General features: G+C 53.2%; 54 protein-coding genes and 2 tRNA genes (2 of these 56 cut by a window edge). 41 read left to right on the plus strand and 15 right to left on the minus strand.

The genetic code is table 11. The features are described 5' to 3' along the window. Positions 1-401, minus strand: partial view of a GMC family oxidoreductase gene (locus tag Q4544_RS04645; RefSeq protein ID WP_303504316.1) — the 5' end (the start) only. Its footprint begins 1,210 nt before the window's first position; only the first 401 of its 1,611 coding nucleotides appear in the window; its start codon is at positions 399-401; the stop codon falls past the left edge of the window. Between the two features lie 112 nt (positions 402-513). Here Q4544_RS04645 and Q4544_RS04650 point away from each other — a divergent pair, with 112 nt between their 5' ends. The 8 genes from Q4544_RS04650 to speB all read left to right on the plus strand — a co-directional run bounded on the left by Q4544_RS04650 (position 514) and on the right by speB (position 10,105). After that, positions 514-1,746, plus strand: a complete 1,233-nt coding sequence (locus tag Q4544_RS04650; protein WP_303504317.1) for a TRAP transporter substrate-binding protein — start codon at positions 514-516, stop codon at positions 1,744-1,746. A 101-nt stretch (positions 1,747-1,847) separates the two neighbouring features. Then, complete coding sequence (locus tag Q4544_RS04655) at positions 1,848-2,516, plus strand: TRAP transporter small permease (RefSeq protein WP_303504318.1); 669 nt, start codon at positions 1,848-1,850, stop codon at positions 2,514-2,516. 9 nt (positions 2,517-2,525) lie between these two features. Beyond that, positions 2,526-3,887, plus strand: coding sequence for a TRAP transporter large permease (locus Q4544_RS04660; RefSeq protein ID WP_303504319.1), 1,362 nt, complete (start codon positions 2,526-2,528; stop codon positions 3,885-3,887). A 30-nt stretch (positions 3,888-3,917) separates the two neighbouring features. Next, the gene (locus Q4544_RS04665; RefSeq protein ID WP_303504320.1) at positions 3,918-4,694 is read left to right on the plus strand and encodes an IclR family transcriptional regulator; all 777 of its coding nucleotides are present in this window, start codon (positions 3,918-3,920) and stop codon (positions 4,692-4,694) included. A 150-nt stretch (positions 4,695-4,844) separates the two neighbouring features. Continuing rightward, positions 4,845-6,731 (plus strand): biosynthetic arginine decarboxylase, encoded by a 1,887-nt coding sequence (gene speA / locus Q4544_RS04670; protein WP_303504321.1) that lies wholly within the window; start codon positions 4,845-4,847, stop codon positions 6,729-6,731. Positions 6,732-6,765: 34 nt separating this feature from the next. After that, positions 6,766-7,977 (plus strand): saccharopine dehydrogenase family protein, encoded by a 1,212-nt coding sequence (locus Q4544_RS04675; protein WP_303504322.1) that lies wholly within the window; start codon positions 6,766-6,768, stop codon positions 7,975-7,977. 105 nt (positions 7,978-8,082) lie between these two features. Next, positions 8,083-9,252, plus strand: a complete 1,170-nt coding sequence (gene nspC, locus Q4544_RS04680; protein ID WP_303504323.1) for a carboxynorspermidine decarboxylase — start codon at positions 8,083-8,085, stop codon at positions 9,250-9,252. Positions 9,253-9,262: 10 nt separating this feature from the next. Next, on the plus strand, positions 9,263-10,105 hold the full coding sequence (speB, locus tag Q4544_RS04685) for an agmatinase (protein WP_303504324.1): 843 nt from the start codon (positions 9,263-9,265) through the stop codon (positions 10,103-10,105). Here the strand turns inward: speB and Q4544_RS04690 are convergent. Then, on the minus strand, positions 10,102-10,953 hold the full coding sequence (locus Q4544_RS04690) for an NAD(P)-dependent oxidoreductase (RefSeq protein WP_368411213.1): 852 nt from the start codon (positions 10,951-10,953) through the stop codon (positions 10,102-10,104). The genes speB and Q4544_RS04690 overlap by 4 nt on opposite strands. A gap of 255 nt (positions 10,954-11,208) precedes the next feature. Further along, a tRNA-Thr gene (locus Q4544_RS04695) sits at positions 11,209-11,283 on the minus strand. Positions 11,284-11,398: 115 nt separating this feature from the next. Between Q4544_RS04695 and Q4544_RS04700 the strand changes: the two genes are divergently transcribed. The 4 genes from Q4544_RS04700 to hisD all read left to right on the plus strand — a co-directional run bounded on the left by Q4544_RS04700 (position 11,399) and on the right by hisD (position 14,729). Next, a complete protein-coding gene (locus Q4544_RS04700; protein ID WP_303504326.1) occupies positions 11,399-11,563 on the plus strand; it encodes a hypothetical protein in 165 nt (54 codons plus the stop codon). A 5-nt stretch (positions 11,564-11,568) separates the two neighbouring features. After that, positions 11,569-12,837, plus strand: coding sequence for a UDP-N-acetylglucosamine 1-carboxyvinyltransferase (gene murA / locus Q4544_RS04705; RefSeq protein WP_303504327.1), 1,269 nt, complete (start codon positions 11,569-11,571; stop codon positions 12,835-12,837). After that, complete coding sequence (locus Q4544_RS04710) at positions 12,834-13,313, plus strand: DUF2948 family protein (RefSeq protein WP_303504328.1); 480 nt, start codon at positions 12,834-12,836, stop codon at positions 13,311-13,313. The genes murA and Q4544_RS04710 overlap by 4 nt, the downstream gene beginning before the upstream one ends. Positions 13,314-13,424: 111 nt before the next feature. Next, positions 13,425-14,729: a histidinol dehydrogenase gene (hisD, locus tag Q4544_RS04715; protein ID WP_303504329.1), complete on the plus strand. Its 1,305-nt coding sequence runs from the start codon at positions 13,425-13,427 to the stop codon at positions 14,727-14,729. 181 nt (positions 14,730-14,910) lie between these two features. Here hisD and Q4544_RS04720 read toward each other — a convergent pair whose 3' ends face one another. Beyond that, positions 14,911-15,669 (minus strand): SDR family oxidoreductase, encoded by a 759-nt coding sequence (locus Q4544_RS04720; RefSeq protein WP_303504330.1) that lies wholly within the window; start codon positions 15,667-15,669, stop codon positions 14,911-14,913. A gap of 139 nt (positions 15,670-15,808) precedes the next feature. Between Q4544_RS04720 and Q4544_RS04725 the strand changes: the two genes are divergently transcribed. From Q4544_RS04725 to Q4544_RS04760, 8 genes are all read left to right on the plus strand, one after another. After that, positions 15,809-16,288, plus strand: coding sequence for a UPF0262 family protein (locus tag Q4544_RS04725; RefSeq protein ID WP_303504331.1), 480 nt, complete (start codon positions 15,809-15,811; stop codon positions 16,286-16,288). A 3-nt stretch (positions 16,289-16,291) separates the two neighbouring features. Further along, positions 16,292-16,744, plus strand: coding sequence for a low molecular weight phosphatase family protein (locus Q4544_RS04730; RefSeq protein WP_303504332.1), 453 nt, complete (start codon positions 16,292-16,294; stop codon positions 16,742-16,744). A 60-nt stretch (positions 16,745-16,804) separates the two neighbouring features. Further along, on the plus strand, positions 16,805-18,544 hold the full coding sequence (locus Q4544_RS04735; protein WP_303504333.1) for a tetratricopeptide repeat-containing sulfotransferase family protein: 1,740 nt from the start codon (positions 16,805-16,807) through the stop codon (positions 18,542-18,544). Positions 18,545-18,794: 250 nt separating this feature from the next. Next, on the plus strand, positions 18,795-19,013 hold the full coding sequence (infA, locus tag Q4544_RS04740) for a translation initiation factor IF-1 (protein ID WP_007205486.1): 219 nt from the start codon (positions 18,795-18,797) through the stop codon (positions 19,011-19,013). Between the two features lie 36 nt (positions 19,014-19,049). Then, entirely contained in the window at positions 19,050-19,628 is a 579-nt protein-coding gene (locus tag Q4544_RS04745) for a nucleoside triphosphate pyrophosphatase (protein ID WP_303504334.1), read from the plus strand. Then, complete coding sequence (locus Q4544_RS04750) at positions 19,625-20,647, plus strand: ribonuclease E/G (protein ID WP_303504335.1); 1,023 nt, start codon at positions 19,625-19,627, stop codon at positions 20,645-20,647. Before Q4544_RS04745 ends, Q4544_RS04750 begins: the two co-directional genes overlap by 4 nt. After that, complete coding sequence (locus tag Q4544_RS04755) at positions 20,644-20,826, plus strand: DNA gyrase inhibitor YacG (protein WP_303504336.1); 183 nt, start codon at positions 20,644-20,646, stop codon at positions 20,824-20,826. The genes Q4544_RS04750 and Q4544_RS04755 overlap by 4 nt, the downstream gene beginning before the upstream one ends. 79 nt (positions 20,827-20,905) lie before the next feature. Then, a tRNA-Phe gene (locus Q4544_RS04760) sits at positions 20,906-20,980 on the plus strand. A gap of 27 nt (positions 20,981-21,007) precedes the next feature. On the opposite strand, the gene Q4544_RS04765 is transcribed toward Q4544_RS04760, so the two are convergent. Genes Q4544_RS04765 through Q4544_RS15715 form a run of 3 tightly spaced genes read right to left on the minus strand, consistent with a single transcriptional unit; the run spans position 21,008 to position 22,664 of the window. After that, complete coding sequence (locus Q4544_RS04765; RefSeq protein ID WP_303504337.1) at positions 21,008-22,132, minus strand: tyrosine-type recombinase/integrase; 1,125 nt, start codon at positions 22,130-22,132, stop codon at positions 21,008-21,010. Next, complete coding sequence (locus Q4544_RS04770) at positions 22,132-22,368, minus strand: hypothetical protein (protein ID WP_303504338.1); 237 nt, start codon at positions 22,366-22,368, stop codon at positions 22,132-22,134. The genes Q4544_RS04765 and Q4544_RS04770 overlap by 1 nt, the downstream gene beginning before the upstream one ends. Before the next feature lie 53 nt (positions 22,369-22,421). After that, positions 22,422-22,664: a helix-turn-helix domain-containing protein gene (locus Q4544_RS15715; RefSeq protein ID WP_368411215.1), complete on the minus strand. Its 243-nt coding sequence runs from the start codon at positions 22,662-22,664 to the stop codon at positions 22,422-22,424. 75 nt (positions 22,665-22,739) lie between these two features. Here Q4544_RS15715 and Q4544_RS04775 point away from each other — a divergent pair, with 75 nt between their 5' ends. The 8 genes from Q4544_RS04775 to Q4544_RS04810 all read left to right on the plus strand — a co-directional run bounded on the left by Q4544_RS04775 (position 22,740) and on the right by Q4544_RS04810 (position 31,043). Next, positions 22,740-23,165, plus strand: coding sequence for a helix-turn-helix domain-containing protein (locus Q4544_RS04775; RefSeq protein ID WP_368411217.1), 426 nt, complete (start codon positions 22,740-22,742; stop codon positions 23,163-23,165). 7 nt (positions 23,166-23,172) lie between these two features. Beyond that, positions 23,173-23,409, plus strand: a complete 237-nt coding sequence (locus tag Q4544_RS04780) for a hypothetical protein (RefSeq protein ID WP_303504340.1) — start codon at positions 23,173-23,175, stop codon at positions 23,407-23,409. 274 nt (positions 23,410-23,683) lie between these two features. After that, on the plus strand, positions 23,684-25,153 hold the full coding sequence (locus tag Q4544_RS04785) for a class I SAM-dependent DNA methyltransferase (protein ID WP_303504341.1): 1,470 nt from the start codon (positions 23,684-23,686) through the stop codon (positions 25,151-25,153). Beyond that, a complete protein-coding gene (locus Q4544_RS04790) occupies positions 25,150-25,872 on the plus strand; it encodes a hypothetical protein (protein WP_303504342.1) in 723 nt (240 codons plus the stop codon). Before Q4544_RS04785 ends, Q4544_RS04790 begins: the two co-directional genes overlap by 4 nt. Continuing rightward, positions 25,869-26,795 carry a GIY-YIG nuclease family protein gene (locus tag Q4544_RS04795; RefSeq protein ID WP_303504343.1) on the plus strand — a complete coding sequence of 309 codons (927 nt, stop codon included), beginning with the start codon at positions 25,869-25,871 and terminating at the stop codon, positions 26,793-26,795. The genes Q4544_RS04790 and Q4544_RS04795 overlap by 4 nt, the downstream gene beginning before the upstream one ends. Then, positions 26,792-28,534, plus strand: a complete 1,743-nt coding sequence (locus tag Q4544_RS04800; protein WP_303504344.1) for a restriction endonuclease subunit S — start codon at positions 26,792-26,794, stop codon at positions 28,532-28,534. The genes Q4544_RS04795 and Q4544_RS04800 overlap by 4 nt, the downstream gene beginning before the upstream one ends. Then, positions 28,534-30,192: an AAA family ATPase gene (locus Q4544_RS04805; protein WP_303504345.1), complete on the plus strand. Its 1,659-nt coding sequence runs from the start codon at positions 28,534-28,536 to the stop codon at positions 30,190-30,192. Before Q4544_RS04800 ends, Q4544_RS04805 begins: the two co-directional genes overlap by 1 nt. Positions 30,193-30,230: 38 nt before the next feature. Continuing rightward, on the plus strand, positions 30,231-31,043 hold the full coding sequence (locus Q4544_RS04810; protein WP_303504346.1) for a hypothetical protein: 813 nt from the start codon (positions 30,231-30,233) through the stop codon (positions 31,041-31,043). Between the two features lie 384 nt (positions 31,044-31,427). Here the strand turns inward: Q4544_RS04810 and Q4544_RS04815 are convergent, their stop codons facing one another. Continuing rightward, positions 31,428-31,637, minus strand: coding sequence for a helix-turn-helix domain-containing protein (locus tag Q4544_RS04815; protein ID WP_303504347.1), 210 nt, complete (start codon positions 31,635-31,637; stop codon positions 31,428-31,430). Between the two features lie 205 nt (positions 31,638-31,842). On the opposite strand from Q4544_RS04815, the gene Q4544_RS04820 reads away from it, so the two are divergent. Both Q4544_RS04820 and Q4544_RS04825 read left to right on the plus strand, forming a co-directional pair. Beyond that, positions 31,843-32,664, plus strand: a complete 822-nt coding sequence (locus tag Q4544_RS04820) for a hypothetical protein (RefSeq protein ID WP_303504348.1) — start codon at positions 31,843-31,845, stop codon at positions 32,662-32,664. Between the two features lie 136 nt (positions 32,665-32,800). Further along, a complete protein-coding gene (locus tag Q4544_RS04825; RefSeq protein ID WP_303504349.1) occupies positions 32,801-33,367 on the plus strand; it encodes a metallophosphoesterase in 567 nt (188 codons plus the stop codon). A gap of 24 nt (positions 33,368-33,391) precedes the next feature. On the opposite strand, the gene Q4544_RS04830 is transcribed toward Q4544_RS04825, so the two are convergent. The 3 genes from Q4544_RS04830 to Q4544_RS04840 form a co-directional block, all read right to left on the minus strand. Continuing rightward, positions 33,392-35,086: a relaxase/mobilization nuclease domain-containing protein gene (locus Q4544_RS04830; RefSeq protein ID WP_303504350.1), complete on the minus strand. Its 1,695-nt coding sequence runs from the start codon at positions 35,084-35,086 to the stop codon at positions 33,392-33,394. Next, positions 35,083-35,439: a plasmid mobilization protein gene (locus Q4544_RS04835; protein WP_303504351.1), complete on the minus strand. Its 357-nt coding sequence runs from the start codon at positions 35,437-35,439 to the stop codon at positions 35,083-35,085. Before Q4544_RS04835 ends, Q4544_RS04830 begins: the two co-directional genes overlap by 4 nt. 113 nt (positions 35,440-35,552) lie before the next feature. Further along, positions 35,553-36,284 carry a hypothetical protein gene (locus Q4544_RS04840; protein ID WP_303504352.1) on the minus strand — a complete coding sequence of 244 codons (732 nt, stop codon included), beginning with the start codon at positions 36,282-36,284 and terminating at the stop codon, positions 35,553-35,555. 475 nt (positions 36,285-36,759) lie between these two features. On the opposite strand from Q4544_RS04840, the gene Q4544_RS04845 reads away from it, so the two are divergent. The 3 genes from Q4544_RS04845 to Q4544_RS04850 all read left to right on the plus strand — a co-directional run bounded on the left by Q4544_RS04845 (position 36,760) and on the right by Q4544_RS04850 (position 39,473). Further along, on the plus strand, positions 36,760-37,998 hold the full coding sequence (locus Q4544_RS04845; protein WP_303504353.1) for an integrase arm-type DNA-binding domain-containing protein: 1,239 nt from the start codon (positions 36,760-36,762) through the stop codon (positions 37,996-37,998). A 229-nt stretch (positions 37,999-38,227) separates the two neighbouring features. Beyond that, positions 38,228-38,482, plus strand: a complete 255-nt coding sequence (locus Q4544_RS15720) for a helix-turn-helix transcriptional regulator (protein WP_368411218.1) — start codon at positions 38,228-38,230, stop codon at positions 38,480-38,482. A 310-nt stretch (positions 38,483-38,792) separates the two neighbouring features. Further along, positions 38,793-39,473: a hypothetical protein gene (locus Q4544_RS04850; RefSeq protein ID WP_303504354.1), complete on the plus strand. Its 681-nt coding sequence runs from the start codon at positions 38,793-38,795 to the stop codon at positions 39,471-39,473. Between the two features lie 60 nt (positions 39,474-39,533). Here the strand turns inward: Q4544_RS04850 and Q4544_RS04855 are convergent, their stop codons facing one another. From Q4544_RS04855 to Q4544_RS04870, 4 genes are all read right to left on the minus strand, one after another. Next, positions 39,534-39,995 (minus strand): hypothetical protein, encoded by a 462-nt coding sequence (locus Q4544_RS04855; RefSeq protein ID WP_303504355.1) that lies wholly within the window; start codon positions 39,993-39,995, stop codon positions 39,534-39,536. Between the two features lie 78 nt (positions 39,996-40,073). Further along, positions 40,074-40,439 carry a hypothetical protein gene (locus Q4544_RS04860; RefSeq protein ID WP_303504356.1) on the minus strand — a complete coding sequence of 122 codons (366 nt, stop codon included), beginning with the start codon at positions 40,437-40,439 and terminating at the stop codon, positions 40,074-40,076. Further along, on the minus strand, positions 40,436-41,686 hold the full coding sequence (locus tag Q4544_RS04865; protein WP_303504357.1) for an ATP-binding protein: 1,251 nt from the start codon (positions 41,684-41,686) through the stop codon (positions 40,436-40,438). The genes Q4544_RS04860 and Q4544_RS04865 overlap by 4 nt, the downstream gene beginning before the upstream one ends. After that, the gene (locus Q4544_RS04870; protein WP_303504358.1) at positions 41,683-41,883 is read right to left on the minus strand and encodes a hypothetical protein; all 201 of its coding nucleotides are present in this window, start codon (positions 41,881-41,883) and stop codon (positions 41,683-41,685) included. The genes Q4544_RS04865 and Q4544_RS04870 overlap by 4 nt, the downstream gene beginning before the upstream one ends. A gap of 516 nt (positions 41,884-42,399) precedes the next feature. Between Q4544_RS04870 and Q4544_RS04875 the strand changes: the two genes are divergently transcribed. From Q4544_RS04875 to Q4544_RS04910, 8 genes are all read left to right on the plus strand, one after another. Next, the gene (locus Q4544_RS04875; RefSeq protein ID WP_303504359.1) at positions 42,400-43,272 is read left to right on the plus strand and encodes a WYL domain-containing protein; all 873 of its coding nucleotides are present in this window, start codon (positions 42,400-42,402) and stop codon (positions 43,270-43,272) included. A 26-nt stretch (positions 43,273-43,298) separates the two neighbouring features. Continuing rightward, positions 43,299-43,883, plus strand: a complete 585-nt coding sequence (locus Q4544_RS04880; protein ID WP_303504360.1) for a DUF1819 family protein — start codon at positions 43,299-43,301, stop codon at positions 43,881-43,883. 1 nt (position 43,884) lies between these two features. Beyond that, positions 43,885-44,487, plus strand: a complete 603-nt coding sequence (locus Q4544_RS04885; protein WP_027259560.1) for a DUF1788 domain-containing protein — start codon at positions 43,885-43,887, stop codon at positions 44,485-44,487. A 4-nt stretch (positions 44,488-44,491) separates the two neighbouring features. Then, complete coding sequence (brxC, locus tag Q4544_RS04890; RefSeq protein WP_303504361.1) at positions 44,492-48,010, plus strand: BREX system P-loop protein BrxC; 3,519 nt, start codon at positions 44,492-44,494, stop codon at positions 48,008-48,010. Continuing rightward, the gene (gene pglX, locus Q4544_RS04895; RefSeq protein WP_303504362.1) at positions 48,010-51,450 is read left to right on the plus strand and encodes a BREX-1 system adenine-specific DNA-methyltransferase PglX; all 3,441 of its coding nucleotides are present in this window, start codon (positions 48,010-48,012) and stop codon (positions 51,448-51,450) included. Before brxC ends, pglX begins: the two co-directional genes overlap by 1 nt. After that, positions 51,447-53,942: a BREX-1 system phosphatase PglZ type A gene (pglZ, locus tag Q4544_RS04900; RefSeq protein ID WP_303504363.1), complete on the plus strand. Its 2,496-nt coding sequence runs from the start codon at positions 51,447-51,449 to the stop codon at positions 53,940-53,942. The genes pglX and pglZ overlap by 4 nt, the downstream gene beginning before the upstream one ends. Positions 53,943-53,951: 9 nt before the next feature. Beyond that, the gene (gene brxL / locus Q4544_RS04905) at positions 53,952-56,027 is read left to right on the plus strand and encodes a BREX system Lon protease-like protein BrxL (RefSeq protein WP_303504364.1); all 2,076 of its coding nucleotides are present in this window, start codon (positions 53,952-53,954) and stop codon (positions 56,025-56,027) included. 63 nt (positions 56,028-56,090) lie between these two features. After that, positions 56,091-57,671 carry the 5' portion of a cold-shock protein gene (locus Q4544_RS04910; protein ID WP_303504365.1) on the plus strand. The gene runs 159 nt beyond the window's last position, so the window shows 1,581 of its 1,740 coding nt (coding positions 1-1,581); its start codon is at positions 56,091-56,093; its stop codon lies off the right edge, out of view.

The following is a 57,671-nucleotide window of genomic DNA, read 5'->3' on the forward strand; positions in this document are numbered from 1 at the left end:
CCACGCTCGTTGTTTTCGGCGCGCTTAAATAGCGGAAGAACGTCGTCGTAGCTCCATCCGGTATTGCCCATCTGCGCCCAGCGGTCGTAGTCTTCTGCTTGGCCGCGTACGTATAGCAGGCCATTCAAAGAGGAGGACCCACCCAAAACTTTACCACGTGGCCATTCAATAGAACGGCCGTTAAGGCCGGGATCTGGCTCAGTTTTGTAGCACCAGTCAACGGATGGATTGTGGATAGTTTTAAAGTAACCAACGGGGATGTGAATCCATGGATTTAGATCACGACCGCCTGCCTCTAGCAGGACAACATTTACGGACGGGTCTGCGCTTAATCGGTTTGCAACAACGCAGCCCGCAGATCCCGCACCAACAACTATGTAATCGGCTTTCGTAGGACTCATCGGCTTCTCCCCGGCTGGATAATATTATTGATGCAGGTTTTTCTTGCGTTCTGATTCATAATTCAATAAAAATGATACTGCAAGTCTCAATAATGAACAGGGAGGATAGTTCATGAAAGTTACTGACAAGCTCAGCGGGATTTCACGCCGCGATCTTTTTAAGCTCGCCGGCCGCTATGGTATGTCGTCTACGCTGCTCGCAGCAGGTGCCTTTACTGGTACAGTGACGCTTCCATCGCTCGCGAAAGCAGTCGAATCGACTTATGACAAGCGCTACAAAAAAGAAGCAAAACACGTTCTAAAATTTGGTGCATCCGGCTTCAACGCCCGCAACCTTTTGATCGAACGTGCTGGCTGCCTAGAATTTGCACGTGACCTAGAATCCCGCACAGACGGCGAAATTCGCGTTGAGTTCATTGGCGACAACCAAATCTGTGGTCAGCTGTCATGCGTCGAAAAGACCCAAAACGGCATCGTCGACATCTATGCTGCGTCTACACAGAACTCTGCGGGCGGTGCGCCGTACCTCAACGTTCTGGACTATGCGTATGTATTCCCAGGTCGTGCGTCTCAGTACCACTTCCTATACAGCCCAGAATCAAACAAAATCCTGCGTGAGCCACTCGAAAAGCGTCACGGCCTGAAGTTCCTCTTCAGCCACTGTGAACTACGTGGCCTGCAAATGGGTTCAAACTTCAAAGACAAGCCTACTGTCTCGAAGCTTGAAGAGCTGTTTGGCACGAAAAACCGTGTAACAGGTACACAGTTGGGTCGTATTGCGATGCAACTTCTGAACCTGAACCCGGTTCCAGTTGCTTGGGAAGAAACTCTCGATGGTCTGAAAACAGGTCTTATTGATGGTGCGGAAACATGGGCGTCTGCGGTTGCATATGCGAACATGTCTCCAGTTGTGTCCCAGTCTGTTGATCTGAAATTCTTCTGCGGTACCGAGCACACCTCGATGTCTGCAAAAGTATTCGACAGCCTTGATGGTCACCTACAAGATGCGGTTATGGAATCTTCCTACCTCGCACAAGTTCACGTTCAAGCGGCGAACGAAGCGGCGCTGGTTAAAACTGTTGGTCAATCTGATCCACAGCTTCCAGACACAATCTTCGCACAGCATGGCGTACGTAACGCATTCTTGGCAGACGATCAGATCAAGATGGCCGAAGAAATGTGTTCACCTGAGTTCCAGCCAGCGGCATGGGAACAGTGGCGTGAGCGCATCAACAAATGGGCAGGCGGTATGGACACATACACCGAACTGCACCGCGTAGCACGTGAAGTGCCTGCGGATATGAAACCGGAGAATGTCGAACCACGTCGTTGGTGGAAAGACTAACTCCTCTTGGTTTGGCGGCGGAGAAACGACTCTGCCGCCAACTTTTTCTCTAGCGACATCTGACGAACACGTTAGGCTCGGTCTCAGGGAGGAGACGGATTATGGATACTATTTTCAATGACATGCTCGAGATTATAAAGGCGTTTGCTTCAAACGACGCCTTTATGATGAGCGACGCATTGAGTACTGATGCAGCGTGGGTGCTTGGTGCACTCGTGACACTTTTGGGCGGGTTGTTCTTTCTCGCCGTTTATAAATACATTCCCTGGGCAGAACGGAATTTTGAGTCAACAATCATGGTGTCGAGCTACTTGCTCATTGGCGCCATCATTTTTGTCGAAGTTTTCCGGCGTTTTGTACTCAACGTCCAAGCGCCGTGGTCTACAACTTTACCACCGTTCTTATTCCTAATTATGACGTGGTTCGGCTGCGCATATAACGTAAAGCTTCGTACGCACTTGGCCTTTGCAGAGTTCCGCGCGAACATGCCGCGTGCTTTGCAATTCACATGCCTGACTCTCGACTTCGTTCTGTGGCTGGGCTTCAGCTGGGTTGTTGTTACGACGGCCACACAGGTTGCTGTGAACTCTGCGTCAAACTTCCAGATTATGCTGGGTACAGATAACATTCTTCAGTGGTGGTTCCTTGTTTCCGTCCCGTTGGCATTCGTGCTGATCGCGGCGCGGTCTATGGAAAACTACTTGATCGACATTAAGAACCTGCGCAGCGGCGAGCCGTTGATCCAGCAGGCAGCGATCGGCGAAGGATAGGGGGATAAAATGACTGACGGAACGTGGATTACCGTTATCTCACTTGGGGTAACATTCTTCTTCATGCTCGGCGTACCGGTCTTTCTTGTGATCGGATACTGGGTAATCGGCATGAGCTTCTTGCTCGGCCTTCCTCTCATCAACACAGGTTCTGCCTTGGCAGACGTGTTTACAGATGGCTTTGCACTCTTAGCGATGCCGCTGTTCATTCTGACCGGTGACTTGATCAACCGTTCAGGTATTGCCAAACGACTGTCTGACTTCGCTTATGCTTGCCTTGGCTGGCTGCGCGGTGGTCTGGCGATGGCAGCTTTGGGCGCTTGCGGCTTGTTCGCGGCGATCTCGGGCTCTAACTCGGCAACAACAGCAACCATTGGTTCCATGCTTCACCCGGAAATGGTGAAGGGTGGTTATGACGAACGCTTCTCAGCGGCCACAGCGGCTGCCGGTGGTACCGTTGGGATCATCATCCCGCCATCAATCATCTTTATTGTTTACGGCTTCTTGCTGAACCTACCTATTTCCGAGCTCTTCGTAGCCGGTATCATCCCAGGTTCCTTGATGGTCTTTGCAATGATGTCTGTGGCATTTGTCATCTGTACCGTGAACGGTTGGGGCTACCTCATCAAACTACAACTCGGTCGTGTCTTTAAGACCGCGGTTGGCGCATGGTTGGGTTTCTTTGCCATCGGTCTGGTTCTTTGGGGTATCTACACTGGTAAGTTCTCACCAACTGAAGCTGCGGGCGTTACCGTTGGTTTCTGTATCATCGTCGGCTTTGTCAGCCTTCCGATCTACAGGTTGATGGGTTCTCCTTCCGAAGACCGTGATTTCAAAGAACGTGGCATTGGTGAATACCTAGTGGTCAAAGGCTTTGGCCCACTGGAATTGCCATCTATCACAATGCGTTCCGCTCAAATCGCAGGTATCCTTGCACCGCTGATCGCCGTTTCGGTTGTTATGCAGCAAATCCTGTCGGTTCTGGGTGCTCAGCAAATCATTGGTGACTTTGTACGTGGCATGGGTGGTTACTATGCGGTTCTCTTTACCTCGATGGCGATCGTTTTTGTTGCCGGCATGGTTCTAGAATCACTTCCAGTAACAATCATTCTTGCGCCGATCTTGGCTCCGATTGCTCATTCTGTAGGCGTTGAGCCTGTACAGTTTGCCGTGATCTTCCTTGTTGGTGCATCGATTGGCTTTATTACGCCGCCCTATGGTTTGAACCTTTATGTTGCATCCGGAGTTACCGGGGTGCCGTATTTCAAACTTCTGCGCTATACGGTGCCGTATCTATTTGCCTTGCTGGCGGTCTGGATTTTGATTGCGCTTGTACCAAGCCTCTCGACTGTTCTGATCCCATCAGGTTAATAAGCACATAATAAACGTTAAGGGGTAGCTATGGCTGACGGCACGAACAAAGAAAGCGGAATTCCAACCAATCTGCGCTTGCTTTTAGTGCTAGAAGCTATGGCGAAGGCCGGGGTTCCTGTGACACCCACAGAGGTGAACCAGGAACTCGGCCTCCCCAAACCAACCATCCATCGATTATTCGCCACGCTCGAAGCCGAAGGTTTCATCCAACGTGAGATCGATGGCCGAGGATATTCACCGGGCCTTCGCCTGCGCAAAATGTCCACCGGTATCATTTCGTCTTTGCGGATCAGAACAGCGCGTGTCGCTATCCTGTCCAAGCTCGCAGACGAAATCGGCGAAACCTGCAACATCGCTTTGCCTGACCGTGACGCCATGATCTATTTGGATCGTGTCGAAACCAAATGGCCACTTCGTATTCAGCTTCAGGTCGGGACGCGCGTTCCTTTCTATTGCACGGCCTCCGGCAAGATGTACCTCAGCTCGCTCGACAACCGGCATCTGAAAAACTACGCGACCTCTACACGTCTTGAAGCGCGCACAGAAACCACGATCACCGACTCTGATGCGTTGATTGAAGAGGTGCGCATGAGCCGCGACCGCGGCTATGCGGTTGACCGCTGCGAATTCATGGAAGGTATGACAGCCGTGGCTGTGCCTATCTATGACCCACACGGTCGTCTTGTTTCCACCTTGTCTGTCCACGCACCAGAGCAACGCTTCCCACTCGAAAGCGCCGTCAATTACGTGGAAATGCTGAAAGCCTCAGCAACGCAGCTGTCCAGTCTGCTCGACGAAGACTGACATTTCCGACGCATTCAATGTAGATGTGTCAAGCGTACGAAAAATACGCTTGGAAAATAGCCGATTCCCGCATAAACCGCCGCATCTGATTGCGCTAAATTTGGCGCGTCAGGCTATCATCCGTTCTACACCTGTCTGGGGGATACCTGATTGAACAAAACGCTGCCTACGCCGCACGAAATTTATGGCATTGATAAGTGGGGCAAAGACCTCATTGTCGCTATGGACAATGGTGAGATCGGCCTCAAAAATCCGCTAAATCCATCTGCCGCGCCAATCAGCCTGCCGGGCATTCTGCGCGACTTGGATGACCGCGGTGTTCATGTGCCGATGCTCTTGCGTGTTTCGTCTTATCTTGAAAACGAAATCAGCCATATCAACGAATGCTTCGCAGAAGCCATTCAACGCGTGGCCTACAAAGGCAACTACCGCGGCGTCTTTCCGATTAAGGTCAATCAACAAGCACAGGTGATTGAACGGATCGTCGAGTTCGGCAAGCGCTACAGCTATGGCCTAGAGGCCGGCTCCAAACCCGAGCTGGTGATCGCCCTCGCACATCGTCTTGGCCGCGAGGCATTGATTGTCTGCAACGGCATCAAAGACGAAGAATTTATCAGCCTCGCCACTCTGTCGCGCAAAATTGGCTTTAACACAGTCATCGTGCTCGAAAGCCCGAAAGAAGCCGACACCGTAATCAAAGTGGTCAAGGAACTGGGCGTCGAACCCATGCTTGGCGTGCGCGTAAAGCTGACCAATCAGATTTCCGGCAAATGGGAAAAAAGCTCTGGCGACCGCTCTGCCTTTGGCATGAACACCGATCAGTTGATCGCAGTCATCGACAAGCTGCGCGACGCGGGCCTGCTGCATTGCCTCAAACTACAGCACAGCCATCTGGGCAGCCAAGTTCCAGACGTCAACGACGTCCGCCGCGCGGTCTCCGAAGCCTGCCGTTTCTACACCGAACTCACCCGCGAAGGCGTCCCACTGACGCACCTCGATCTGGGCGGCGGTCTTGGTGTCGACTACACCGGTGAGAAAAGCGCGACTGAAAGCTCGATCAATTACACCATGCGCGAATATTGCACCAACGTCGTTGAAACGGTGCAATACGCTATGGATGCCGCAGGCATCGACCACCCAGACATCGTGACCGAAAGCGGCCGCGCCGTGGTTGCGACCTCGTCCATGCTGATTTTTAACGTGCTCGAAGCCACGCTTTACGACGCGCCAACCGCGCCCAAAGCTGAAGCCGAAGATCACCACCTGATCAGCGATCTTCTGGCAATCACCGAATATATCTCCGCTGAGCGTCTACAAGAATGTTGGAACGACGCGAACTTTTACCGCAACGAATTGCGCGCGCTCTTTCACCGCGGCTACATCGACCTTCGTCAAATGGCCCGCGCCGAACGCATCTATCTGCACCTGATGTCACGCATCAAACAGCACGCCGCCTTTGACAACATCTCTGTTTCCGACGAGCAGTTGAACACGTTGTCAGACATCTACCATTGCAACTTCTCGCTGTTCCAATCGCTGCCAGACGTCTGGGCCATTGATCAGCTGCACCCAATGGTGCCGCTGCAAATGCTCAACCAACATCCAGACCGGCGCGCCGTACTGTCTGACATCACCTGTGACAGCGATGGCAAAGTCGATCGTTTCATTCTGGCCGATGGCATCAGCCACAGCTTGCCAGTCCACACACTCCCGGAAAACGAACCCTATTACATGGGCGTTTTCTTTGTGGGCGCCTACCAAGAAACATTGGGCGATTTGCACAACCTCTTTGGTGACACCAACGTCGCCACAATCGACCTACGCGCCGACGGCGGTTTTGATCTCTTGCACGAACAAGAAGGCGACACGATTTCCGAAGTTCTGTCTTACGTGGAATTCGATCCCCAAGACTGCGTCGCCGCCTTCCGCCGCATGGTTGACGAAGCCATTTCGTCCGGCGCATTAAAATCCAAAGACCGCAAATTGTTGATGGGTGCCTATCGCGACTCAATCAACGGCTATACCTATTACGAATAACGCCTGTCACAGCAGACAGTTGGAGGACAACATCATGGGTAAAACACTCGTCGTCGGGGCAGGGGGCGTCTCCCACGCTGCCGTACATAAAATGGCAATGAATGCGGACATCTTCACCGATATCACGCTGGCCAGCCGTACCAAATCCAAATGCGACGCCATCGCCGCCGCGGTTCTGGAACGCACAGGCGTTACGATCAAAACCGCGCAGCTTGACGCGAATGTCGTTGCTGACACCGTGGCCTTGATCCGCGAAACCGGTGCTGAATTGTTGGTGAACCTCGCACTACCATACCAAGATTTGGTGCTAATGGACGCCTGCCTAGAGGCCGGTTGCCACTATCTAGATACAGCCAACTACGAACCCGAAGACGTGGCGAAATTCGAATACCACTGGCAATGGGCCTACCAGGACAAATTCAAAGAGGCAGGCCTCACCGCCATCCTCGGCTCTGGCTTTGATCCGGGCGTGACCTCTGTCTTTGCAACATGGCTGAAGAAGCACAAGCTCGACACCATCCGCCAAATCGACATCCTCGATGCCAATGGCGGCGACAACGGCCAAGCCTTTGCCACCAACTTCAACCCCGAAATCAACTTGCGCGAAGTCCTCGCAGAGGTGCGTCATTGGGAAAACGGCGCATGGCAACACAGCCCGGCGCTGACCAACAAACAAACCTTTGATTTCCCAGGTGTTGGTACGAAAAACATGTACCAAATGTACCACGAAGAGCTAGAGAGCCTCTCCACTCACTTCCCAGAAATCGAACGCGCCCGCTTCTGGATGACTTTCGGTGATGCCTACATCATGCACGCAACCGTTCTGCAAAACGTTGGCATGACCCGCATCGACCCAGTGATGCACGACGGCAAAGAAATTATCCCGATTCAGTTCCTAAAAACCCTACTGCCTGATCCCGGCGATCTGGGTGCCTTGACCAAAGGCAAGGCCTGCATTGGTGACATCGCGACGGGTCAAGCCAAAGACGGTTCAGGCGAAAAAACCTATTACATCTACAACATCTGCGACCACGAGGAATGCTTTGCCGAGGTCGGTTCACAAGCGGTCTCCTACACCACCGGCGTCCCAGCCATGATCGGCGCAGCTCAGCTGCTCAAAGGCAACTGGAAACAGCCGGGCGTCTGGAACATGGAACAACTTGATCCAGATGACTTCATGGACATGCTCAACACCCACGGCCTTCCGTGGCAAGTCCACGAACTCGACGGTCCCGTCGACTTCTAAATTCCAAATCGGGGCGCGGCTCATACCCGCGCCCCAGTTTTTTCTTGATCCAAATACCTCGGGGTCTGGGGCAGGGCCCCAGCGCTATCAGCAAAAGGGCCACGCATGAGCGACATGATGACCACCCAAGCCGGAGATCCCGGCGCGTTCCGTGATTTTGACCTCTCGCGCGTGCCGTCCCCCTGTTTCGTCGTCGACAAAGCCGCCGTTGAACGCAATCTAAAAGTGCTGAAAGACGTCTCTGACCGCTCCGGCTGCCAAGTCCTTGCTGCTCTCAAAGCCTTCTCCATGTTCGCCCTCGCGCCGCTTATTCGCCAATACCTGCCCGGCACCTGCGCCAGTGGCATCTACGAGGCCCGGCTCGCTCGCGAAGAATACGGCGGCGAAGTCGTCACCTTCTGTGCTGCCTACAAAGACGCAGAAATTGACGAAATCATTGCGCTGTCTGACCACGTCATTTTCAACAGCCCCGCGCAAAAAGACCGGTTCCTCGCCAAATGCCAAGCCGCTGGCGTTCAGGTTGGCCTGCGCATCAATCCCGAACATTCCGTGGGCGAGATCGCCAAATACGATCCCTCCGCGCCATGCTCCCGCCTTGGCACCCCGATCAGCCAACTGACACCAGAGGCACTAAAGGGCGTTGATGGCATCCATATCCACACCCTGTGTGAGCAAGGCATTGACCCACTTCTACGCATTTGGTCTGCCGTCGAATTTAAGCTCCTGCCATATTTCAACCAATTGAAATGGATCAACTTTGGCGGCGGCCACCACATCACCCGCGCCGATTATGATCGTGACGTGCTGATCCATCTGCTCAAAGACATCCGCACCAAATACGACATCGATGTCATCATCGAACCGGGCGAGGCCGTCGCGCTGGATGCGGGCATCTTGGTTGGCGAAATCCTCGACACCACCCACAACAGCATGAACATCGCCATCACCGACATCTCGGCCACCTGCCATATGCCCGATGTGATAGAGGCCCCGTATCGCCCCGCCTTGCTCGGTGAAACCGACAGCGGCCACACCTATCGCCTCGGCGGGCCAAGCTGCCTCGCAGGCGACGTCATCGGCGACTACACTTGGGACCAACCGTTACAAATCGGCCAACGCTTCGCCTTTCTGGATCAGGCGCATTATTCCATGGTTAAAACCAACACCTTCAACGGCGTTCCGCTGCCCACCATCGCGCTTTGGGACAGCACCAATGATGATCTGCGCATCATCAAACAATTCTCCTATTCCGATTTCAAAACCCGCCTTTCCTGAAAGCCTAGCCATGAATATCTTTCTAGATAGTGAACTCACCGCCGCTGAACGCGCCGAAACCGCTAAATTTCGAGTGATCCCCGTGCCGCTTGAACGCACGGTGTCCTACGGCTCTGGCACCGCAAATGGCCCCGCCGCGATCATCGAGGCATCCAATGAACTCGAACGCATCACCAACGGCGCAGAACCCTGCGCGCAGGGCATCCTGACAGAGCCCGCTGTAGATTGCACAGGCGATCTACCGGACGTCATGGAACGTATCGCAAAGCGCACCGAAGCTGCTGTAAACGCCGGGAAAACACCCGTCACTTTGGGCGGGGAACACTCCCTTAGCTATGGCGCGGTCATGGGCGTCGCCCGCGCGCTCGGTCGCCCCATCGGCATCGTGCAAATTGATGCCCACGCCGACCTGCGCGTTGCCTACCAGGGCAACAAACATAGCCACGCATCCGTAATGCATCTGCTTTCAGAAGAGGGCGTAAAGCTTGCCCAATTCGGCGTCCGCGCCCTTTGTGAACAAGAACAAGACAGTCGGAAAACCAATCAAGTTTTCTACAAAGACGCCGAAGAATTGGTGGTTAACAACATCCACGCCGTCGATCTGCCAGATGACTTCCCCCAAGACGTCTATGTCAGCTTTGATGTCGATGGCCTTGATCCCAGCCAAATGCCCGCCACCGGCACCCCAGTGCCCGGCGGCCTTGGCTATTACCAAGCGCTGCGTCTTGTCGAACACGCCCTAAAGGGCCGCAATTGCGTTGGGCTGGATGTGGTCGAACTGGCCCCAGACGGCAATGCCGCATGGGATTTCACCGCCGCACAAATCGTCTATCGGCTCATGGCAGCCTGCTAAACAGAACTCGGATCATAGGCCCGGCGCACCATCACCGCCGGGTCTTTGTGACCAAGCCCAGCCTCAACAGCATCCCCCGCATGCGCCGCAAATTGCACCAGCATTTCTGAATCCAACCCATAAGATTGCACCACACGCCGGAACACGTCAGCATCTTTTAGGGCAGTTTGGATTTCAAACCCTACGTCATCGTCATCCCCTAGAATTTTAGGCAAACGGTCCGTCACCATGGGCAGACCCGCTGGCCCGCCACAGACGATCTTCATAACCGTCTCAAGCGGCAATCCCGCCGCCTTGGCCACAGGCATCATTTCCATCAAGCCGTTAAAATAGGTCTGTAACATGCTGTTATTGATGGTTTTCATCGCCAAACCAGCGCCCAATGGACCCACATGAAAGATCCGCTCGGAAATAGAGACCAAGCTACGCCGCGCGCGGTTTGCGGCCTCATCAGAGCCGCCAATGAAAATCCCACATTTGCCCGCAGTAACCAGTTCAGGCCCACCAGAAATCGGGGCGTCTACCGTACTCGCGCCCTTATCCGTAATCCGCTGCAAGCGATCCTGCAAAACTGCCGGAACAACAGTGCTGGTTTCAATAATCTGTTTCCCTGTCAAATCGCAGTCCAACAGCGCATCCAAAACCTCGCCCACAGCGTGATCATTCAACAGGCTCAAAATCAGCGTGTCGCTCGCCGCCACAAGTGCGGGCAGGTCCGCCGCATTCGAAATGCCATCAACCGCGCGCCCACTTCGGGTCCATCCCAATACGGGATGCCCTTGATCCGCCATACGTCGCGCAATCGCGCCGCCCATACGCCCCAGCCCAACAACACCAATTGTTTCCATGTGCGCTCTCCAACAAAATTTGATGTGACGAAGGGGCGCCAGCCACGACCCTCTGGGCGGTATCTTTTCACACTCTTTGGTGGCTGTCATGGCGGTTTCGTATGTGGTCCGACTTTGCGTAAATTGCGCTAGTCGAATCGTACGTTTCAGCCGCCGAAACGTACGAAACTCAACTTTACGAAAAATGAACGGTCCAAACGCCCCAAACGCAACCGTTTCGCGGCGAAACCTAGTGATGAATTTTGAAAGAAGAGATGGTGCTGCTGGGGAGAATTGAACTCCCGACCTCGTCATTACCAATGACGCGCTCTACCACTGAGCTACAGCAGCCAACTGTTGGTCCGAAACCCAAAGTCTCGTTGACTGTGGCGCGGTGATTAGACTCAAATTTCAGATCGCGCAAGGGCATCTAGAATGTTTTTTTCGCCTCATGTATGGAAAGTACATGGAAAGCAAAAAAACACCTTCTGGATACGCTGCCGAAGCCAAAAGACGCGAAGACCGTCTAAAAGCTGCGCTAAAAGCGAATATGGGCCGCCGAAAGGCCCAAGCAAAGGCGCGGGCAAGCGACACCAAAGGGACAGAGGCAGAGTCTGCGGGCAAGGAGTAAGAGTTATGGATTCTATTGTTGTTAAAGGAAATGGCCCGCTTAACGGTCAAATTCCCATCGCAGGTGCCAAAAACGCCTGTCTTACGTTAATGCCTGCGACCATCCTCAGCGAAGAACCGCTGACGTTGACCAACGCACCGCGCTTGTCTGACATCAAGACAATGACGCAACTGCTCGAGTCGCTGGGTGCAGAGGTTTCAAGCCTGCAAGACGGCAAGGTCATCGCCATGTCCAGCCATAACTTGGACAACCACATCGCAGATTACGACATCGTTCGTAAAATGCGGGCGTCCAATTTGGTGCTTGGCCCAATGCTGGCCCGTCTGGGTCACGCAGTTGTTTCGTTGCCGGGTGGTTGCGCGATTGGTGCGCGCCCAATGGATTTGCACACCTATGGCCTTGAAAAGCTGGGCGCTCAGATCGAATTGAAAGACGGCTATCTACACGCCAAAGCCCCCGGTGGCCTTAAGGGCGCCGAGATGGAATTGGCCTTTGCCTCCGTAGGTGCGACTGAAAATATCCTAATGGCATCTACACTTGCCAAAGGTACAACCGTTATCAAAAACGCCGCCCGCGAGCCCGAGATTGTTGATCTTGCGGATTGCCTGCGTGCCATGGGCGCGCAGATCGAAGGCGACGGAACCCCTACAATTGTCGTACAGGGTGTTGACCGTTTGGGCGGTGCAACCCATGCCGTTGTGACCGACCGTATCGAACTTGGCACCTATATGCTTGCCCCTGCTATTGCCGGTGGCGAGGTTGAACTGCTTGGCGGTCGTATCGACCTATTGGCGTCCTTCTGTGAAAAATTGGATGCGGCGGGTATCTCGGTTGAAGAAACCGAAAAGGGCCTAAAGGTTGCGCGCCGCAATGGCCGTGTCAAAGCGGTCGACGTTGTGACTGAACCTTTCCCGGGTTTCCCAACTGACCTGCAGGCGCAGATGATGGCCTTGATGTGTACAGCCGAAGGCACTGCCGTTCTCGAAGAGAAAATCTTTGAAAACCGCTTTATGCACGCCCCAGAATTGGGCCGCATGGGTGCAAACATCGAAGTTTCCGGCGGCACAGCGACGGTTCATGGTGTGGAACGTCTAAAAGGCGCGCCTGTTATGGCAACCGACCTGCGGGCCTCGGTTTCCTTGATCCTTGCTGGTCTTGCGGCCGAAGGGGAAACTGTTGTGAACCGTGTTTATCACCTTGATCGTGGTTACGAACGTTTGGTCGAAAAACTAAGCAACGTTGGCGCAATCGTAGAGAGGGTACCTGGCGTATGAGCGAAGACGCACGTTTCGAAGACGGTCGCGAGATCCCACTAAACCTCGGCGCAATGGACGCCGAGGATCTTCAGATTTTGTCAGCCTTGGCACAAGATGCGGTCTTTCCAGCAACTGAAATGACTTGGCGCGCTAAAGAACGTCGCTTTGCCATTTTGTTCAATCGCTTTCGTTGGGAAGACGTAGAAAACGCCACACGCCGCAAGCGCGATGTCGAACGCGTGCAGTCTTTGTTGGTCATCGAAAACGTGTTGAAGGTGTCTAGCCAAGGCGTTGATCGTTCTGACACGGACACAATCCTGTCTGTGCTATCGGTCGGGTTTGAAGCGGGCGAGGATGGAACCGGCGATGTTATTCTGACCCTAGCAGGCGACGGCGCAATTCGTTTGTCCGTCGAAGCGTTGGAGTTGACGTTAAAGGACGTTACACGCCCATATTTCGCGCCATCCAACAAAGTACCAGACCACGACGTCTAGCCTGATCGAACTCGCTGTTGTTTAGCCGAATCCATGCGCATACTTGCAAAAAAGCCGAGTCTCTTGAGGCTTGGCTTGAAGAACGCTAAGAGCAGCGCAAAGGAGAGCCTCATGCCCCAGTTTCTAAACGCTGCCGATGCGAACTTTGAAACTCAGTTTACTGCGCTTTTGGGCGCGAAACGCGAAGACAGCCCGGATGTTGATGCCGTTGTGGCAGAGATCATCGCAGATGTGCGTGCGCGTGGGGATGCGGCCGTTCTTGAGCTGACGGCAAAGTTTGACCGGCTTGAACTTACCCCAGAAACGCTGCGATTTTCTGAAGAAGAAATCGAAAATTACTGCGCGCAGGTGACCGCCGAGGAACGAGCAGCACTTGAGTTGGCAGCGGAACGGATCCGCGCCTATCACGGGCGCCAAATGCCCGAAGACCAAAGCTGGACAGACGATAGTGGCGCAACACTCGGTTGGCGCTGGACTGCGGTTTCTGCTGCCGGGCTATATGTGCCGGGCGGTTTGGCGAGCTATCCGTCGTCTGTGTTGATGAACGCGATCCCTGCAAAAGTTGCGGGTGTTGAACGTTTGGCCATCGTTGTACCAACGCCTGACGGTATCGCAAACCCATTGGTCTTGCTAGCCGCACGTTTGGCTGGTGTTGATGAAATCTACCGTATCGGTGGCGCGCAGGCGATTGCGGCTTTGGCCTATGGTACGGAAACGATTGCGCCCGTTGATAAAATCACAGGTCCGGGCAATGCATTTGTTGCAGCTGCAAAGCGTCGGGTATTTGGTAAAGTCGGCATCGATATGATCGCGGGACCTTCAGAGATTTTGGTGATCGCTGACAAAAATAACAACCCAGATTGGATCGCCTTGGATCTGCTAAGCCAAGCAGAACACGATGAAAGTGCGCAATCTATCCTAATAACGAACGACGCCCAATTCGGTCGCGATGTGGCAGATGCTGTGAACAAGCGCCTAGAAACCCTAGAGCGCCGTGCCATTGCAGGCGCAAGCTGGCGTGATTTTGGCGCGGTGATCACGGTTGCCGATTTGGACAAAGCAGCAGCGCTTTCAAATCGAATTGCACCTGAGCACCTAGAATTATGTGTCGGCGATCCCGATGCGCTTTCAGAAAAAATCACTCACGCAGGCGCGATTTTCTTGGGACAGTTCACTCCAGAAGCGATTGGGGATTATGTTGGGGGCCCGAACCACGTGCTACCGACAGCGCGGTCTGCACGATTTAGCTCGGGCCTTTCCGTTATGGATTTCGTTAAGCGCACCACACTGTCAAAAATGACGCTGGAGAGCCTAAAGACCATCGGACCAGCTGCCGCTGCTCTGGCAAAAAGCGAGAGCTTAGAGGCGCATGGCCTATCTGTTCTTGCACGGTTAGACGCGCTTAACGAAAAGTAGATATTTTTTGCCAACCTCGGACGGGCCCTCCCTAACGAGACCAATACTCCGGTCAGGTAGCCTTTGCTGGCACGGTCATCGGCGTCTCCGCCTGTTCCGCAAGACCTTTATGGCGGCTAATTCCTAACGGAACCTTACCAACGGGCCGTTCTAATCCCGATTTATCGAAGATGGTTAGCAATTAGTAATGCGCCGTATAGCCACCATCAACGGCAATGACCTGCCCAGTCACGTATGAAGCCGCGGGAGAGGCCAAAAAGAGGGCCGCGGGTGCGAGTTCTTTGGGGTCTCCCCAGCGGCCGATGGACGTAGCGGCCTTTAGTTTCTCGGCGATTTTGGGGTCTTTTGCGCTTTGCGCATTCGCCGCAGTTTTGAAATACCCCGGAGCGATTGAATTCACTGTAATGCCATTCCCACCAAGCTCTGCCGCCAATGCACGTGTCATTCCGTTGATACCAGCCTTAGCGGTCGTATAGGCTGCGTCGCCTGATTGCGCGATGATCCCGGCAATCGATGAAATGTTTATGATACGGCCATAAGTTCGGTCAGACATCGATTTGGCTGCGGCTTGAGACAACATAAATGGCGCAATCAAGTCGACTTCTATGAGGCGTGCTACATCGGCTTGTTCGAACTCTTGAAGGTTTCGCCGGTCTCGCATGCCGACGTTATTCACTAAGATATCGATCCCTCCAGCATCTTCGATTTTTGAAAGGCAGGCCAATGCTGCCTTGGTATCGCTGACATCAAATGGAGCGGGGCGCGCCAGTGGTCCCAACATGGTTATAGCTTTGTTAACGGCATCCGCGTCGCGTCCGTTTACCCAAACCTCAGCGCCTGCTTCGGTAAAAAGCTTTGCAATCTCAAAGCCAAGGCCTGTGCTGCTACCAGTGATCAACGCGCGCTGACCAGAAAGCGAAAATATCCCGTAATCTGCCATAGATCCTCCTGATGCGTTTGTCGGTTATTTACGTTGCGTTGCCAACATGTCTGTTTTCGGACTGATTACATGTTGCCGCATTGCTCCGTCTTTCACGTTCGGTTACGTCTTTTATATTAAGTGAGGTAAGGGACTTCCCATGAGCCGCATCAGCCGTATCGAAATTGACGATAGCAATTTGCCGCCGCCGACTCCTGAAATTGAGCAGGAACGTCGGGTCGCTATGTTTGATCTGATCGAGGAAAACACGTTTGCTTTGCCCAAACGTGATGATCGCGATGTGCCCGAAGGACCTTATCAGCTAGAGCTTGCCATACGTGATAAGCGGCTCGTGTTCGATTTGGCGACTGATGCTGGCACCAAAGCCGCAGAGTTTCATTTGTCGTTGTCGCCGTTTCGGCAGGTGGTGAAAGACTATTGGCAAATTTGCGAAAGCTACTTTGATGCTGTGAAGAATATGCCACCAAGCCAGATCGAAACGATCGATATGGCGCGCCGTGGTATTCACAACGAGGGCGCGCGCATTCTGGCAGAACGGTTGGAAAGCAAAGCAAATGTCGATCATGATACAGCTCGGCGTTTGTTTACCCTAATTTGTGTGCTGCATTTCGGAGGGTAACACATGGCATTAGACCTTCCGCAATCGGTCCTGTTTTGTTGTGATCATAATGCCGTGCGTTCGCCGATGGCCGAAGGCATCATGAAGCAGTTTTATGGCACGGATACCTATGTTCAATCTGCTGGCCTAAAGAATGACTTAGAGATTGATGGTTTTGCGATAGCCGTTTGTAGTGAAAATGGTGTGGAGTTGTCCCGTCATCGTTCCCGTTCCTTTGAGGAGATGGAGCAATGGGGTGATCAGCTGTCGAGCTTTGATTTGATCGTTGCCTTAACGCCCGCGAGTTATGCCAAGGCGCAAGAGTTGACCAAATGCTATCATTTGGAATTACAGTTCTGGCCAATTTCTGACCCGACCGCGCAGGGCGAAACGCGGGATGCCAAATTGGCGGCCTATCGGATTTCGCGTGATGAAATTATTGCAAAGCTGCATGAGCGCTGGGGTGAACCGCGCTAACACTTTGTTTGCAGTCTGCATGACAGGGTAGCCCATCCGATACTGCGGAAGGATGGGCCCATGACCGCCATAGATTTGTGTTTGTCTTCAAAAGACCCGGTTTTATCGCCGTTTTTTGCTCTGTTAAAACAGGGCCGGTATGCGGCGTTGCGGAAACGGGCCTCTCGCCAGTTAAAGAAATATCCAACAAATGCGCGGTTATATGGGTTTCTCGGGGCCGCTTGCGCCGGTTTGTCCGATTTGGACGCTGGAATTGGCTACTATCAGCGTGCTCTTCAGCTGGATGGCTCTGACGCGAGTTTACATCAAGATTTAGGTAAGTTGTTTTATGCGCGCGCGGATTACCCGCGGGCAGTCACCTGTTTCATCAACGCTAAGAAGCACGGCGCAGAAGGCCCTGAACTGGCCTTTCATTTAGGTATATCTTTGATGCGCCTAAACCGATTGCGTGAGGCTTTGAGCCAATTGGCCATGGCCTTATCGGCTGAGCCAGAAAATGCGGAATACGCGGCGAGGTTGGCCGAGGCGTTTGAGCAGGGTGGGTATTATGACGAGGCGCGCAAGTGCTTCGAGATCGCTTGTTCATTAGCGGCTGAAAACTTTAAGTATCAAGTCGCTTTGGCGCGATGCTGTTATGCGGGTGGGGATGCTGATCGTGCTTTGTCGCTGTGTGATCAGGCACTGGCGTCTGGTTCAAAATCGGCTGAGATTCATACAATACGTGCTGCCGCTTTGGCTGCATTGGGGCGCTTGGATGAGGCAAGTCAGGCAAGCCGGAATGCACTGTCGGATAAGCAGGCGGCTGCAAGTCACTATTACAACTTTGCGGTGCGGCACGACATGGCAACCGAACCAGATATTGTGGGCCGAGTCATGGAGTTGATGCATGAGGCTGATGGCCCATCAGAACGGCGTGCGCTTCACTTTGCAATGGCTAAAGTTCGCGAAGACTTGGACGAGGTTGATCAAGCCTATGAGCATCTTGTTCAGGGAAATGCGCTGCGAAAAGCGGAACTGAAATACGATATTGCGCACGACTTGCAATTGTTTGCGTCATTAAAGCAAACGTTTCGAGGGGCGGCGCATAAACAATGCGCCTTTGGCGCTGAAATAACCCCTGTGTTCATTGTCGGCATGCCTCGGTCCGGCACCACTTTGGCAGAGGCCATTTTGGCCCGACACACCGAGGTTACAGCCTGCGGTGAGTTGAATGCGCTTTTGCAAAGTTTGGTTGTCGCTGTCCCGGATCAAGGGATTCCGACAGATGCAGAGGGCGCGCTTCTTGCAAAAACGTACATAGATCATTTGCCGCCGCATGCTCGGAATTCAAAGTTTGTGACGGATAAGATGCCCGAAAATTTCAAAATGATCGGGCATATCCTGATGTCGATGCCAAATGCAAAAATTGTACATATGTGCCGTGATCCTAAAGCGGTATGTTGGTCGAATTTCAAAACTTCCTTTAGTTCTAAAGGGAACGGTTTTTGCTATGATCAAGAGGACCTAGTGACCTACTACAAAGGCCATTCAGACTTGATGGCGTTTTGGCATCATCAGTTTCCAAACAAGATTTTTGATTTGAATTACGAGGCTTTGGTCGAAAACCCAGAGCCTGAAATTCGGAAATTGACGGATTATGTGGGGCTGAGTTGGGAAGAGGCATGTTTAACCCCGCAAAAGGGGCAGCAGATGGTGACGACGGCTTCGCAAGTCCAAGTGCGGCGTGCGATATACAAGGGTAGCTCGGAAGCTTGGCGCCGATACGAGGCGCAAGCAGGGCATTGGTTGGCAAAACTGTAGATCAGGGGCGCACTCTGAAACTGTCATGTTGCTAAAAGGTGGCATAGCGTTTATCGAGCGCGTTGCAAGCAAGGCTATTTGCCCTGAAAGCACCCGAAATGGATCGCTTTCTGTCAGTGCAGCGATTTGCCCCGCCTTTTAATAGGTCACAAATCGCGTATCAGACGAGAATACACCTTGTAAAACAGAGGAATTGCCCCCATTTAAGGGGCCGCCCGTAAACCTCGGGTAGCTACGTAAAGGAGAGACCATGGCCAAGGAAGAACTGCTCGAATTTCCCGGTGTCGTCAAGGAACTCCTGCCAAATGCGACGTTTCGGGTCGAGCTGGAAAACGGCCATGAGATCATCGCACATACGGCAGGTAAGATGCGCAAAAACCGCATCCGCGTTCTAGCTGGTGACAAGGTGCAAGTCGAAATGACACCTTATGATCTGACTAAAGGTCGGATCAACTATCGCTTTAAATAAGCGCTTTGCGGCGCGGCTTCCAACAGGTCCGGTGATATGAAGTTAATCCTCGGCTCTGGCAGCCCGCGCCGTCGTGAATTGCTCGCTCAAATTGGGGTCGTGGCGGATGATATTCGCCCCCCTGATATTGACGAGACGCCTCTTGAGGGCGAACTCCCGCGCCCATATTGTGCCCGGATTACCCGTGAAAAAGTACAAGCGGTTCAAGCGGATAGCGATGATATCGTCCTGTCGGCTGACACAACTGTTGCTCTGGGGCGCCGTATCATGGGCAAGCCCGAAAGTGCTGCCCAAGCTGCTGAATTCCTAATCGCGCTTGGTGGCCGTCGACATAAAATCATTACCTCTGTCGCCATTCGGCGGGGGGAACAGATTTGGCAGCGGGATGTTGTCAGCCAAGCACAAATGAAGCGCCTGTCGGACGACGAACTGAATTTTTATCTCGCAAGCAATGATTGGCAGGGCAAAGCCGGTGGCTATGCCATCCAAGGCCCAGCGGGCGCGTTTATCCCATGGATCAGCGGCTCGTTTACCGGAATCGTTGGCTTGCCCCTTGCTGAAACCGCCGCCTTATTGGCCGCTGCGGGTTATCCGCTTTATAAGGACATCCCATGAAGGGTCGCCAAATCATTCTCGATCAATTGAACAACCGCGAAGCCGCGGCTTTGATGGTCGATGGAAAGCTGTCGGATTTCTTGATCGAAGGCGATGCGCCGCGACCCGGAACAATTTATCGCGCCATCGCTGATCGCCCGATGAAGGGGCAGGGCGGTATGTTCTTGTCCACACCTGATGGGAACGTGTTCTTGCGCCAAGTCAAAGGCTTAGCACCCGGGCAGGCGCTTTTGGTGCAAGTCACCGGATACGCGGAAGAGGGCAAAGCGATCCCGGTGACGCAAAAGGTCTTGTTCAAAAGCCGCTTTGCAATTGTGACGCCAGATGCACCCGGACTAAACGTCAGCCGCAGCATTCGCGATGATGATCTACGGGACGAGCTTAAGGGCATCGCGCATGACGTCATGGGCGATAGCAACATGGGGCTGATTCTGCGCTCTAGCTGTGCCAATGCCGACGCTGACGAGATTGCCGAAGATATAGCTGCTATGCTGGATTTGGCAGAGGCCGTTTTGGCCGATGCCGAAGGTCCCGCAGAGAAACTGACAGATGGCGATGGGCCGCATCTTTTGGCGTGGCGTGAATGGGTTGAACCCGCCGGAGTGGTTACTGAAGACAAGGCGTTTGAATTCAATGGTGTTCTGGATGCCTTGGATGAGCTTGACGTTGCCAAAGTACGCCTACCTGGCGGCGCATATATGTTCGTTGAGCAGACGCGTGCCCTGATTGCAGTCGATGTGAACACAGGTAACGACACGTCGCCAGCTGCTGGCCTACAGGCCAACATTGCAGCAGCAAAAGACCTGCCTCGGCAGTGCCGAATTCGCGGCTATGGCGGGCAAATCACAATCGACGTTGCACCCATGCCTAAGAAAGATCGCCGTACCTTTGAAACGGCTCTACGGGGCGCTCTGAAGGCAGATGGGATCGAAACCGTCATGGCGGGTTGGACGCCGCTTGGTCATTTTGAATTACAACGAAAGCGGGATCGGTTGGTGACAGCTGAATTGCTGAAATGAGCTGCCCAATTTGTAAAAAAGAGACTGTTACGAAGTATCGTCCATTCTGCTCAAAACGCTGTGCTGACATCGACTTAGGCAAGTGGCTGAACGAAGATTACAGCCTCGAAGCCCCAGAAGAAGACGTGCCAGAAGCGGCGTTTTTCGCTGGGCAGAAAAAAGACGAACCTCTGCACTGATTTTTTTGATTTTGGCTCTGGACACCACCTTAAGTGTGACATAGAACGCCCAAACCCGAGTGATTAATCACTCTCCGGTGCCCGGGTAGCTCAGGGGTAGAGCAGTGGATTGAAAATCCTCGTGTCGGTGGTTCGATTCCGCCCCTGGGCACCATTTAACTCTCTGATAAATATGGAAATTTTAGCCATTCGGTATGTCCTTATCGTTTGGGTTTGACAGTTTTCTCTGTGGGTTTGACACTTTTGCTTCCTGCGCACGGCGGTCATACTCTCCTTCCCAGACCCGCATCGTCTTTCTGTTCTTGCGGGCTAGTGCTGCGTTCCTGGAATAATGAAGGCCCATAACCTTCGAATCCTGCGCGAGCAGATCGGAGATCTCGCGCTCGTCCTGACCGGCTTCCCTGAGCCATGTCGCCATCGTGTGACGCAGGCCTTTGGGTGTCAGGCCTTGGGCGATCTCTCCGGCCTCCTCCAGCTTTCTGCGAAGTCTCTGCCATGCGCTTGCAAAGCCGTCGTAGGTCCAGGGAGTACCTTTAGAGCTGGCGAGCAGTGTTGCCGCATTATGTGCGGGCGCGTTGGTCATTTCGGCTTCAAGCACCCTACTGATTGGGACCGCTGCACCGACACTCGTCTTATTGCGTCCTTTCCAGATCACGCCGTCGTCAATTTGATCCTTTCGAAATTCCAATGCGTCGGTTGGATCTTGGCCAGTGCAGAAGATCGTCGCCAACGCTGCACGTAGCTGCGGCGAAGCAGCATCTAGGACAGTTTGAACTTCTTCGAATGTCCAGGTTCTGTAAGCCTCTGGAGTGTTTTTTGGGCGTGGTTTTTTGATTACGCCTTCGGCAAAATTCTTAGAGATCAATCCTTTTGGAATGCAATACTTGAAGACTTGAATGAGAAAGTTACGCACACGGTTGGCTTTATCCCAACTGTGTTTCTTCGCCAGTTTGTCGTGGATGGCCGCAAGCAATGGCGTATCGATGGATGAAACGGGTGTATCCTTGATAGGTTTCAACACATTGGCGCACATTCGATACTCACGTTTTGTGGCTTTCGACCGCTCCAGAAAATGCTCTTCAGCGAAGTAAACTGATATAAGCCCGCCAAGAGTGCCGGGCTTGGGTCGCCGTTGCTTCAAAGCTTCCGACGCTGCTGATATCGTGGTGCACTCTGCGAAAAACTCAGCGGATCCAATCGGTGACTTGCGAAGATCTACCTTTTGCCCCGTTTGACGGTGGTAGCACCTCATGCACCCATGTCGGTCGGAGAAGATTTTGAAACCTTTGACGCGAACCAAAGTCATTACAGGCGGCCTAGAATTTCGTTTTGAGAAATTACGTCGGAGCCGGTTTTCAGATCGTCGAGCCACCTGTCTAGGTCGGACCTGTCGTACTGCTTGTACTTTGGTGGGATGAGGACTGGCTGCACTGGGCAGAGTGATTTGAAGTGCTTTACGGCCAACCCACAATAATGCGCGGCTTCTGTAGCGTTCATCATGCGTTTTTCGATTACACTTATATTCAGGCTAGTTGTGCTCATATGGGTTCTCTTTGGGAATTGAGTTTAGGCAATCGGGGCGGCAAACATTGCAATCAGCCGTTCTCATTTTCTTTTGTTCGGGATCGTAAGTTTCGGATTTCGCTGCCACTCGATGAACTCGGTTCGATCATGTTGCGCTCAACGTATTCCGCGATGGCACTCCGAGGTAATAGATAGCTTGCCCCAACACGCACGTGGCGAAGCTGGCCGCTACGGAGCAAATTTCGAATGCGCCTCTCTGGCCAACCGCTGATTTCAGCCAGTTCTCGAGGGGAATACAGGTCAGGGTTGTTCAATTTGTGCCTCCAGTCTTGTCAACTTCGCCACAAATGTGCGAATAATCAGGTAGTATAGGTACAGGCAGGACTATATTGGAACATACGTGTCAAAATCAACACGAAAATGAAACTATTGCAGAGCGCCTGCTAATAGTTCGAAGACGCACAGGGCTTTCGCAAAGTGATTTTGCTAAGAGCTTAGACGTGATTCCACGCTCCTATCGGAATTATGAGGCCGCCGTTCGAGACGTACCGCTCGCTCTGGCAATCAGTGTGCACCGTACATTCGATGTAGATCTGAATTGGTTTCTCTTAGGTGTCGCCCCACCTGTGACGCTTCCTGCTCCAACAGTATATGAGCGAATTCTTCTGGCAATGGAGACATTCCAGAACGCCAAAGAGATCGAGTTTTCTGCCGAGAAAAAGGCGAAGCAAATCAGCTTTTTGGCCGGTCAGTTCGCAAGCGGCCGTGAGCTGACCAACGACGAAATCCACGAATATCTTGAAACAACAGTGTGAGGCGCTAATGGACAAACTCAACATATTGGAAAAGAACGTCATGATCCGAGCGTTGCCTGCGTTGATGGCACTGCAGTTGGTTGGGGCAATCACATACCTAGTAGTGGTTGGGGCTGATCGAGGCAGTCCAACACAAGCGATTGCTGCAATCATAAGTTTGATCTCGATGACATTGCTCGTCGGGGCAGCCGGGGTGTTGCTTATCCTTCAACTCGGTTTGCGACGACTTCGCTTCGGTAGTTAGCTATGGCATTACACCACTGTCAACACTGGGCAGAAAGTGTACGTTGCAAAGTCATGCGAACGGCCCAAAGTCGCCTTTCACTACTCTGTCTGATGCAGCTTCTGCTGTCCTGCCGTTCGAACACCTCGCAGTATTTCGATCCGGGCAATGGCGAGGTTGCGAACTTTTCCGGCTTTCGCGACGCCTGCACCGGTCACTACCCCAGTCCGCGGTTGCGTGCATTGGCAAAGGTCTTACGTGACCTCCACGAGAACATTTGGAAAGACGCGAGATAATGAACGGGACACGAGCACAGGAAACCGTTCAGAAGCTTTGGAACGCGAGCAAAAGCCTGCAAGGCGGCGGCGTGAGCTACTACGAATACGTCACTGAGCTGACTTACCTTCTGCTTCTGAAGATGCTGGAAGAGGTGAAGAGAGATGGCGTCAAGCTTGAAGAACGTTTGCCAGGGAATCTTCGCTGGGGCGAACTCAAACGGCTTAAGGGTGAACAGCGATTGGTGCGCTACCGCGCAATGCTGCTCGAGCTCAGCACGTCGAAAAAGTTCAATTTTCCTCTCGTCAAGCAGGTCTTTACAGACGCAAAGACTTCACTGACAAAGGCCGCAGCTCTCACCACTCTGGTTGCCACGATTGACAACGTCGATTGGTACGCGGCCGACGAAGATGGCTTTGGCGATCTTTACGAAGGTCTATTGGAACGCACGACTTCCGAACGAAAATCGAAAGCAGGCCAATACTTTACACCTCGACCGCTAATCGAAACTATTATCGCACTGACCAAACCTAAAGTGGGCGAGGTGATCCAAGACCCAGCTGCTGGCACTGGCGGATTTTTGATAGCAGCACACCGCGCGATCATGCGAGAAACGGACGATCTGACCAAAGTCTCAAAAAACGTGGCGTTTGCCCAGCGTAATAGCAAGTATCAAGGTGCGGAATTGATCACCGGCACTCACAGACTGAATACAATGAACCTGCTGTTGCACGGTATTGATCAGCCGATTGATTGTATCGATGCGCTTACATCAGATGCTGCAAAATTTGACCCCGCAGATCTGATCCTAACCAATCCCCCCTTCAATAAGTTCCCCGAGCGGGTCTCACGAAGCGATTTCGTTACAACTGCAAGCGCCGCAAAAGGACCACTGCCCTTTGTCGAACATGTAGTGCGTGGTTTGAAAGACGGCGGCAGGGCAGCGATTGTCGTGCCAGACAACACACTGTTCGAAGACAACATGGGTCGCGAATTGCGCAACTGGTTGATGGACCTTTGCGATCTGCACACCATCCTACGGCTGCCTACCGGCATCTTCTATGCCCAGGGCGTGAAAACCAACGTAATCTTCCTGACCAAGAAATCAGAGGAACGGGTCGGTGCCACGAAAGCCGTCTGGTTCTATGATATGCGTGCTCAGATGCCGAACTTTGGCAAAACGCGAACGCTAACCACGGTCGATTTTGAGCCCTTCATTGAAGCTTTTGGTGACGATCCGCTGGGCCATGCCAAGCGCAAAGATGAGGGCGAAACTGGGCGTTTCCGCAAGTTTACGAGGTCGGAGATAGCCAAACGCAACGACAACCTCGATATCACCTGGCTACGCGATGATGTCGAAGTCGTCGAAGAAGGCCTCACCGAACCTGATGATATCGCCGCCGCCATTCTGGGCCATCTGCGCGCTGCGTTGGAAGAAATCGAAGCCGTTGCCGACGAATTGGCTGAAGTAATCGAGGCTGAAGAATGAGTGTGACGAAAGAAGCGTACTTCGAGGCATTAGGAACTAACGACAAGAGCATCATTCAGGCCGCTTTTAATCGTGCACACGAAGTGCGCAAATTCGAAATTGAGCTCTATTGGCGTCGCGCTGCTCACTTTTGGGTAATGCAAGCCGCGATCTTCGCTGCTGTTGGCTTTGTTTTGTCTGGGACATCAGTCCAGACCGGCAACGCGCTGCCATTGGCACTTGTGGGGTTGGGTTTTCTGACGGCAGTAGGTTCATGGTTTTCTTCTGAAGGGTCAAAGTTTTGGCAGGAAAACTGGGAGCGCCATATTGATCTGCTTGAAGAGCGTTTCGAAGGGCACCTCCACAAGACCGTGTGGGTTGGTGGCGACGGCATTCGATGGTCCGTTTCCGGAACCAACGGATGGTTGAACATTTTCTTCGCGATATTTTGGGCAGGTCTATTCATCTACCAGTTCTCTGCCTCGGCGGACTGGATGAGTTTTTGGCATTTTCTGACAGGTGCGGGTGTTGCCTTCGACTATGATGTGATCGAAGCAGTGATCATCGCAGCTGCTACATTGGCCGGGTTTTGGTTCATGAGAGGCCGGGGAACGAAACTTAAGGGAACTGTTGTCTCGATCGAACCCGAATTGGTCGCGCCGCGCCTCGATAGCAAACCTCGGATTTTCACACGCAAGAAGACCGCAGTTTCATTTATCAAACGGGAGCCACGCCCGTGACAACCAGTGAATCCTTTGGCCGCACTATCCAGCTTTTTCTTGTTGATGGCACGCCGAACGGGCTGCGCAAGGCAACGATCCATGGTTGGACCGGCCTGATCTTTGTCGCGACGACCTCGACCTTTGGCGCGCTCACGTCGCGCAAGGAACTGGATCGTACTGGAATCTACCTGCTGGCTGGGCCCGACCCGGATCAGGAAGGCGGCACGCGCGCCTATATCGGCTCGGCGAACAGTGTGCAGGAGCGGATCAAGCAAAGCGCCGTGCAACGTGATTTCTGGGAGATCGCTATTGCTGTCACAACCAGTGATGATGACCTGTCCAAAGGCCATGTCGAATACCTCGAGGCCCGGCTGATAGAGCTGGCAACGCAGGCCAAGCGCGTCGCCTTGGACAATGGCAACAATCCTGCCAGCCAGCGTCGCCGATTGCCCGAGGCCGATCAGGCCAATATGGAACAGTTCCTTGCCAACCTGAAAATCATGTTGCCGGTGATTGGGCTGGATTTGCTGAAGCCGCAGCCGCGCGCTGCAACTTTGGTCAGCACGCCGGTGGAGCAGCGCACCTCGGGTGAGGTGAAATTCGAGATGCGGCACAAAACCGGCGTGCAGGCCCAGGCCGTTGAGGAGGAGGGCGAGTTCATTGTGCTTGAGGGTTCCCAGGCGTTGATCAACACAGGCCATGTCCAGCAAAGCTATGGTGGGCTGAAGAAAAAGCTGATCGATCAAGGCGTATTGTTGCCTTCAACAGAAAATCTGTTGGTCTTCGCCAAGCCCCATGCATTCAGCAGCCCCTCTGCCGCGGCAGCCGTCGTTCTGGACCGGAATAGCAATGGTCGGACCGAATGGAAGGTGCAGGGGTCAAAGCAGAACTATCATGACTGGCAACAGACTCGGATTGCCGCCGATGGAGGTAGCGCATGACTGAGTTACCAAAGGGTTGGGCTGAAACTTCAATTGGCGACCTAGGTAAGTGGGGGAGCGGCGGAACGCCTAAGTCAGACAATGAGTACTTCTATGGCGGGGAAATTCCTTGGATCAGAAGCGGAGATTTGCCAGACGGCCCGATCATAGATCATGAAGTCAACATCACACCCGAAGGGCTCGCAAACTCATCTGCAAAATGGGTACCAGAAGATGCAGTACTGATAGCAATGTACGGCGCAACCATTGGCAAACTCGGGATCACAACTTACCCGGTCACAACAAATCAGGCCGTCGCGTTCTGCCAGCCAAACGAGGCAATTTCTTCGAAATTCCTTTTTCTTGGCTTGAGCAACATCAAGCAAGATTTGATCGAAATGGGTCAAGGTGGAGCACAACCAAATATCAGCCAACAAATATTGAAGCCTGTACCATTCCCGCTGCCACCAATCCCCGAACAAAAACGAATAGTTGCAAAGGTGGATGGATTGACCGCCCGCACCGCCCGCGCTCGCACCGATTTAGACCGCATCCCCACCCTTATCGCCCGCTACAAGCAACGTATTCTCGCCCTAGCGTTCACGGGTGAATTGACCGCAGGTTGGCGGTCGAACACGGAGGGCGAGCAAATACGAGGCGCTGATATGTTGGGCGTAATCGCGCAGCAAAAGGAGAGAATTCGCCAAGAACGTTCGCTCCGGAACAATGGACGAAATCGCAGCCTTTCAGTTCAATCGCCTGATCTACCGGACTTGCCTTCATCTTGGGCGTGGGCAACGTTCAATGACTGTTCTTGGGACTTGACGGTCGGACATGTTGGACCAATGAAGGACCGCTATGTGGATGAAGGCATTCCATTTCTTAGATCGTTAAATATTCGCGAAAATTTCATAGACCTTCAAAAGGTGGTCTACATCGATGAGAAGTTCCACGGTGAATTGCGGAAATCTGAAATACGCGCTGGGGAGCTTGTGGTCGTCAGGACAGGAGCGCCAGGCACTGCTGCGGTAGTTCCAGAGACACTAGGCCGCGCAAATTGTTCTGACTTAGTGATCGCACGTTTGGTTCCTGCCATGAACCCTCATTACGCGGCATATTATATGAATAGCCAGTTTGCTAAGTCAGCGGTTCGCGGAATGCAAGTTGGTGTCGCACAGCAGCACTTTAATGTTGGAGCAATGAGTCAAATGCCTGTGCCGGTCGCACCTGAGCAAGAGCAAACCGAGATTGTCCGGCGCATCGAGTCTGCCTTCAATTGGCTTGACCGCGTGGCCGCCGACCACGCTGCAGCCAGCAAACTCCTTCCGAAACTCGACGGCGCCATCCTCGCCCAGGCTTTCCGCGGTGAACTCGTGCCGCAAGACCCGAACGACGAACCTGCGAGCGTGTTGCTGGAGCGTATTCAAGCCGAGCGGGCCGCCGCTCCGAAGCAGGCAAAGTCGCGTAAATCGCGGACGCTGACACCACAGGAAATCGCCATATTGCCCCACAGCGATAATGAATTTTTTGAAGTAATTCCAAAGACACCCGGAGCTAGCGCAATGACCAAGAGCCGCCAAGATGATGACGTGATGGGACAGCCTTATCTTGCAGGCCTCCTTAAGAAAGGGAGCGTCGGGACGGCACAGGATTTGTTCAAGGCCTCTGATTTGCCTGTCGCCGACTTTTACAAGCAACTTGCCTGGGAAATCGAGCACAAGCACATTCGGGACAATGACGAAAAGCTGGAAGCGCTCTGATGCGGATTGATCGGGTATATATTGACGGGTTTCGAAACCTGAAAGACGTGGAAGCTGACTTCGACGAAGGTTGCTTGACGACTGTGATCATCGGTCAAAACGGCGCGGGCAAATCGAACCTGATTGAAGCGATCACCGAGATTTTCCGGCACCTTGATCCACCAAGCAGCAAACACGGCGCCAAACTCCGGTTCACGTTCGAGATCGACTACGTCATCAAGGGTCGCAAAGTGCGCGTCGGTAACCGTGACGGTTCCACCAAGGTGGTGGTTGACGGCGATCCGATGCCCATGACCCGATTTCAGGGCGGTAAGGCCGACCTCTTCCCCGATCTGGTCTTCGGCTACTATTCCGGCACGGGGCGTCGGTTGGAAAAGCTGTTCGATGACCATCAGGCCCGGTACTATGGCGTCATCAACAAGGATCGAAGCGACAGCGATTATGAGGCTGCTCGCGTTGCACGCCGCATGTTTTATTGCCGCCCAGTACACGGCGTCTTCGCGCTGCTGTCCCATTTCGCAAAGCCGGGGAAAAAAGGTCAGGCTGCAGGGCTTCTGAGCGAAAAACTTGGTATTACCGGCTTCCATTCCGCTTTGGCGCATTTCAAAGAGCCGTCATGGTTTACCAGTAGCGTTTGGAAGCGTGCGCGATCCAGTTCGGCTGACGCTCCGGCTCGAGGACGGCGTTCCGCCAATGAGCTTAGCGAGCAGGCACAAGACATTTGGGGAGCAAAAGGGCCAGCCGGTGAATGCGCCCGCGCGCTCCAAGATGTCGCGTTTCACCCCTTGGCAGTGACAGGCAAGGTTGTGGATGATTATCGCGATAAGCCGAAGGTCGAAGCGCAATTCGCCTGTTTCATTCGTGACAAAAAGGCCCTCGACACGTTTGCCGCCAATTATGACAGCGACCAAGACATGTTTGCGGCCCTTGAGGCCGCTGACATCTCCGACTTGTTCCGCGAGATGCTGGTCTGGGTTACGCGAACCGACAACGACAGCGGCGACGTGAGTTTTAGTGACCTGTCGGATGGTGAACGGCAGTTGCTGATGGTCCTGGGCCTAATCCGGGTCTCACGAGGCAAGGAAGCTCTGTTCTTGCTGGACGAACCTGACACCCACCTGAACCCCGCATGGCAGCTTAGCTATCTAGAACTGATCAAGCAGTGGACCGAAGTCGCTGCCGACAAAGACCGGTGTCAGATCATCATGACATCGCACAATCCGCTAACGATTGCGTCCCTTACAAAAAAGGAGGTGCGCGTGATGCAGAATGGCGACGAAGAAGGAATTCAGGTTGCTGAGCCGTACGCAGATCCCCGTGGGATGGGCTTTACAGCGACGCTCACCGAGATCTTCGGTCTGCCGACAACTTTGGACTTGGCAACGCAAAAACAAATAGATGATCGAAATGCGCTCGCCAGAATTGAAGAGAGATCGGAGGCTCAAGAAAAGCAGCTTATCGCGATCAATGACACACTTAACCGTCTGGGCTTTATGAATGAAAGCCGTGAGCCCCTTTATCACGAATTTCTCAAGGCATGGCAGGATGTGCGTTATGCAGACCGTCCTCCCCTGACCCCTGAAGCCATCGAAAAACGGCACCAAGCGATGGTTGATCTGATAAAGCAGCTGTCAGCGAAATCGGGGCCTAAGCATTGATTTTCGTTCGACGTGATCCCGCCCATATCCCAGAGAAGGTGTTGAAAGTTGCAGAAAGAGCCCAACTAGCTCTTGAGGCGCTTCCACCGGAGGAACGTGTGGCATTCATCAAGAAAAAGTCTCACGTTTGGAGTGGCTTCAAACGATATTTGGCGAAAATGTCGTACGGAAAATGCTGGTATTCCGAAAGCTGTGATCCCCAATCATTTTTTGACGTTGATCACTTTCGGCCAAAATCCGAGGCACGGCGGAGCAAGGACATTGCTCCCGATGATGGCTACCCTTGGCTGGCGTTTTCGTGGGAGAATTTCCGTTACTCTGCAGGCCGATCGAACCGCCTAAGCAAAGACGAGCAAACGGACGAAACCGTCGGTAAAGGGAGTTGGTTTCCACTTTGCGAAGGAAGCGCTGTCGCGTGCTGGGACCAGCGAGATATCAACCTTGAACAGCCAATGTTACTAGACCCAATCAATCAGGCAGATATGCGACTGATTAAAGTTGGCTCAGTTGGAAAAATTGAACCAAGCGATATTTGCGTGGGCACAAATCGCTTGAGAGTGGAGCGGTCAATCAAATCATATGGGCTAGATCTCCCTCCACTTACAGGCGCTAGGCTCAAAGTGATGCGGGATGTTCAGATTATGTTCGAAACACTGATGCAAACTGTTGAGACCGCAAACGAAGTGCCTCCTGCAGCTGATCTCTTGCCGGTGCCGAGCCAAGTAGATGCAATAACGGCAATGACTATGCCAGACAGTGCCTATTCACTTGCGGCACGTAGCAAGTTGATTGAACTCGGTGGGGCTCATCTGATTGCAAGCGTTGAGGAATATCCGGCTGCTACAGCCTAGTCAGCTAAGAGCCTTTTGGGGCAACATTCGTTAAGCGAGCACACCCAAATCAGACTGTCCGCAGCGGGCCGTAAGTGATATCTCTCTTGCTGCGTTGCGCATTATCCGTGCCTCTGCGTGCTGTTGGCTAAGCAGGTTTGATCACTATAGCTGCCCATCCGATCAATGTCGGCTTGATCAGATGATCTAGAGCCTTGTGCTCGCGCAGCGAGTTTCCGCTTTCCGCTCTTTATGGCGTGTACACTACTGAAATCTATTTCTCTTTAATCATGTTCACCCGCTGTAAAGAGAGTTATTTGGCCACGCCCAGAGCTTGCGGCAGCTCCTGAAAATCAATGTAGGTTTATAATTCAATGTCTTTCACTAACACGTCTTCAGGCCGTTCTAGCTCTCAATTCTGGTGATGAATTCAGCCATGGTGATCCCTAAACCGTCACAGATGCTTTTAAGTGTTGCTAGGCTTGGTTGATGTTTCCGGCTCTCCAATAAGGAGATGTAGCGAATACTCTTACCAGCGCGATGGGCCAATTCTTCCTGCGAAACTCCAGCTTCAGTTCGGGCTTTACGTAGTTCTCGGCTAAACGCTTCTAGCAACGCATCATTTTCAGTTTAATCTTGCATGCGGCTAGGATCAGAAATTAGCCCATTGCAGCCATGAAGTATTTTGTGAATAATGAAGTATTCTGTGAATTTATCGAGGGTATGCAGTATGCACATTATCAACAATCTTTTATCCACATGCAGAGCCGCGCGAGAATCAACTTTTGCGGTATTGACGTCTGGAGCTCTAACCTTCTGCTTGTCACTCGCCTCGGCCGCTGTCGCAGAAGACGGTTTGACAGCAATCGCGCCACCAACTGAGCGCCCGTACCCCTTTGAGATCCTAGGTCTGCAACCGGGCGACCCTCTTGCAGATGTGCTCACAGTTTATGCCGAGCGCAGCGATGACGCACCTACCGGTGAACGCGAGGTTGTGCGGGTGCAATCGCCAGAAGGGAATGTCTTTGAGTTCGCCTACCAGCTCTTCACCCGGATTGGCGATGTTGGCATCAATGGGCGGCTTGCAGGGGTTGCGCAGGATCAGGTCACGGCACGACTGGCTTCAGATGTGATGGAACAACGCCCTCTGGCGATCTATCGCAGCATGCGTCAGCCCAGCGAGGTGCTGCCAGAGCCGCTTGAGCTTAAGGCGCAACTAGAAGAGCTGTATGGCCCGGCATCCCGCGTCACTATTTCTGGGCGCGAGATGGTCATGCTTTACGCTTGGAGCGAAGATGGGTTTATCACCGACCTCGACGCATTGGGCCCTCTGACCCATGAAGAAACGCGGACCAGTGGCAACCGCACTTCTACGCTGAGCACACAATATGAGATCTGTGGAACCGCGCAGCACTATACCAACACCGTCGATTACCGCTTCCGCTATCCGCGCGAGAAGCAAATCCGTCCCGGCTGCATCGCGACATTCACGGTCACGCATAAGGGTGAACCGGGCATGACGTCGATCAACTTTGAATTGGTGGATTATGAATTGGGCCGGATGCAGGAGCGGGAACTGGACCGACAAATCGTTGAGGCGCTGACAGGCGAAGAGGTCGAAGCCTCAGACATGGACCTGTGACCATATCGCGCAAACATTTCACCCTTTAGAGCCCGCATTTATGGCGGGCGGCTTTCCGAGCTGTGCGCCACGATGAACCGTCATCCTGACATATCTTCGAAACCGTCCTTGCCAACAAAGACGACGGAGAGACGACATGACCAATTGGTACACGGCTGACACGCATTTTGGGCATGAGAATGTCATCCCATTTTGTGGGCGCCCATTCCGCAACACCGGCCACATGGACACGGTGCTGATTGAGAACCTGTGGTCCAAAGTTGGACCGGAAGATGACCTTTGGATCTTGGGTGACTTCGCCTTTGGGTCAAAAGCCAAAGAGGCCGACTATCTCGCTGCCATCTTTGGCCAGCTTCCCGGCGCGCGCAAACACCTGATTGTTGGCAATCATGATCTAGATCCCACACTGGCGTTGCCGTGGAATAGCATTTCACACCTTGCAGAAGTCAGAGATGGTCCTAAGAAACAGGCGCACACCCTGTGTCATTATCCCATGATCACCTGGAACCACGCCCGCCGGGATGCGTTGCAACTCTTCGGGCATGTCCACAACAACTGGTGGGGCTCTCGTAACAGCGTAAACGTCGGCGTGGATGTCTGGGATTTCATGCCTGTGCGGTTCGAAGACATCGCGCGCCGCGCCAAATCTCTGCCCGTGAACAAGCACTGGCAGGATGTCGAGCATAATGCGAAAGCGCTTTAAGGGAAGGCACCGGACGCGGCTATGTCATGGGCTGGGGTCTGAGCCAATATGTGTGGCCGACCAGGTTTTCCGACTTTTATGGGTTGGCTTTGTTGAAGTGGATTTTGATCTCGTCATCCATCTGAGACAAGCCGCCTTAAGTCGTCTTGCTGTTTCTGCAAATCGTTCAAGCGTGTCTCCAACTCGCTGGCGAACTGATCGAATTCGCGCCTCAAATTCACGAATTCGTTCGGTGAGGTGCTGGCGCTTTTCAAACCAGTTTCGAAGGTGGTGTTCAGTTCTTCGACAGCGCGCAAGAGTGCGGTCTCGAACGGCGTCAATTGGGGATGGCTCATGGTTTACCTCGTCACTGCTGTTTCGATGCAGACTGTTCCGCCGCTCAGATTTGGCACTGGACAGTCGGCCAATTCGACGCCCCGGGGCAGGCTCAGAACCCGTCCCAAGCCACCAAGGCCACGCGTCACTCTCACCCCATCCAAGCCAAAGGTCGCTAGGTTGATTTGAGGCGATGTTGTTTCCGCTTTCGGGAATGTCAGCTGCACGGCCATCAAGAGCACCCAGAAGGTCAGCAAGACCCCCGCCAGATAGGCCGGCAGCATCGTCTTCCATGTGACCGTGCGCCATTCCTTCCTGCTCTCTTCCAGCGCATTTGTCGCTTGCTGTATCCTGTCGACCTGATCCTCGATCTGTCGTGCTGTTCGGTTGCGGATCTGACCGCTCTGCTTTTCGAGCTCGCTCATATCTTGAACGATTTTTCTCTGCGCGGCGTTCAACGCTTGTGTCAAACGCTGCTCGAAGTCGTGCAACAACTGCTGCGCTTGCTCTTCGGTTACCTGGGATTGGCTCTCGACCTTCGCTTGCAGGTTTTGCAGCAAAGTATTCATCTGCGGTCCAGTCTTCATGGAATATGCGGTCCTCTAATCGGAGTGTATTTTGGCTGTCTGTTGTGCCAGCAATCCGCATTGCGACGCGCGTCTCACGACGACGCGGCTTGCCACCCTCGGCCTCAATCGCATCGGCTTTGCGACGTTTCTCAAGCTGCTTTTCGGTCAGCGGTTTAAATTCGAGACCGTTCAACTCGGCAAGGACGGCGCGAACATCAGCATGGGTGTGAATTTCACCAGTCTCGATTTTCTGAACGATTAAGGTTTGGATGGTTTCCTTGATTTGCTTGCGGTCGCCCAGGTCAAACACAGGTTTGGTCATCCGTTTTCGCTCCGGCTCTTCCGGACTGACCCAGCCCGCGCGGGCATTCCAGTAGTCTCGAAAGGCGTTGAAGTAACGTTCAGAGCCCGGTGGGGCAGGATTGAAAGAGCGGTTGCCGTAAAGCTCGACGCGCGGGATCAGGAAGTGCAATTCGACATTGCCCATGTGCTGATGGCGGACCCAGAGGACATTGGCCTGATCCACCGCCAACCCGGCAAAAGCCGCTTTCTCAAAATCACGCATGACCGCCGCTTGCTGATCATCGGAGGGGACATCATCGGTGTGGAAAGCAACCACACCAGATGTGTAGCACCACTTCCGCGTATTGCTGTCGATCAGATGGCGGGTCAGGTCGGGATCACCGGCAAGCAGATCTGGTAGCACATCCCGCCGGACGGTTTGATTGGGAATGCGCTTGCGGTCTTCGGTGTAGGCCGTGACTTCCGCCGCCAGCAAGTATTCCACCGCCGCCGCGCCCGAGCCATCCCCGTGATCAAAGAAGCGCACCATCATCGGGAATGATCCTCAACAATCGCAGCCAGCTGACGCGTGACCGCCAGCAGAAGCGTGCGGACCGCAATCAGATCAATCGCACACCCAGCCTTTCGGTCTGTGTTAAGCGCATGGGAAATCTGATTGAGGTTGTTCCCTGTGCGCCCAACAGCTGCCAGAAGGGTGGGGTCAACTTCGGGTGGTTGTGCGCGCCGCCGCATGGGTTCAGAAGACAAAACATGGCGGGTGTAGTCAGAGAGGGAACGCTCTTCAGCGCGGGCTTTGTGAAGCCAGCCAGCGCGTTCTTCCTCGGAGCACCGAACACGCAGAACAAGCTCACGTTTGATGTGTTTCTTGGGTTCGCGTCTAACCATGGCAACCACTTTCAGCGCGTCCACGCGCCGGGTTTGGGGTGAAGGGGAAAGGGCCTGCCCATTCCATTCCAAGGTGCACGTGGCGTAGCCACACGCGTAACCTTGCTCTTTGCTCAACACGCATGGCGTTGTTCTGGTTCGGATGGCGCAAACAAGGTCCAGCTCTCAGCGATGAGCCAGCTCCGCCAAGCAGGCCAATCACTTTTATTCGTTGGCGGGAACCTGTCGGGGAGCCAGTAACCGCGCTCCCCATTTTTGCAAACCTCTGGGAAAGTGCGTTCAATCCAGGTATCGAACATTCGATCTGTGAACATTTCCCATTGGCGACAACCGAAAGATTGGCGCGAAACGAACACGGCTCCCGAGCCACTCCCGCACGCCGAGTTGGATGGCCCTCTTTCCTGCAAATCCAGCTCAAGTGCGGCTTTTTGTTCTTTGGATTGTTTTTCCTTTATATAGGAAAGATCACCAGTGAGCCTCTTTTCGATCATGGGTGAACCCTTTTCTGCATCCGAAAAGCTCGCTGTTGCCCCCTTTTTCCTCGTGCGGAATGGGTTGATTTTTCTGGGCGCACGAAGGTCGTATTCCGTGTTGTTTCCAGCTCCGCGCCCTTCGGTTCGAAACAGCCAACCGAATTCGACAAGCTGCCGAAGACACCGCTTGATGGTCGCTAATGACATACCTGCCAGAAACTCGTCCAATATGTTCAGCGACGGATTGAGTTGACCGGTCTTGTCGTTGGCAAACTGCACCGAAAGCGCTGAAGCAACCGCCTTTGTTGATGAATTGAGGTCGGCACATTGCAGAACGGCCTTCAGCCATTCAAAGCGATTGAGCTTAGGCATGTGAACCTCCCGCAGTTGCGGTTAGGCTGTCTCTTTGATATGGTTTTCGAGCAGATAGATTTGCAACGCCGTTGAGGTGGGTGGCCGCCCCCTCAGCGGTTTTTCTTTGGCCGAATTGCCCCGTGGATAGGTTTGACAAATGACGGCTATGCCTTTGATGTTTGGTGGCCGGTTTGACAATCGTTTCTGCGTTAACTTCTTGAAAAGATTTATTTAGTTTTGGATTGAAAATCCTCGTGTCGGTGGTTCGATTCCGCCCCTGGGCACCATTCATACCTTCATCATGTTTTCCATGCTTGCCATAATGACCTGTTTTCAATGGTTTACGCGTTTGACGTTGTTTCCATGGTTTCCATCTCGTCCATGGTTATCCACACTAATGTTGGTACGAACGTTGGTATTTATCAAATTCGCCTCTTAGCTCCTCATCAGTTGGATACCAACATACCAACAAATTGATGATGAAGGAGCAGAGATGCCGCTAAGTGCTACACAAGTTAAGAACGTAAAACCTGAAAAAAACCCGATCAAACTTTCAGATGGAGGGGGGCTATACCTTTTCGTGAATCCGAAGGGGAGCAAGCTGTGGCGGATGAACTACCGCCACCTCGGGCGACAGAAAACCGCGTCGTTCGGTCCATACCCTTCTGTTTCTCTCGCCGAAGCGCGTGAGCATCGTGAAGAAGCCAAACGCGTGCTGCGGTTAGGAATGGATCCTGTCGAACACGCTCAGGCGACGAAAGAATCGGCGGCCAAAGCTCTTCGCGCGCAGGAGGATGTGACGACACCGACGTTTGAGGCATTGAGCCTCTCGTTCATCGCAAAACGCACGCGTGAGAAAGCATCCCACAAAACCTTAAAGAAATACGACTGGCTTCACCGGCTTACATTGCCCGAAATCGGACACTTGAATCCGATGGAGATCGAGCCGCCAGATCTTCGACCTTTGCTGTTGCGGTTAGAGACGGAAAACAAGTTAGACACCGCTCAACGCACCCGAGCATATATTGGGCAGGTGATGCGTCACGGTATTGCAGCTGGCCTTGCGTCGCGTGATCCAAGTCCAGATTTGCGAGGGCTGGTTGCATCACCAAAGACGAAAAACCACGCCGCAATTAAAGATCCGAAACTCTTTGGTGAGTTTCTGAATACTTGCGATGAATACACGGGTAATCCCGTGACCGTTTTGGCAATGCAAATTGCACCGCTCGTCGCATTGCGTTCAGAAGAACTGCGATGCGGCACCTGGGACGAGATCGACTTCGATGCCGCAATCTGGCGTGTTCCTCAAAACCGCATGAAGGGTGATTGCCCAGGCGACCATCTGGTGCCACTTTCCAAGCAAGCGCTGGCACTCCTACAGAAGCTCCACGCGATCACAGGGCGGCGGAAAAACATGTTTGAAACGGTGAACACCCCAGGAATCTCGCTGTCGGAGAACACGATTAACCAAGCGTATCGGCGGATGGGATTTCCGAAGGAAGTTGTCACCCTACACGGCGTCCGCACGACCTTTTCAACATTTGCCAACGAGCAAACTGTCGGAGAAGGTGAAGAAGAACGCCGTCGGTTCGACAAAGACTGGATCGAACGTCAGCTATCTCACATCGATAGTTCAGTGCGAGGCACCTACAACGCAGCGGAATACATTGGCCCCCGTCGTGGTATGATGCAGTGGTTGGCGGATTACTATGATCACTTAGCGGGGCGTTGAGCACTTTTAGAAAGGAACTCATCCCTTGTGTTGGCGGGTCAACTGGCCCGCCAGCAAGCGACTTGGTCATGGCTGCCCTTTGAAAGTGCATCAACCTCACCATAATCCACATAGGCGATCACGGTAGTTCTGGTTATCCACACCTGTCTGCCTCAGCTGGGTTATCCGAGAAGAATCCAGCTCTTATAGTCTTTGTATAGACGCAACAAAGACATAGCGAGCCAACACAATGCCCAACTTTACACCTGGTACACCGCCTGAATCTTGTAGCCCTGATTGCGAGGACCCGATTATCTTTCTGTCACCACGTGAGGTGACGCAGAGAACATCTCTGTCTCGATCGACGTTAGAGCGTTGGTCACAAGACGGCAAATTTCCCGAACCAGTGCCGCTTGGCGAATTTCGAAAGGCATGGATTGAAGCAGAGGTTTCTGAATGGCAAATGGCCGCAAAAACACAGAGAAACAATCTACGGAAGCGCTGAGGCTTGACTGATCAAGCTCAATCTTCTCATGGCCGTGATCAAAGTATAAACCTGTTAAGTGAGCGGGAAGAATGACCCGTCGCTTGGCAATCTTCACGTATGATTACACCTCGCGTTTCAAAATTGCACCGCTCACTCTAAAGGCGATATTGAGCGAAAATTGCATTTCTACGGCCGCATACTTGCGCGCGAAATTTCTTGGCATAACTCAATTTTAAGCAATGGGTGGAGCTAGAGAATTCTTTCTGTTCCACAAATTGCTGCGCACAAAATTGTGCGCTCTCAAGGCAACAAATTAAGGAAGCCATAAATGTACGACACCACGATCGAAGAGAAAACGAACACTGGGTTAGAGAAGATAATCTGCAAAACAATTGCTGTTGAAGAGCAAGCTGCAGGAATTCTAGGGGTTGAAATCTCTCATGCTATTCGGTCTCGCCTAGCATTATATGACAGTGACAGAAGTTATTTGGAAGTGTTCAGCACAGATGACGGAGGTTACTTGGTCGTCAGCTCCAATTCGCTTTGCTTTGACGCAGCATACAGGCCATTTTTGGATGTCGGCATTTCACACGGTTATGACGAACGCGCCGAAAACCGCTTGATTGCAAAAGAGGCAAAAATAGTTGCGCCGCAGGATCTCTATTCAGAGTACAAGAGGCAAGAAGTTGCCGGCACTTTGTCATCGGAAAGAAGTCGAGATTTTGTGGACGTGTTCCCAGAAGACCCGATGAATGAAGCTCAGCTTATTGAAGAGATCGCTGAGGCCCGGGCCCTTTGGGAACAAGAAGTTGACGACCCAGCGAGTGAAGCATCTGGTCTTTCGGTTAACAGAACGGTTACTGAAGACGGGTATTCATGGGATGTAAGTTTCAGTGAAGATGACAGTATGACAATCATACTCGACACTGGCGCTGAAGCACTATCAGACCAAAAGCTAGCCGACATGGTTGTTTTCTGTTGGGATGAGGAGTGGGATGACGTCGACTAAGCTCATCATTACACATAATGCGCTCAGGCAGACGTTTAAGTCTGCCTGTTCTTTTGTAAACTAAAGGTCTGCCGCGATATATTTTCCGCCGTGACCGTTCCCGAACTCGTAATCGACTTCAATCCGGCCTTCGGGCGTGAACGTTGCGCTAAAACAAGCGCCGGACCAGTGCTCAGTGCTATCCATGCAAACCACACCGTTCTCGTAGGTTAGGATTGCCGAGGTTTCGAAACGTTCACCACTTGCGCCAAATGCACCATACCTGACGGTGCTCCCATCGGGGTTTAGACGGAACCCTTCGCGTCTGGTTTTGAATAATGGCATTCCAAACCGATCGGGGTTTTGAGCAAGATAGATATCCCGCAAGGCGAAGAGATCGATATTTCCGGTCTCACCGACTGTTGGAACGGAACGGGCTACGACGGCCAGCGAAGTTGGTGCCCCTGATGGAGGTTGCGGGGTCATACAGCCTGATAGGCTTACGCCAAGGATAACGGCAGCGACAAAACGAACTGCGAACAAAGTGATTTCCTTCCAATTGAATTTTCTAGGTTTTCTCTTATCGTGACCTAAGAGTGGCTCACAACCCATGATTGCGAATTATGCAGTACCGCGGATGCAAAACGTATTAGCCCAATCACAAGCAGCCCCTACAATCAATGTATCAGTAGGGTTTCCTGCGGCGATGGATAAACAGAACCTTCCCTTCTGATCAGTAACAGTGGAAATGACTGCGGTGTTGACAGCTCCTGTGCCCAACAGCGCGTCAGCAACCACCTCAAGAACCGGCACATACTGCAATGGACAGCTTTGAAGGACCGTCGTTTTGGTGGCTCCGTCCCTCGCCAAGCGCGCCACGATATTGGTCAGACGCTGGTGAAGCTGCTGATCATTCTCGGCGCCAAGAACAACCAACTGGTCGGCACCGCCGCTTTCAAACACATGTGGCCAAAAATACCCGATCAATGCACCATCTCCTGATCACGCGTTGCCGCCAGCCGCTGTGCCGCGCGCGCGACGTGGCGGAGCGAAAATCCTGGAGTGTTGTGGTTTCGCGCAATCAATTCGCAGACAGCATCCAGCGCCATTTGATCATGCGGGAGCATTACCTCGGCAGCCTCGACATAATCCGCCACGGTCAGCGCCGTCACTTCGATGAGCTCACACCGCGTGCGCAATGGGGCAGACACATGCTCAAGGCTGTTTGCCGTCAAAATCCAGCTTACGTTCGACATGTCGCACACCAATCCGCTCGCCGGACAGTGAAACTTGCGCGCGGTTCCGCACTCCAAGAACGGCAGGAGAGCATTTGGCAAAGAACTTGACGTCCCACCTGACGACCGCACCCCACCTACAGCTTTATCGACTTCATTAACGATGATCATAGGGTTCGGGCAGCCGGTATCTGCAATCAGCCGTAAAGGTTCGCCGATTTGACGTGTGGACCAGCCCGCCTCGACGCCTGCAACGCGGAACGCGGCCGCACCAGCAGACGCGTCAATCTCAGTCATCGCAGTGCCGGCGTGTGTGGCGATCATATCCGCAAGGCTCGACTTGCCGGTGCCTGGAGGTCCGTAGAGCAAGACAGGCGGAATTGTGAACACGCTTCCGTTCGCTGCGGCCATTCGCGCGCGAGCAGCTTGCCAAATACGCGTAGTGGCATTTCTCAACCACGGAGCTGAGGCATGCACATTTGCGAAAAGCTCATCGAGCTCGTGTTTGGAACACGGCCCCGTTGGCTTCAATGCCCCGCTCGCCGCCGTCAACCGCTGCTGAAGATCTTGGTCCTTTTCCAATGCTGCCGGCAATTTTGGGAGTTTTGCAACGGTTTTCTTAGCCGCGATCTGGGCCGCCCGTTCCATGTCCCAGTTGACCACACAAACATCGCTTAACACGCGTGCGAGGTTGTTTAGCGTCGGGTCCAAGTGCATCCCAAGCTTGAAACCACCTTTGCCATCAAGGCCTGCGATTGAGAACCTTACATTTTCGCTTAAGGTGTCCTTCTTGGCACTAGCGCCTTCTGCAACGCTAAATGACCAGCCAACACCTGGGTCAAGTTCGACATCGAAGAGGCTTTCAAGTTCCAATTCAAAGTTTCTCAGCACATCCCTGCAGTCTTCCAGAAGCTGTTCCAATGCACCTAGAACATGGGACTTGGTGGCTTCATCCTGAGCATCTGAAACGGTCGGAGGGCACGTATAAACAGTGATCATAACACACCCCAGTCTGCGGCAAATTGCATGACTTCCGCGAACCCAGTGAGTAGGCCAGCGGATTGCAGAACATCACTTACTTGCGCGAAGAATTCGCCATTGAAAAGGGAATGAAGCGTTTCGACTACGTCACCCAATTGGATGAACGCCTGCATTGAAACGAGGGGGAATACTTTAGTCAGAGAACGTAGCGGCATGGAATGACCCCATCAGAATTTTCGAAAAGAATGAAAAATCTACGGAGCTGTTCAGTTCGGTTGAGATCCTGAAAGGACCTTGCAACACTCCTCAAGTCGACGCGCGAAAACAGCTCCTAAAGGGAAGCTATTCGACGCGAGAATCTTTGGGCGTTCTGTTCCATAAGACTGAAATGGTTTTCGACCATCTTGGTTACAAGACTTCGGCAGGGTATTTTTGCAAAGTTTTTTTTTCGTTAAACGTCTCCGCCAACTGGACCCTCCGACAATATGCTAATCGTTTAATAATCCGTTTCGAACAAAAATGATTGTTAAACGATCAGATTGGTCAGAGAAGTACACCGCCACCGATTTTGGAATCGCATTATTTTCAATGTGTTGCAACTTCTCGGAAGCAGAGTTTTCTCGTAGGGGAACCGTTGAAGCGCTGCCCGCGAATGTCTCGCACTGGTTGTCATTTTTTGTATACGGTTCTTTTTTCTGGACCCACTTAACTTGTTGGCATAGCGGTGCTTTATGGTAACCGATACGAACAGTCTTTCACGATGGCAGCAGGATCGCCGTGCATTCATTGAGCACAGGGCCTTTTGGCGTGGACGTGTCGGCCTTGCAGATCTGATGGATGTTATGGGCCTCAGTCGGGCTCAAGCTTCGAAAGACCTCAATAGCTACATCAATGATCATCCCGAACACATCATCTACGATAAAACGGCCAAGACCTACGTTCTAGGCCCGAAGTTCGAAGAACACTACACTGCGCTTGATCCGTCAGAGTATCTTGATGATCTCCTGTCGATCTCACGGGGCGGTTCAGTCCCCACTGCAGACTGGATTGTCTATCAGCCGGACATTCTGGCAACCACTGTGCCTGGGCGCGGACTTAGCGCGCTAACGCTTCGCAACGTCTTATTAGCCTGTGAACAGGGCAAAGAGCTGCAAATAAGCTATCAGTCGATGTCGTCCCCCGACCCAGAAGATCGCGTTATCATTCCTCATGCCCTCGCACATGACGGATTTCGTTGGCATGCGAGAGCGCTATGCTCAAAAGACCAGGTCTTCAAAGACTTTGTTCTCGGCCGCATACTGAAAAGCGCATTGGGGGAACAATCAGATGTCGACGCCGGTACAGATGAAGACTGGCACCAAACAATAACGCTCAAAATCGCACCGCACCCTGGCCTGTCTGAAAACCAACGCAGGATTGTCGAGCTCGACTATGCAATGAATGACGGGGCGGCAGAACTTTCAGTGCGAAAGTGCCTGTTGTTCTACAATCTAAAGCGGCTTGGCCTTGACGTTGATCCTAGTATCCGCGCCCCACAGGATCAGCACATAGTTTTAATCAATGACGGAGAAGTCCGCGCTGCTCTCGAAAGGGGGCGGCGATGAGTGCTTTCGCGAGACAAGACTACAAGATGTCATTCAGCACCGGCGGGCTCTTCCTGAACGAAAGTCTGGAAGTCGCGCGCTTGCATGAAGACGGTGAAGCTTGGGAAGACACAATTCTCAGAGCCATGAAGGAAGGCACAACCAGCCTACCGAAATCAGCATCGAACCGTCGATCGTTGCGCGAAATTTCTAACCGCCTGCTTACTCTTACAGATGAGGAACGCGCTTACCTTGTGGAAGAGGCGGAACGCTCCGAACAGCAGGCGATGTTGTGGATCGCCACATGCCGCGCATATCGGTTCGTTCGTGAATTTGCGGTGGAAGTGGTGAGAGAGCGATACTTATCTTACCAACTCGATCTACCGCTCGAAAGCTTTGACATTCTTTTTGAGGCAAAAGCTGAATGGGATGAAGGACTGGCCGGATTAAGTCGGTCGACCCGCCTGAAACTTCGTCAAATCATGTTTCGCATGATGCGTGAAGCCGGGATCATTTCAGAAGATGACCGCATTCAAACCGCGATTATTTCCACACGTTTGAAACACATGATTGAAGACCACAACCCCGGCGAGCTGGCCATTTTCCCCAGCGTTCCGGTTGAGGGAGCTTAATTTGAAACGAGAACTAAACCGGAAAGAGCGGGCCGAGCACCTCTACCGCGTGATCACCAGTGAACGCTTCCTGACCAAACAAGGCCTTGGGAATGAAGTCCCATTTTTCATCTATCCCTTTCCCGCCGAGGAAGGGCTCACCATGGTTGAGGATCGTGAAGATCTTGTGACCCGAATTCAGCACTCCGGCACTCGAGTGTTGGACCTGAACCTTTACGATCTCGCGCTAGACATACTTTCAGAGCGCGGAATCTTAGAGCAGGTTCTCGAAATTGAGGCCGACAGTAGCAAGGGTGAGATCAAGGAGCTTTTACAGGGCGTCTTGGACCCACAGGCTCATCTGATCCCGCACATTGGCCAGGCGATCCGAGCGACCCCGCATGACGTCATTTTCTTGTCAGGCGTCGGTGAAGTTTATCCTTACATCCGATCTCACAACGTGCTGAACAACCTACAAAGCACGGCGAAAGAAGCACCAACCGTTCTCTTCTTCCCAGGAAGCTACACCCATGCTTTGGCGACTGGCGCGTCATTGGATCTCTTTGGCCAGCTTCATGACGACAAGTATTACCGCGCCTTCAACATTTTGAATTACGAGGTCTAAGCCCATGGCCCAGATGCTAAAAGACATTTTTGAGAAACCCGTTGATCGCGCCATTGACGGCGTCATTAAGGCCGATGACGAGGCAAGCCTTCGCGTCGAACTCGACGAGTACGTCATCACAGGGGAGATCGGCCAACGGCTGGAACAGTTCCTCGAGGCCTACAACAATTATGACACTTCAAATGGCGTCTGGATCTCTGGCTTCTTTGGCTCTGGTAAGTCGCACTTGCTGAAGATGCTGGCTCTACTGCTTGAAAATCGTGAAGTCGACGGCAAAACCGCTCACGAGATCTTCGCTGAGAAGCTCAAAGGCGAGCCAATGCTGGCAGGCGCACTCAACAAGGCCGTTTCCATCCCGTCGAAATCGATCTTGTTCAATATCGACCAGAAGGCAGATGTGATCTCGAAAACGGATGTAGATGCGCTTCTATCTGTCTTCCAAAAGGTCTTTGACGAAGCCTGCGGGTTCTATGGCAAACAGCCTCATATCGCGCAATTCGAACGCGATTTGCAGGGGCGTGGGCAATTCGAGGCATTCAAAGAAGCTTTTCGAAGCGCTGCCGGGAAAGACTGGGAGCGCGGTCGAGAACAGGCGCTACTCGAAGCCAAGAACATTGCGACAGCGTTTGCAGAAGCAACCGGTGGTGATCCTTCAGATGCAAAAGACATCCTAAGCCAATACCGGAAGGACACACGTGTCTCGATTGAGGACTTCGCTGGAACAGTCAAAGCTTGGATCGATGACCAGCCCAAGGGCTTCCGGCTAAACTTCTTCGTTGACGAAGTCGGCCAGTATATTGCGGACAATGTTAAGCTCATGACCAACCTGCAAACCATCGCAGAGAGCCTTAACACCAAATGCAAAGGGCAGGCTTGGATCATAGTAACTGCGCAGCAAGATATGGCGTCGGTTATCGGCGACATGACGCAACAGCAAGAGAATGACTTCTCCAAAATCCAGGCCCGCTTCAGCAACCGCATGCCGCTGAACTCGGCCGACGTCGCCGAAGTGATCCAGCGCCGCCTCCTCGCCAAAACGTCGGAAGGGCAAGTAACGCTTGGCAACCTTCATGACCGCGAAGAAAACAACCTCAAGACCCTGTTCGATTTTGCTGACGGCTCGATGAAGCTCAAAAACTACCGGGATCGCGAGCATTTCATCTCAAGCTATCCTTTCCCTCCCTATCAGTATGACCTCTTCCAAATGGCGATCACGTCTTTGTCGGAGCACAACGCATTTGAAGGCAAACACAGCTCGGTCGGTGAGCGTTCGATGTTGGGCGTTTTCCAAGAGGTCTCTAAGAAGCTGAAAGACAAAGAAGTCGGAGGGCTGGCCACTTTCGATCTCATGTTCGAAGGAATCCGCACCGCACTGAAATCTTCGGTTCAACAGAGTATTCAGATTGCCGAAAAAAACCTGGACGATCCTTTTGCCGTTCGGGTTTTGAAATCCTTGTTTCTTGTCAAATACGTCAAAGGCTTCAAACCATCGGTTCGAAACATCGGAATTCTGCTGCTGTCAGAGTTTGAGGCGGACCAGACGAGCCAACGCCGCAAGATCGAGGAAGCATTGAGCCGTCTGGAAAGGGAAACCTATATCCAGCGGAACGGTGAGGTCTATGAGTTCCTCACCAATGAGGAAAAGGATGTCGAAGCGGAAATCAAAGCCCTCGACATAGACCCTTCTGAGCTCTCGAAAGAACTCGAAACCCTTGCATTCGATACCATTTTGCGTCATCGCAAGATCAAGCATCTCGCAACGAATAGCGAATATGCCTTTACCCGGAAGCTTGATGATCACGCGGTTGGTCGCGAGTACGAACTGGCAATCAATCTCTTTTCGCCCCTCAGCGACGAAGTAGAAAGCCCCGATGGCATTCGCATGAAAACCATGTCTCGGGAAGAGCTCGCGGTTGCCATGAAACCAGATGCCAACTTCGTCCGCGACCTGATCCTGTTTAAGCAAACGGACAAGTTCATCCGTCAGTCCCGGAGCGGTTCTCCGCAGCCGGGCCGCGACCGTATCGTCGCAGAAAAAGGCGAACAAAACGGCCGCCGCGCAAAAGACCTTGAAATGCGGCTTCGCAAGTTGATGGGAAGCGCCCGACTTTTCGTCAGGGGTGACGAATTGGAGATCGGTGGAGAGGATGCTCAAGAGCGCATCAGCAAGGCGTTCCAGTCCCTGGTAGACAAAGTCTACACCAATCTCCCGATGCTGCGCGGCGTCAGCTATACCGAGGCCGACATCAACAAAGCGGTACAGTCGGAAAGCGGGCTATTCGGTTCTGACGGTACGGGTATCAACGAAGCCGAACAGGACGTCCTCAGCTTCATCAACGCGCAGGCACGCAACGGGGTGAAGGTCTCCGTCAAATATCTGGCTGATCGGTTCACATCCAAACCCTACGGCTGGCCAGTTACCGCAGTCCTTTGCCTTGCGGGCAGCTTGGTTGCCAAAGGCAAAATCGAAGCGCGCGTCGACAGCGCCATCAAGGAAGGGCTGGATCTCGCCAAGGCGTTGAACAACAGTCACGCGCTTCCGAACATACTATTGACCCCTCAGACAGAATTCTCCGCTGCAGAAATTCGTCGAGCGAAGGAACTTTATCAGGAGCTCTTTGCGCACCCCTCATCGGGAACAGACGCGCGTGGTTTGGGTGCGGAATGGGCTACAAGCACTGATACGCTCGAAGCCGAGGTAGACGGTCTTATTCGCCTGTCACACCGCTACCCTTTCCTGACCGCGCTCGAGCCGTTTCATGAACTGCTGCGGGGCATGAAGGGCAAGCCAGCGAACTGGTATATTTCCGACGCGCCCAAGCGCGAGGATGACCTTCTGAACGCGAAGGAGGATATCCTGGACAAGGTGAAGTCCTTCATGGGGGGCGCGCAAAAGGGTATCTACGACGATGCCCGTGATATGCTCACCAGCCAATCTGCCAACATCGACTATGTCGATCCTGAAACTGGGGCGAAGCTGCGTGCTGCATTGGAGGATCCGGCCTGTTTTAAAGGGTCGTCGATCCAGAACCTCAAATCCGACCTGTTTGATCTGAAAAACAAGGTCGAACTCAAGGTGCTTGAGGAACGCAAAGCTGTCATCGCAGAGGTCGAAGACGTCTCAGCCAAGGTCGCACAAATGCAGGACTTCCAGACACTTGATCTGGACAAACAGGCCCGCATCACCGCCCGCATTGAAAGCCACAAGTCAGGCCTTGATACGGACACGCTGATCCCTGTTCTTCAAAACAAAGTCACGCAGATTAGATCCAACTTGCTCGCTGAATTGATCGGTCAAATTGATCAGCTCGCGCGTCCGGCTCCCTCGCCAATCGCCCAGCCCGGCGTCTCAGATCCCGCCGTCCCTGCACCTCAGGCCCCGAGTTACATCAAGGCCGATCAGATCAAGGTGAGCTTTGACAAGCCTTACCTCTCGGACGACGCTGACGTCGACGAGTACCTTGAAGAAATGAAAAAGACCCTGCTGGCCGAAATCCGCGCGGGCAAGAAAGTTATTGTGTAATGGATACCAACGCGCTCAAGAAATTTGCCCAGGCCGCCCGCAACCTGTTGATCGATCAGGTCACCTCCAAGCTCGACGTCGTGCTGGCCGAGGGCAGCGCTGCGCGGCGTGAGGCCCCCAAAGCCGTCAAAGACGTTGAGGGCGCCATCAACAAGGCCGACAAACAGCAGGTCATCGAACAGGTCGCCTACACCTGGTTCAACCGCTTCACTGCCCTGCGCTTCATGGATGCGAACGGCTACACGCAGGTCCGCACCGTCTCCCCCGCAGACGGGGCCACACGGCCCGAGCTTCTGTCGGAGGCGATGGCGGGCAACCTGCCGGACGGTGCGCCTGCCACCATCCAGTCCCTCCTCGACGGACGCACGCCGTCGCATGATCCGCAGGCAGAGGCCTATCGCCTCCTGCTCGTCCATACCTGCAACCAATGGCACGACCCCATGCCGTTCCTATTTGAACAGATCGACGACTACACCGAACTCCTGATGCCCGAGGATCTGCTCTCGCAGACCTCCATCCTGTCTGAGTTGCGCAAGGTGATGACCGAAGACGCCTGTCAGGACGTCGAGATCATCGGTTGGCTCTACCAGTTCTACATCTCGGAGAAGAAGGATCAGGTCTTCGCCGGCCTCAAGAAGAACCAGAAGATCACGGCCGAGAACATCCCCGCCGCGACGCAGCTCTTCACCCCGCACTGGATCGTCCGCTATCTGGTGGAGAACTCGCTGGGGCGGCTCTGGCTGCTGAACAATCCGCAGAGCGGGTTGGCGGCCAAGATGGACTATTACATCGCGCCGGAAGAGCCCGAGACGGATTTCCTGAAAATCACCAAGCCCGAAGACATCCGCATCTGCGATCCCGCCGCAGGCTCGGGGCACATGCTGACCTATGCCTTTGACCTGCTCTACGCCATCTACGAGGAAGAGGGCTATGACGCGACAGAGATCCCCGCGCTGATCCTGACGCACAACCTGACCGGGGTGGAGATCGACGACCGCGCGGGCGCGCTCGCGGCCTTTGCGCTGGCGATGAAGGCGGCGGCCAAGCTGGGGCGGCGGCGGTTCCTGCGGATGGAGGCAAAGCCCGACATCTGCGTGTTGTCCGATGTGGCCTTTACCGAGGCCGAGATGCAGGACGTGGCCGCCGTGGTAGGCAAGGATCTGTTCACGGACGAACTGCGCGAGACGCTTGGGCAATTCGAGCAGGCCAAGAACTTCGGCTCGCTGATCGTGCCGAAGCTGCGCGATCCGGCAGAGGCGCTGCGGGTGGTCGCAGCTCGGGACTTTGCAGGCGATCTGCTGCTGAAGGAGGTGCAGGAGCGCGTCGTCGCCGTGCTGCGCATGGCTGAGGCGCTGTCGCCGAAGTATCACGTCGTGGTGGCCAACCCGCCGTATATGGGCAACGGAGGGATGAACCCGCAACTTCAAAAATTCTCGAAGGAAGCCTTTCCCGATAGTAAATCCGATCTGTTTTCGATGTTCATCGAAAGGTCACTTGGCCTTACAGTTTCAAGGGGGATTCTGGGGATTCTTACAATTCAGAATTGGATGTTCCTGTCATCATTTGAAAAGCTGCGCGGAAAACTTCTGAGCAAGAACTCGATAATCGGCCTCAATCAGATTGGCTTCAACAGCTTTCCAGAATTGAACTCAAAATTTGCGGTTGCAAGCGCGACGCTTTTCGAAAAGGGAGTAAAAGGAAAAACTGGTGTTTTCATCGATTTGCACAGTGCTCCACCATCTGCCGACAAAGAGAGAGTTTTCTTCCAACGCTTGCACTCAGACGAACTTCATCGGAAGTCCAGTACCGATTTCGCAAAAATTCCAGGCACTCCTATTGCCTATTCGGCTGGTGAAGGTGTGTTTTCTGCTTTCGCAGCGCACCCCAAACTAAAAGAAGTCGCGCACGCCTGCTCAGGTTTGCAGACCGGAGACAACGATCTCTTTCTGAAGCAGTGGCATGAGGTCAACACAGGCAAAATACGGGATGACGTGCTGAGCGAAACAAAAGAGAAGCGATGGAGGTTCCACAGAAAAGGTGGTGATTTTCGCAAGTGGTACGGAAATGTTGACTATGTCGTAGACTGGAAGAATGACGGTCACGCCATTCGACAGCATAAATCGGCACGTCCTCAGAACCTTGATCGCTGGCACCATGTAGGCGCAACGTGGTCCCATACATCGCTCTATTTCGGTGCGCGAATGTTGCGCGATTTAGATACTTTCAATGTTGAAGGGCCTTCTGCATTCTTAGGAGATGGAAAGAACCTGTTGGCCTTCTTGTGCTCTCGGCCTGCCGCTCATTTGATGCAGGTAATGAACCCTACCCTTCATTTTCTTGTAGGTTCTGTTTCCCTTTTGCCAATCGCCAAGATCGATCAACTTCATCCGCCCGTGCAAAAAATTGTCGATATTTCAAAATCCGACTGGGACGCCTACGAAACCTCATGGGACTTCACGACGCTCCCGCTGCTCCAACCCGACCACCGCGCCGAGACGCTGGAGGACAGCTATTCGAACCTCCGCGCCCATTGGCAGGGCATGACGGATGACATGCAGCGGCTGGAGGAAGAGAACAACCGCATCTTCATCGACGCTTACGGCTTGCAAGACGAGCTGACCCCCGAGGTGCCGCTCAAAGAAATCACCCTCACCTGCAACCCCGCCTATCGCTATGGCATCAAGAACGACGTCGCTGCGAACGAGACCCGCCTGCGCGCCGACACCATGGCCGAATTCCTCTCCTACGCCGTGGGCTGCATGTTTGGCCGCTACAGCCTTGACGCGCCCGGCCTGATCCTCGCCAACCAGGGCGAGACACTGGCCGACTACCTCGCCCGCGTGCCGGAACCAACGTTCATGCCGGACGAAGACAACGTCATCCCCGTGCTGGACGGCGACTGGTTCCCCGATGACATCACCGACCGCTTCCGCCTATTCCTGCGCACTACTTTTGGCGAGGCGCATTTCCGCGAGAACCTGCGCTATATCGAGGACGCGCTTGGCAAGGACATCCGCAAATACTTCACCAAGGATTTCTACGCCGACCATGTGAAGCGCTACAAGAAACGCCCGATCTACTGGATGTTCTCCAGCCCCAAGGGCACGTTCAACGCGCTGATCTATATGCACCGCTATCAAAGCGACACGGTGTCGGTCTTGCTGAATGATTACCTGCGCGAGTTCATCACCAAGCTGGAAGGCGAACGCGCGCGGCTGGACAAGCTGGCCGATGATGCCACGGCGACGCAAGGTCAGAAGACAAAGGCGCTGAAGGATGCAAGTGCGGTTGCCAAACAGATCGACGAGCTGAACGAATGGGAACGCGACGTGATCTTCCCACTCGCACAGCAGAAGATCGAGATCGACTTGGATGACGGGGTGAAGGCGAACTATCCGAAGTTCGGAACGGCGCTGAAGAAGATCGCGGGGCTGTCATGACGGACCGGATCAAGGCGGGCCTAGAGCGGCTGTTCATCGATCACCGGATCGTATTTTGGTACGACGCGGCGCGCGACATGCGGGCCGCATATGACGCCGTGGATCTTCCGGATGTGGAAAAGGTCGAGATCGCGAATAACGAGTTCGGCCTGAAGTACCGGATGCTGCGGCAAGAGCCGAAACAGAAGTTCCTTGTGTTCAAAGATGGCCCCGCACCCGAGATGGTCGACAACTGGCTGCTCGATCTACATTTCGCCTGCGGCGTGTTCAAGGCCGACCAGGCAGCAATATGGCTGGCTGAACTGAGCCTGCCTCTGCAGTTCGAGGACGTGGTGCGCGACCACATGGAGTTCTACCGCGCCAAGGGCCGCATAGAGGCGCTGAAGCAGATGATCTCGCCGTCCGACACGAAGACCGATGTGCTGCGCCGTATGCTTGCCGTCTGCGCCGGGGCCGAGGGAGCCCTGGACACGGTGATCGAGGAGCTGCTGGCCGAATTGGCGGACGAGCGTGATGACGCCATGCGCCTGATAGAGCGGTCCGGTTTGACAGAGTTCTTCTGGAAGCAGGTCGAGAATGCCTACGGCTATGTCAGCGATGCGCCTGATTTCGAGGATTTCGCGATTACGCTGTTCCAGTCTTGCTATACCCGCGCCTTGGGCGAAGATGGCAAGCTGAACGGCGAAGCGCTTCTTGTCTTCCGCCGTTGGAAGAACAACCGGCTGGGGGCGAAATCATTTGAAACCCTCAGCGGGAAGTATCAGGAAATACTGCGGATCCCCGAAGACGTGCAAGAGCGCGACATCAAGGCCCTGCGTGCCATCGACCACTTTGAGGAGATCGACCGGCAGATCATCCGGTCTCTGGTGCGTGAGATGGCGAGCCAGACGGTATCGTCGGCCGAGGTGCTGAAGACCGTGCGAGAGCGGCGGCAAAGCCATTGGTACCCGACCTTTGAGGATATTTATCAAGCCATCGGTTATGCCACAGAATTCCAGCAAGCGTTGGCTGAGGCGAACCTGACCATGACCTCCCCCGCTGAGGGGGTGAAGCGCTATGTTTCGCACTGGTACAAGATCGACCAGCTCTACCGCAAATTCATCTATCATATGCAAAAGAGCGGTCAGGCCTCGCTGCTTAGCGCGTTGTTCGAAAGCGTAGAGAACCGCTACACGACCAATTTCCTGTCTGCCGTGAATGATGCCTGGCAGGATCAGATCGCTGGACTAAGCGATTGGAAGATATCGGGTTTTGCGCATCAGACCGATTTTTACATGGACCAGGCCGCCGAATTCCGCCGCCGCGATCAGAAGGTGGTGGTGATCATCTCAGACGCATTGCGCTATGAGGTTGCAGAAGAAGCCCTGCGCGAGATCCGTAAACTGAACCGGTTCGACGCCGATCTAAAGCCGATGATTTCTGCACTGCCCAGCTACACGCAACTCGGCATGGCTGCGCTCTTACCGAACAAGGATCTGGAGCTGTCGGAGGACGGCAACGTGTCTTCGTTTGGCTTGCCTACTCAGGGAACCGCTAACCGCGAAAAGGTTCTGGGCATGGGGCGTGCCGGAGACCGTGTCAAAGCCATGAAGGCCGATGATTTCATGAGCTTGAAGGCGGACGACGGAAAAGAGATTTTCCGCGATCATGACATTCTCTACCTCTACCACAACAGGATCGACATCGTTGGCGACAAGCTCGCCACTGAGGAACGCGTGACAGAGGCTGCAGAAGTCGCTGTCGAGGATCTGACCAAACTGGTCCGCAAGCTTACGACGGCCAACTTTTCCAACATTCTTGTGACGGCCGATCACGGCTTCATCTATCAGCACCGCGCATTGGACGAGACAGATTTTTCGGTAGCGGTTCCTGCTGGTGCGGAAATCCTTGTTAAAAATCGTCGATTTATCATTGGGCGAGACCTTGATGCGACATCTGGAATGAAGAAGTTCTCATCCGCAAATTTGGGTCTATCAGGTAACTTGGATGTTCTACTGCCCAATTCGATCAATCGTATGCGCGTCAAGGGGGCGGGAAGCCGGTTTGTGCATGGCGGGGCCACGCTTCAAGAGGTCATCGTTCCCGTACTCCGCGTTGGTAAACGACGCGAAGCCGATATCGAAAAAGTTGAAGTGCAGATCATCGTAACTGGAAAAAGCCTGATCTCTTCCGGCCAAACGGCGGTCACTCTCTATCAAACGCAGCCGGTTTCAGAGAAACAGCAACAACGTGATGTTCTTGCTGGGATTTACGCTTCGGACGGCACGCTCATTTCAGATGAGCACCCGCTGACCTTTGACTACACCTCGCAAAATGCGCGCGAACGGGAGCTGCCCATCAAGTTCCTGCTTTCTCGCGATGCTGATCGGTTCAACAACCAGGACGTCTTCCTCAAGCTTCGCGAACGGATCGGCAAAACGAGCCACTTCGAGGATTACACAAGCCACCGTTTCCAACTGCGTCGTGGCATATCGACAGATTTCGACTTTTAAGGACCTATCATGAGCGCACTCGACGAAAAAATTAACGAGCATTTCGCGGGCTACGTGGTCCGCAAAGACCTTGTGAAAGCGGTCAAAGGCAACGCAATCGTTCCAATCTATGTCCTTGAATACCTGCTCGGGCAGTACTGTGCGACTGACGATGAGGCATCGATTGAGAGCGGCATCGAAACCGTCAAAGAAATCCTCAGAAAGCACTACGTTCACAGAAGTGAAGCGGGACTGATCCAATCCACGATCAAGGAAAAGGGACGCTACAAGGTCATCGACCAGATCAGCGTCTCGCTGAACGAAAAAACAGACAGCTACGAAGCCACGTTCGACAACTTGGGCATCAAAAAGGTTGCGGTGGATAGCGGCACGGTTAAAGCGCATCCAAAGCTGCTTGTGACCGGCGTATGGTGTATTGCTGATGTCCAATACGAGTTTTCCGAGGAAGCGCGAACGTCTCCGTGGGTGCTCGAGACCATCAAACCCATCCAGATCGCAAAGGTCGATTACGAGGGGTACAAGGAGGCGCGCGCACAATTCACCAAAGACGAGTGGATCGATCTCCTGATGCAGTCGATCGGCTTCAATCCTGAAGCCTTCGGCCGCCGAAGCAAGCTTTTGCAACTGATGCGCCTGATCCCCTTCGTCGAGCGAAACTACAACATCATCGAACTTGGCCCAAAGGGGACGGGTAAATCTCATATCTACTCTGAATTTTCGCCACACGGCCAGCTGATCTCTGGCGGCGAAGTGACCATCCCGAAGCTGTTTGTAAACAACTCGAATGGGCGGATCGGACTGGTCGGCTACTGGGATGTCGTGGCCTTTGATGAATTTGCGGGACGCGAGAAAACCGCGAACAAAGCCCTGGTCGACATCATGAAAAACTACATGGCAAACAAGACCTTCTCGCGCGGAGTTAACCCCATGGGAGCAGAAGCGAGCTTTGCATTTGTCGGCAACACAGACCACAATGTGCCCTTCATGCTCAAGAACAGCGACTTGTTCGAAGCATTGCCGCCACAGTTCCATGACTCTGCATTCATTGATCGTCTCCACGCATACCTGCCTGGTTGGGAGATCGACGTGATCCGAGGTGAGATGTTCACCACTGGCTACGGGTTCATTGTCGACTACCTCGCCGAGATCCTACGCCATTTGCGCCAAGAAGACTTCTCCAACCGGCCGGACCTGCATTTCAAAGTTAGCGAGAAGATTTCAACCCGTGATCGGGACGCCGTCTACAAAACCATGTCGGGCTTCCTGAAGGTGATTTTCCCTGCCGGAGATGAAACAGCCGATGACGTTGAAGAGCTATTGCAGCTCGCACTTGAAAGCCGAAAGCGCGTAAAGGACCAACTGTTTCGGATCGATGCGACCTATCCAGATGTGGACTTCTTCTACACTGGCTCTGATGGGGAAAAGCGGCGCGTCCAGACCGTCGAAGAGCAAGAGTTCCCCCAATTCTACTATCTGAAACCTGCCTTAGACCCGAAGCAGCAGGATCAATGCACTGATGCTGTCGATGATGACGTCATCGAAGTCGAACATGAGCCGCGCGACACATCGGAAACCTCAGCGCCCGCCAAGCCGCGCGCTGAAGAGGGTCACCACGTATTCGCCGAAAACCGAAAAGGCATCAGCTACGACAAACTGTTCGGGCCTTATCTGGACGGTGCATCGCGGATCGTAGTGACAGACCCCTACATTCGCTATTTTTACCAGATCAAGAACATGATGGAATTCGTCGAGATGGTGATTCAGCGCAAGGCGTTGGAAGATCAAGTGGCCATCCATCTTGTCACCGGGCCTGATGACGGAAACGTCCAAAAGCAACGCGAATTGCTGGAGAGCATTACCGAGGCATGCATTGGTTCGGGCGTTGATTTCACCTGGGCATTTGATGGTTCAGGGACCGCGCACTCGAGAGATATCGTCACCGATACCGGCTGGAAAATCGTACTTGATCGCGGTCTAGATATTTTCCAAGCGCCTATGCGACGTGACGGGTTCAGCCTAGGTGATCGCCTGCAAGAGCACCGCATGCTGAAGAACTTCTATGTGACCTATGTGCGGCAGAAATAGATTTATGCTTCAACAGGAAAATATGCGGACCGAAAATACCATTTTACGGCGGGAGAATGATTGATGCTGTTGCAAAGCGGTCCTCGAACACGCACGTCTGTTGGCTTCGTGAAGTGGTTTGGAGGTATCAACAAGAAGACTGGCAAAGAGAACGAGTTCGGCTTCATTGAGAGCATCGACGGGGACGATCTTTTTGTCCACGCCAGCCAGCTAGGTGGCGTGGTACCAGAGGAAGGCAATTTTGCAATCTTCACTGTTGATGCGAAAGATGCCGACAAGATTCGTGCTGTTGAGGTAGCCATTTGCGACGATACGGAAACTTTTATCACGGAGCCACTGATTGAATATCTATACGACATCGAGGGGTTCCAGAAAGTTCTGGTCACCGCCAAGTACCGGGATGTGCTTCGATCTCTCGTGAATCGCAAGGACAATGAATGGGCTACAGGTTTCTTGGAAGAGGTGCTGCCCAGATCGAAGGCTGCGCTTTACGTTGTGGGTGAACTTTTAGCCGACAGTGCAACCCAAACACGTTTGTTGAAACCTTTGAGTTTTGACGAACTCGAAAGCATCGACCACACCTTTAAGTACGTCCCAAAATGCCATTTTGATAATGAACATGCCCGATCTTTTCAGTGGCTCAGAGGAAAGTCGTCAGCGGAACGGGATTCATTTTTCCAACATAAAATCAATGATCTGTCCCTCAGTTTTGTACTGGCATGTGTGTTTGAGGGCTTGATCAATGATCCCAATATGCTTGATCGCCATACTGACGACATCAAGCTGTTCGTCGAGCAGGCACTTCAGAAACGATTCACAAGTTCGAAGGAAGTGAATAACCGTATAGTTTTACTGGACTACGTGCGCGAAACCTTTCACCGGAGCTTCACAGGATTTGATGAACTTTTATCATGTCCAGCATTGGTTCCGTTTTTTGAACTTCCACTAATCAAACAGAAAGTTTTCTCTAAGGATCGAAGCTTCGTCGACGACGTTGAGCGCTCTGGCCGCATGTCTCGCGATCCCGAAACCTTTGTCTTAAGCAGACTATTCCCACTAATCTGGGACGGAAATGATGATCTGACGGTTGAAGCCGCATTTTTTCATGAGTTATGGGAAGCTTTGTTGAGCGGCCAGTTAGACGTCGATCATCCCGGCTTCCTAAAGTTGTTTCCAAGCTGTCGAACGCTTGGACCCCATTTGTCTTGTGAAGCGACATTTTGGCAAAAAGAGGAGCGATTTCTATGCAGAGGGCGCAGGTGTGACGATCCTCAAATCATGCCTGACCTCGATAAACATTTTTTGGATTTCAATATCTACGACTGGCTTAGCTACTTCGGTAGGTCATACGAAAAAGCGGATCAGCCCTCACGCAGGGATTTTCCAATCAAGCTTGCGGGCTATTTCAACCGGTTGAAGGACCTTCGCGCAGTGTTGAATTGCCGTTCCTGCGGAGATTTGATGAAGCCCGATTTCAAGTATTCTAGAGTTGAAGTCAGAGTTTTCGATCCGGCTACGCAGTCGACTATTACTAAGCAACTCATCGCGGCCTACAGAGCTACCGTTTTCCATTGTGACAATCCAAAGTGCGCTGACAGGGATGCAAAGCACTACTTGAACCATTGCCTTGGGCATAAGTGTAAC

Origin of the sequence: Cognatishimia sp. 1_MG-2023 (genome assembly GCF_030548175.1) — a bacterium.
Taxonomy (GTDB): domain Bacteria; phylum Pseudomonadota; class Alphaproteobacteria; order Rhodobacterales; family Rhodobacteraceae; genus Cognatishimia.

What these genes read in the sequence shown, in the direction of transcription:
- Q4544_RS04650 (WP_303504317.1), top strand. Translation starts at nt 514, where the DNA reads ATGAAAGTTACTGACAAGCTCAGCGGGATTTCACGCCGCGATCTTTTT.
- Q4544_RS04655 (WP_303504318.1), top strand. Translation starts at nt 1,848, where the DNA reads ATGGATACTATTTTCAATGACATGCTCGAGATTATAAAGGCGTTTGCT.
- Q4544_RS04660 (WP_303504319.1), top strand. Translation starts at nt 2,526, where the DNA reads ATGACTGACGGAACGTGGATTACCGTTATCTCACTTGGGGTAACATTC.
- Q4544_RS04665 (WP_303504320.1), top strand. Translation starts at nt 3,918, where the DNA reads ATGGCTGACGGCACGAACAAAGAAAGCGGAATTCCAACCAATCTGCGC.
- Q4544_RS04675 (WP_303504322.1), top strand. Translation starts at nt 6,766, where the DNA reads ATGGGTAAAACACTCGTCGTCGGGGCAGGGGGCGTCTCCCACGCTGCC.
- nspC (WP_303504323.1), top strand. Translation starts at nt 8,083, where the DNA reads ATGAGCGACATGATGACCACCCAAGCCGGAGATCCCGGCGCGTTCCGT.
- speB (WP_303504324.1), top strand. Translation starts at nt 9,263, where the DNA reads ATGAATATCTTTCTAGATAGTGAACTCACCGCCGCTGAACGCGCCGAA.
- Q4544_RS04690 (WP_368411213.1), bottom strand. Translation starts at nt 10,953, where the DNA reads ATGGAAACAATTGGTGTTGTTGGGCTGGGGCGTATGGGCGGCGCGATT.
- Q4544_RS04700 (WP_303504326.1), top strand. Translation starts at nt 11,399, where the DNA reads ATGGAAAGCAAAAAAACACCTTCTGGATACGCTGCCGAAGCCAAAAGA.
- murA (WP_303504327.1), top strand. Translation starts at nt 11,569, where the DNA reads ATGGATTCTATTGTTGTTAAAGGAAATGGCCCGCTTAACGGTCAAATT.
- Q4544_RS04710 (WP_303504328.1), top strand. Translation starts at nt 12,834, where the DNA reads ATGAGCGAAGACGCACGTTTCGAAGACGGTCGCGAGATCCCACTAAAC.
- hisD (WP_303504329.1), top strand. Translation starts at nt 13,425, where the DNA reads ATGCCCCAGTTTCTAAACGCTGCCGATGCGAACTTTGAAACTCAGTTT.
- Q4544_RS04720 (WP_303504330.1), bottom strand. Translation starts at nt 15,669, where the DNA reads ATGGCAGATTACGGGATATTTTCGCTTTCTGGTCAGCGCGCGTTGATC.
- Q4544_RS04725 (WP_303504331.1), top strand. Translation starts at nt 15,809, where the DNA reads ATGAGCCGCATCAGCCGTATCGAAATTGACGATAGCAATTTGCCGCCG.
- Q4544_RS04730 (WP_303504332.1), top strand. Translation starts at nt 16,292, where the DNA reads ATGGCATTAGACCTTCCGCAATCGGTCCTGTTTTGTTGTGATCATAAT.
- Q4544_RS04735 (WP_303504333.1), top strand. Translation starts at nt 16,805, where the DNA reads ATGACCGCCATAGATTTGTGTTTGTCTTCAAAAGACCCGGTTTTATCG.
- infA (WP_007205486.1), top strand. Translation starts at nt 18,795, where the DNA reads ATGGCCAAGGAAGAACTGCTCGAATTTCCCGGTGTCGTCAAGGAACTC.
- Q4544_RS04745 (WP_303504334.1), top strand. Translation starts at nt 19,050, where the DNA reads ATGAAGTTAATCCTCGGCTCTGGCAGCCCGCGCCGTCGTGAATTGCTC.
- Q4544_RS04750 (WP_303504335.1), top strand. Translation starts at nt 19,625, where the DNA reads ATGAAGGGTCGCCAAATCATTCTCGATCAATTGAACAACCGCGAAGCC.
- Q4544_RS04755 (WP_303504336.1), top strand. Translation starts at nt 20,644, where the DNA reads ATGAGCTGCCCAATTTGTAAAAAAGAGACTGTTACGAAGTATCGTCCA.
- Q4544_RS04765 (WP_303504337.1), bottom strand. Translation starts at nt 22,132, where the DNA reads ATGACTTTGGTTCGCGTCAAAGGTTTCAAAATCTTCTCCGACCGACAT.
- Q4544_RS04770 (WP_303504338.1), bottom strand. Translation starts at nt 22,368, where the DNA reads ATGAGCACAACTAGCCTGAATATAAGTGTAATCGAAAAACGCATGATG.
- Q4544_RS04780 (WP_303504340.1), top strand. Translation starts at nt 23,173, where the DNA reads ATGGACAAACTCAACATATTGGAAAAGAACGTCATGATCCGAGCGTTG.
- Q4544_RS04785 (WP_303504341.1), top strand. Translation starts at nt 23,684, where the DNA reads ATGAACGGGACACGAGCACAGGAAACCGTTCAGAAGCTTTGGAACGCG.
- Q4544_RS04790 (WP_303504342.1), top strand. Translation starts at nt 25,150, where the DNA reads ATGAGTGTGACGAAAGAAGCGTACTTCGAGGCATTAGGAACTAACGAC.
- Q4544_RS04800 (WP_303504344.1), top strand. Translation starts at nt 26,792, where the DNA reads ATGACTGAGTTACCAAAGGGTTGGGCTGAAACTTCAATTGGCGACCTA.
- Q4544_RS04805 (WP_303504345.1), top strand. Translation starts at nt 28,534, where the DNA reads ATGCGGATTGATCGGGTATATATTGACGGGTTTCGAAACCTGAAAGAC.
- Q4544_RS04825 (WP_303504349.1), top strand. Translation starts at nt 32,801, where the DNA reads ATGACCAATTGGTACACGGCTGACACGCATTTTGGGCATGAGAATGTC.
- Q4544_RS04830 (WP_303504350.1), bottom strand. Translation starts at nt 35,086, where the DNA reads ATGATGGTGCGCTTCTTTGATCACGGGGATGGCTCGGGCGCGGCGGCG.
- Q4544_RS04835 (WP_303504351.1), bottom strand. Translation starts at nt 35,439, where the DNA reads ATGGTTAGACGCGAACCCAAGAAACACATCAAACGTGAGCTTGTTCTG.
- Q4544_RS04840 (WP_303504352.1), bottom strand. Translation starts at nt 36,284, where the DNA reads ATGCCTAAGCTCAATCGCTTTGAATGGCTGAAGGCCGTTCTGCAATGT.
- Q4544_RS04845 (WP_303504353.1), top strand. Translation starts at nt 36,760, where the DNA reads ATGCCGCTAAGTGCTACACAAGTTAAGAACGTAAAACCTGAAAAAAAC.
- Q4544_RS15720 (WP_368411218.1), top strand. Translation starts at nt 38,228, where the DNA reads ATGCCCAACTTTACACCTGGTACACCGCCTGAATCTTGTAGCCCTGAT.
- Q4544_RS04850 (WP_303504354.1), top strand. Translation starts at nt 38,793, where the DNA reads ATGTACGACACCACGATCGAAGAGAAAACGAACACTGGGTTAGAGAAG.
- Q4544_RS04865 (WP_303504357.1), bottom strand. Translation starts at nt 41,686, where the DNA reads ATGATCACTGTTTATACGTGCCCTCCGACCGTTTCAGATGCTCAGGAT.
- Q4544_RS04870 (WP_303504358.1), bottom strand. Translation starts at nt 41,883, where the DNA reads ATGCCGCTACGTTCTCTGACTAAAGTATTCCCCCTCGTTTCAATGCAG.
- Q4544_RS04875 (WP_303504359.1), top strand. Translation starts at nt 42,400, where the DNA reads ATGGTAACCGATACGAACAGTCTTTCACGATGGCAGCAGGATCGCCGT.
- Q4544_RS04880 (WP_303504360.1), top strand. Translation starts at nt 43,299, where the DNA reads ATGTCATTCAGCACCGGCGGGCTCTTCCTGAACGAAAGTCTGGAAGTC.
- brxC (WP_303504361.1), top strand. Translation starts at nt 44,492, where the DNA reads ATGGCCCAGATGCTAAAAGACATTTTTGAGAAACCCGTTGATCGCGCC.
- pglX (WP_303504362.1), top strand. Translation starts at nt 48,010, where the DNA reads ATGGATACCAACGCGCTCAAGAAATTTGCCCAGGCCGCCCGCAACCTG.
- pglZ (WP_303504363.1), top strand. Translation starts at nt 51,447, where the DNA reads ATGACGGACCGGATCAAGGCGGGCCTAGAGCGGCTGTTCATCGATCAC.
- brxL (WP_303504364.1), top strand. Translation starts at nt 53,952, where the DNA reads ATGAGCGCACTCGACGAAAAAATTAACGAGCATTTCGCGGGCTACGTG.